The 52,493-nt window shown below is 69.1% G+C and carries 49 protein-coding genes; 36 read left to right on the forward strand and 13 right to left on the reverse strand.

The features are described from left to right. Window positions 1-260: 260 nt before the first annotated feature. The 8 genes from CFN17_RS14250 to CFN17_RS14285 all read left to right on the forward strand — a co-directional run bounded on the left by CFN17_RS14250 (window position 261) and on the right by CFN17_RS14285 (window position 6,676). A complete protein-coding gene (locus CFN17_RS14250) occupies window positions 261-704 on the forward strand; it encodes a LysM peptidoglycan-binding domain-containing protein (RefSeq protein WP_208748422.1) in 444 nt (147 codons plus the stop codon). A gap of 90 nt (window positions 705-794) precedes the next feature. After that, window positions 795-1,913 carry a histidinol-phosphate transaminase gene (locus tag CFN17_RS14255; protein ID WP_208751510.1) on the forward strand — a complete coding sequence of 373 codons (1,119 nt, stop codon included), beginning with the start codon at window positions 795-797 and terminating at the stop codon, window positions 1,911-1,913. Between the two features lie 113 nt (window positions 1,914-2,026). Further along, a complete protein-coding gene (gene hisB / locus CFN17_RS14260; protein WP_208748423.1) occupies window positions 2,027-2,653 on the forward strand; it encodes an imidazoleglycerol-phosphate dehydratase HisB in 627 nt (208 codons plus the stop codon). Continuing rightward, window positions 2,650-3,396 carry an imidazole glycerol phosphate synthase subunit HisH gene (gene hisH / locus CFN17_RS14265; protein WP_208748424.1) on the forward strand — a complete coding sequence of 249 codons (747 nt, stop codon included), beginning with the start codon at window positions 2,650-2,652 and terminating at the stop codon, window positions 3,394-3,396. The genes hisB and hisH overlap by 4 nt, the downstream gene beginning before the upstream one ends. Beyond that, window positions 3,397-3,555, forward strand: coding sequence for a hypothetical protein (locus CFN17_RS14270; RefSeq protein WP_208748425.1), 159 nt, complete (start codon window positions 3,397-3,399; stop codon window positions 3,553-3,555). A 46-nt stretch (window positions 3,556-3,601) separates the two neighbouring features. Further along, window positions 3,602-4,348 carry a bifunctional 1-(5-phosphoribosyl)-5-((5-phosphoribosylamino)methylideneamino)imidazole-4-carboxamide isomerase/phosphoribosylanthranilate isomerase PriA gene (priA, locus tag CFN17_RS14275; protein WP_208748426.1) on the forward strand — a complete coding sequence of 249 codons (747 nt, stop codon included), beginning with the start codon at window positions 3,602-3,604 and terminating at the stop codon, window positions 4,346-4,348. Window positions 4,349-4,361: 13 nt separating this feature from the next. Next, window positions 4,362-5,303, forward strand: coding sequence for an SseB family protein (locus CFN17_RS14280; RefSeq protein WP_208748427.1), 942 nt, complete (start codon window positions 4,362-4,364; stop codon window positions 5,301-5,303). A 62-nt stretch (window positions 5,304-5,365) separates the two neighbouring features. Beyond that, the gene (locus tag CFN17_RS14285; protein ID WP_208748428.1) at window positions 5,366-6,676 is read left to right on the forward strand and encodes an MFS transporter; all 1,311 of its coding nucleotides are present in this window, start codon (window positions 5,366-5,368) and stop codon (window positions 6,674-6,676) included. A gap of 105 nt (window positions 6,677-6,781) precedes the next feature. On the opposite strand, the gene CFN17_RS14290 is transcribed toward CFN17_RS14285, so the two are convergent. Then, window positions 6,782-7,168: a DUF1844 domain-containing protein gene (locus tag CFN17_RS14290; protein ID WP_208748429.1), complete on the reverse strand. Its 387-nt coding sequence runs from the start codon at window positions 7,166-7,168 to the stop codon at window positions 6,782-6,784. 450 nt (window positions 7,169-7,618) lie between these two features. Here CFN17_RS14290 and infC point away from each other — a divergent pair, with 450 nt between their 5' ends. The 4 genes from infC to CFN17_RS14310 all read left to right on the forward strand — a co-directional run bounded on the left by infC (window position 7,619) and on the right by CFN17_RS14310 (window position 10,466). After that, entirely contained in the window at window positions 7,619-8,611 is a 993-nt protein-coding gene (gene infC / locus CFN17_RS20095) for a translation initiation factor IF-3 (RefSeq protein ID WP_395925179.1), read from the forward strand. A gap of 115 nt (window positions 8,612-8,726) precedes the next feature. After that, entirely contained in the window at window positions 8,727-8,921 is a 195-nt protein-coding gene (gene rpmI / locus CFN17_RS14300) for a 50S ribosomal protein L35 (RefSeq protein ID WP_009358635.1), read from the forward strand. A 121-nt stretch (window positions 8,922-9,042) separates the two neighbouring features. Continuing rightward, the gene (rplT, locus tag CFN17_RS14305) at window positions 9,043-9,504 is read left to right on the forward strand and encodes a 50S ribosomal protein L20 (protein WP_208748431.1); all 462 of its coding nucleotides are present in this window, start codon (window positions 9,043-9,045) and stop codon (window positions 9,502-9,504) included. A gap of 65 nt (window positions 9,505-9,569) precedes the next feature. After that, complete coding sequence (locus CFN17_RS14310) at window positions 9,570-10,466, forward strand: RNA methyltransferase (RefSeq protein ID WP_208748432.1); 897 nt, start codon at window positions 9,570-9,572, stop codon at window positions 10,464-10,466. 251 nt (window positions 10,467-10,717) lie between these two features. Here CFN17_RS14310 and CFN17_RS14315 read toward each other — a convergent pair whose 3' ends face one another. Next, window positions 10,718-10,990, reverse strand: coding sequence for a GlsB/YeaQ/YmgE family stress response membrane protein (locus CFN17_RS14315; protein WP_208748433.1), 273 nt, complete (start codon window positions 10,988-10,990; stop codon window positions 10,718-10,720). Window positions 10,991-11,230: 240 nt separating this feature from the next. On the opposite strand from CFN17_RS14315, the gene CFN17_RS14320 reads away from it, so the two are divergent. Beyond that, entirely contained in the window at window positions 11,231-12,151 is a 921-nt protein-coding gene (locus CFN17_RS14320) for a cation diffusion facilitator family transporter (RefSeq protein ID WP_208748434.1), read from the forward strand. 33 nt (window positions 12,152-12,184) lie between these two features. On the opposite strand, the gene CFN17_RS14325 is transcribed toward CFN17_RS14320, so the two are convergent. Further along, entirely contained in the window at window positions 12,185-13,393 is a 1,209-nt protein-coding gene (locus CFN17_RS14325) for an MFS transporter (RefSeq protein ID WP_208748435.1), read from the reverse strand. Window positions 13,394-13,560: 167 nt separating this feature from the next. On the opposite strand from CFN17_RS14325, the gene CFN17_RS14330 reads away from it, so the two are divergent. The 4 genes from CFN17_RS14330 to CFN17_RS14345 all read left to right on the forward strand — a co-directional run bounded on the left by CFN17_RS14330 (window position 13,561) and on the right by CFN17_RS14345 (window position 17,035). Further along, the gene (locus tag CFN17_RS14330) at window positions 13,561-14,025 is read left to right on the forward strand and encodes a (deoxy)nucleoside triphosphate pyrophosphohydrolase (protein ID WP_208748436.1); all 465 of its coding nucleotides are present in this window, start codon (window positions 13,561-13,563) and stop codon (window positions 14,023-14,025) included. A gap of 90 nt (window positions 14,026-14,115) precedes the next feature. Beyond that, the gene (locus CFN17_RS14335; RefSeq protein WP_208748437.1) at window positions 14,116-15,258 is read left to right on the forward strand and encodes a Re/Si-specific NAD(P)(+) transhydrogenase subunit alpha; all 1,143 of its coding nucleotides are present in this window, start codon (window positions 14,116-14,118) and stop codon (window positions 15,256-15,258) included. Further along, window positions 15,255-15,665, forward strand: coding sequence for an NAD(P) transhydrogenase subunit alpha (locus tag CFN17_RS14340; protein WP_395925186.1), 411 nt, complete (start codon window positions 15,255-15,257; stop codon window positions 15,663-15,665). Before CFN17_RS14335 ends, CFN17_RS14340 begins: the two co-directional genes overlap by 4 nt. Further along, window positions 15,662-17,035, forward strand: coding sequence for an NAD(P)(+) transhydrogenase (Re/Si-specific) subunit beta (locus tag CFN17_RS14345; RefSeq protein ID WP_208748438.1), 1,374 nt, complete (start codon window positions 15,662-15,664; stop codon window positions 17,033-17,035). The genes CFN17_RS14340 and CFN17_RS14345 overlap by 4 nt, the downstream gene beginning before the upstream one ends. 12 nt (window positions 17,036-17,047) lie before the next feature. On the opposite strand, the gene CFN17_RS14350 is transcribed toward CFN17_RS14345, so the two are convergent. Next, entirely contained in the window at window positions 17,048-18,196 is a 1,149-nt protein-coding gene (locus tag CFN17_RS14350) for an Rv2578c family radical SAM protein (protein ID WP_208748439.1), read from the reverse strand. 435 nt (window positions 18,197-18,631) lie between these two features. Here CFN17_RS14350 and pcp point away from each other — a divergent pair, with 435 nt between their 5' ends. Next, a complete protein-coding gene (pcp, locus tag CFN17_RS14355; RefSeq protein WP_208748440.1) occupies window positions 18,632-19,273 on the forward strand; it encodes a pyroglutamyl-peptidase I in 642 nt (213 codons plus the stop codon). A gap of 3 nt (window positions 19,274-19,276) precedes the next feature. On the opposite strand, the gene CFN17_RS14360 is transcribed toward pcp, so the two are convergent. Both CFN17_RS14360 and CFN17_RS14365 read right to left on the reverse strand, forming a co-directional pair. After that, window positions 19,277-19,915 (reverse strand): SIMPL domain-containing protein, encoded by a 639-nt coding sequence (locus CFN17_RS14360; protein WP_208748441.1) that lies wholly within the window; start codon window positions 19,913-19,915, stop codon window positions 19,277-19,279. A 1-nt stretch (window position 19,916) separates the two neighbouring features. Beyond that, a complete protein-coding gene (locus CFN17_RS14365; RefSeq protein WP_208748442.1) occupies window positions 19,917-20,390 on the reverse strand; it encodes a DUF4157 domain-containing protein in 474 nt (157 codons plus the stop codon). Between the two features lie 268 nt (window positions 20,391-20,658). Between CFN17_RS14365 and pheS the strand changes: the two genes are divergently transcribed. Genes pheS through CFN17_RS14380 form a run of 3 tightly spaced genes read left to right on the forward strand, consistent with a single transcriptional unit; the run spans window position 20,659 to window position 24,987 of the window. Then, complete coding sequence (gene pheS / locus CFN17_RS14370; RefSeq protein WP_208748443.1) at window positions 20,659-21,720, forward strand: phenylalanine--tRNA ligase subunit alpha; 1,062 nt, start codon at window positions 20,659-20,661, stop codon at window positions 21,718-21,720. A 2-nt stretch (window positions 21,721-21,722) separates the two neighbouring features. Next, window positions 21,723-24,266: a phenylalanine--tRNA ligase subunit beta gene (pheT, locus tag CFN17_RS14375; RefSeq protein ID WP_208748444.1), complete on the forward strand. Its 2,544-nt coding sequence runs from the start codon at window positions 21,723-21,725 to the stop codon at window positions 24,264-24,266. A 43-nt stretch (window positions 24,267-24,309) separates the two neighbouring features. Continuing rightward, the gene (locus CFN17_RS14380) at window positions 24,310-24,987 is read left to right on the forward strand and encodes a 4'-phosphopantetheinyl transferase superfamily protein (RefSeq protein ID WP_208748445.1); all 678 of its coding nucleotides are present in this window, start codon (window positions 24,310-24,312) and stop codon (window positions 24,985-24,987) included. 43 nt (window positions 24,988-25,030) lie between these two features. Here CFN17_RS14380 and CFN17_RS14385 read toward each other — a convergent pair whose 3' ends face one another. The 4 genes from CFN17_RS14385 to CFN17_RS14400 all read right to left on the reverse strand — a co-directional run bounded on the left by CFN17_RS14385 (window position 25,031) and on the right by CFN17_RS14400 (window position 32,724). Beyond that, window positions 25,031-26,341, reverse strand: coding sequence for a M1 family metallopeptidase (locus CFN17_RS14385; protein ID WP_261792469.1), 1,311 nt, complete (start codon window positions 26,339-26,341; stop codon window positions 25,031-25,033). Between the two features lie 122 nt (window positions 26,342-26,463). Further along, a complete protein-coding gene (locus CFN17_RS14390; protein ID WP_261792470.1) occupies window positions 26,464-30,315 on the reverse strand; it encodes a Pls/PosA family non-ribosomal peptide synthetase in 3,852 nt (1,283 codons plus the stop codon). 180 nt (window positions 30,316-30,495) lie between these two features. After that, the gene (locus CFN17_RS14395) at window positions 30,496-31,461 is read right to left on the reverse strand and encodes a quinone oxidoreductase (protein WP_208748447.1); all 966 of its coding nucleotides are present in this window, start codon (window positions 31,459-31,461) and stop codon (window positions 30,496-30,498) included. A gap of 159 nt (window positions 31,462-31,620) precedes the next feature. After that, window positions 31,621-32,724 carry an acyl-CoA desaturase gene (locus tag CFN17_RS14400; RefSeq protein WP_208748448.1) on the reverse strand — a complete coding sequence of 368 codons (1,104 nt, stop codon included), beginning with the start codon at window positions 32,722-32,724 and terminating at the stop codon, window positions 31,621-31,623. Window positions 32,725-32,960: 236 nt separating this feature from the next. Here CFN17_RS14400 and argC point away from each other — a divergent pair, with 236 nt between their 5' ends. The 10 genes from argC to CFN17_RS14450 all read left to right on the forward strand — a co-directional run bounded on the left by argC (window position 32,961) and on the right by CFN17_RS14450 (window position 43,158). Beyond that, a complete protein-coding gene (argC, locus tag CFN17_RS14405) occupies window positions 32,961-33,992 on the forward strand; it encodes an N-acetyl-gamma-glutamyl-phosphate reductase (protein ID WP_208748449.1) in 1,032 nt (343 codons plus the stop codon). After that, complete coding sequence (argJ, locus tag CFN17_RS14410; protein ID WP_208748450.1) at window positions 33,989-35,155, forward strand: bifunctional glutamate N-acetyltransferase/amino-acid acetyltransferase ArgJ; 1,167 nt, start codon at window positions 33,989-33,991, stop codon at window positions 35,153-35,155. The genes argC and argJ overlap by 4 nt, the downstream gene beginning before the upstream one ends. A 49-nt stretch (window positions 35,156-35,204) precedes the next feature. Then, a complete protein-coding gene (gene argB / locus CFN17_RS14415) occupies window positions 35,205-36,158 on the forward strand; it encodes an acetylglutamate kinase (RefSeq protein WP_208748451.1) in 954 nt (317 codons plus the stop codon). Beyond that, on the forward strand, window positions 36,155-37,456 hold the full coding sequence (locus CFN17_RS14420; RefSeq protein ID WP_208748452.1) for an acetylornithine transaminase: 1,302 nt from the start codon (window positions 36,155-36,157) through the stop codon (window positions 37,454-37,456). Before argB ends, CFN17_RS14420 begins: the two co-directional genes overlap by 4 nt. Continuing rightward, the gene (argF, locus tag CFN17_RS14425) at window positions 37,453-38,448 is read left to right on the forward strand and encodes an ornithine carbamoyltransferase (RefSeq protein WP_208748453.1); all 996 of its coding nucleotides are present in this window, start codon (window positions 37,453-37,455) and stop codon (window positions 38,446-38,448) included. The genes CFN17_RS14420 and argF overlap by 4 nt, the downstream gene beginning before the upstream one ends. Beyond that, window positions 38,448-38,978 (forward strand): arginine repressor, encoded by a 531-nt coding sequence (locus tag CFN17_RS14430; protein WP_208748454.1) that lies wholly within the window; start codon window positions 38,448-38,450, stop codon window positions 38,976-38,978. The genes argF and CFN17_RS14430 overlap by 1 nt, the downstream gene beginning before the upstream one ends. A 60-nt stretch (window positions 38,979-39,038) precedes the next feature. Beyond that, entirely contained in the window at window positions 39,039-40,244 is a 1,206-nt protein-coding gene (locus CFN17_RS14435) for an argininosuccinate synthase (protein WP_208748455.1), read from the forward strand. Between the two features lie 5 nt (window positions 40,245-40,249). Beyond that, window positions 40,250-41,692, forward strand: coding sequence for an argininosuccinate lyase (gene argH / locus CFN17_RS14440; protein WP_208748456.1), 1,443 nt, complete (start codon window positions 40,250-40,252; stop codon window positions 41,690-41,692). Between the two features lie 136 nt (window positions 41,693-41,828). Beyond that, window positions 41,829-42,350, forward strand: coding sequence for a pyridoxal 5'-phosphate synthase (locus CFN17_RS14445; protein WP_208748457.1), 522 nt, complete (start codon window positions 41,829-41,831; stop codon window positions 42,348-42,350). A 70-nt stretch (window positions 42,351-42,420) separates the two neighbouring features. Beyond that, window positions 42,421-43,158, forward strand: a complete 738-nt coding sequence (locus tag CFN17_RS14450) for a maleylpyruvate isomerase family mycothiol-dependent enzyme (protein ID WP_208748458.1) — start codon at window positions 42,421-42,423, stop codon at window positions 43,156-43,158. Between the two features lie 59 nt (window positions 43,159-43,217). On the opposite strand, the gene CFN17_RS14455 is transcribed toward CFN17_RS14450, so the two are convergent. Further along, complete coding sequence (locus CFN17_RS14455) at window positions 43,218-43,733, reverse strand: methylated-DNA--[protein]-cysteine S-methyltransferase (protein ID WP_208748459.1); 516 nt, start codon at window positions 43,731-43,733, stop codon at window positions 43,218-43,220. Further along, complete coding sequence (locus CFN17_RS14460) at window positions 43,730-45,298, reverse strand: DNA-3-methyladenine glycosylase 2 family protein (RefSeq protein ID WP_208748460.1); 1,569 nt, start codon at window positions 45,296-45,298, stop codon at window positions 43,730-43,732. The genes CFN17_RS14455 and CFN17_RS14460 overlap by 4 nt, the downstream gene beginning before the upstream one ends. A 90-nt stretch (window positions 45,299-45,388) precedes the next feature. Between CFN17_RS14460 and CFN17_RS14465 the strand changes: the two genes are divergently transcribed. Both CFN17_RS14465 and CFN17_RS14470 read left to right on the forward strand, forming a co-directional pair. Further along, a complete protein-coding gene (locus CFN17_RS14465) occupies window positions 45,389-46,081 on the forward strand; it encodes a DNA-3-methyladenine glycosylase (RefSeq protein ID WP_208748461.1) in 693 nt (230 codons plus the stop codon). Window positions 46,082-46,087: 6 nt separating this feature from the next. Beyond that, window positions 46,088-46,744 carry a hypothetical protein gene (locus CFN17_RS14470; RefSeq protein ID WP_208748462.1) on the forward strand — a complete coding sequence of 219 codons (657 nt, stop codon included), beginning with the start codon at window positions 46,088-46,090 and terminating at the stop codon, window positions 46,742-46,744. Here CFN17_RS14470 and CFN17_RS14475 read toward each other — a convergent pair. After that, on the reverse strand, window positions 46,647-47,351 hold the full coding sequence (locus tag CFN17_RS14475) for a GNAT family N-acetyltransferase (RefSeq protein ID WP_208748463.1): 705 nt from the start codon (window positions 47,349-47,351) through the stop codon (window positions 46,647-46,649). The two genes, CFN17_RS14470 and CFN17_RS14475, sit on opposite strands and share 98 nt — an antisense overlap. Window positions 47,352-47,569: 218 nt before the next feature. Between CFN17_RS14475 and CFN17_RS14480 the strand changes: the two genes are divergently transcribed. From CFN17_RS14480 to tyrS, 3 genes are all read left to right on the forward strand, one after another. Beyond that, on the forward strand, window positions 47,570-48,085 hold the full coding sequence (locus CFN17_RS14480) for an adenine phosphoribosyltransferase (protein WP_261792471.1): 516 nt from the start codon (window positions 47,570-47,572) through the stop codon (window positions 48,083-48,085). Window positions 48,086-48,262: 177 nt separating this feature from the next. After that, entirely contained in the window at window positions 48,263-50,491 is a 2,229-nt protein-coding gene (locus CFN17_RS14485) for an AAA family ATPase (RefSeq protein ID WP_208748464.1), read from the forward strand. Window positions 50,492-50,557: 66 nt separating this feature from the next. Beyond that, window positions 50,558-51,871 carry a tyrosine--tRNA ligase gene (gene tyrS / locus CFN17_RS14490; RefSeq protein ID WP_208748465.1) on the forward strand — a complete coding sequence of 438 codons (1,314 nt, stop codon included), beginning with the start codon at window positions 50,558-50,560 and terminating at the stop codon, window positions 51,869-51,871. The last annotated feature ends 622 nt before the right edge of the window (window positions 51,872-52,493 follow it).

Genomic DNA, 52,493 nt, shown 5'->3' on the forward strand with positions numbered 1-52,493 from the left:
ACTAGGCCAGCTGCAGGGCTTTTTCAAACATTTGTTCTAGCGAGTCTCGACATCGTTCGTCACTAAGTGCTAAAACAGAACAAGCGGGATTCGAATATGTGTTCGATTTAAGGATTCGGGGGCCGGGCCCGTCGTTCGGCTCTATGTTCGAAGATCGTTATCCGAGGTTCTTTGTTCGAAGTTTTGTCGGAAAGTTTGGCCGGTTGGCGAGTAGGTGGAGTACGCCGGGCGGCACCGTATGGTCCAGGAGGGCACAGTTCATGTCAGCAGCAAACGCGATTCACGGCACTTTTGATCACCGCATTTCGAACCGCAACGCCCCCGCCCGGCCCAAGGTCGCTGCCGGGCGGGACGTCGTTGCCCCGCAGGGCGTCACTGGCCGGCGGCAGCAGGCACCGTTGCGGCTCACCCGGCGCGGACGGTTCGTGTTCTTCGGTCTGCCCCTGATCCTGCTGGCCGGGCTCGTCCTGTCGTTCAGCGGATTCATCAACGCGCCCGCGAAGGCGGCAGACGCCGCGGACCAGCTCTCGGCGACCCCAGCACTCTCCGTCACCGTCCAGCCGGGAGAATCCCTGTGGGCCATTGCCGGATCCGTCGCGCCGGAGCGCGATCCCCGTGACGTCGTGGCGGATATCGTGCAGCTGAACAACCTCGGCGATGCGCGTGTAATGCCCGGCCAGCAGCTCTTCGTCCCGACCAGGTAGCGGCCGCCCAGGGAGGCAGCCGCCTGCCGTCCCGGGCGTCACAGTTTCAGCGCCCGTCCCGCAACCACTTAAACTGGACAAGTGACTGACGTGACTGACCAGCTTGAGCGCCTCAACCGACTGCCCCTGCGGACCAACCTTCGCGGCCTGCGCCCGTATGGCGCGCCACAGCTGGACGTCCCCATCCTCCTCAACGTCAACGAGAACACCCATGGCGTCCCGGCCGATGTCCGTGCGGCAATTACCGAAGCCGTCAGCGCTGCCGCCACCGGGCTGAACCGCTACCCGGACCGGGAGTTCACCGAATTGCGTGAGGCCCTCGCCGAATACCTGGGCCATGGCCTGGATGCGGACAATATCTGGGCCGCGAACGGCTCGAACGAAGTCCTCCAGCAAATCCTCCAGGCGTTCGGGGGCCCCGGCCGGACCGCCCTCGGATTCCCTCCCACGTATTCGATGTACCCGCTGCTGGCCTCCGGCACGGACACTGCGTACATCACCGGCGCCCGCGCGGAAGACTACGGCCTCAGCGCGGAATCGGCGGCCCGCCAGGTTCGGGAACTGCAGCCGAACATCGTCTTCCTGTGCTCGCCGAACAACCCCACCGGCACCGGCCTGGGGCTTGACGTCGTCGAGGCCGTTTACGACGCCGGTGAGGCCAGCCAGACAATCGTGATCGTCGACGAGGCCTACCACGAGTTCGCCCACGACGGCACGCCCAGCGCGCTCACCCTGCTGCCGGGCCGCGAGCGGCTCATCGTCTCGCGCACCATGAGCAAAGCGTTTGCCCTCGCCGGGGCGCGCCTCGGATACATGGCCGCGGCGCCGGAAGTCGCCGACGCCCTGCGCCTGGTCCGCCTGCCGTACCACCTCTCGGCCATCACCCAGGCCACCGCCCTGGCTGCTCTGCAGCACCGAGTGGCGCTCATGGCGGACGTTGAGGACATCAAGCGCCAGCGGGACCGGATTGTCTCCGAACTCACCCGCATGGGCCTCAAGCCCGCGGCTTCCGATTCGAACTACGTGTTCTTCGGCGGTCTCAAGAACCCTCACAACGTCTGGCAGGGCCTCCTGGACGCCGGGGTCCTCATCCGTGACGTCGGCATCCCGGGGCACCTGCGGGTCACTGCGGGCACTGAGACGGAAACCACAGCGTTCCTTGAGGCCCTTGAGCGCATCCTGACCAGCAACTCAACACGGCAGGCCTAAACTTGACGGGGGAGCCCGGAGCGCCCCGCCAGGTTGCCGGCACCCTGCCGTCTTTGAATTGCCGCATTTCAATCGCCGACTTCCGCCGGCCGTCTTCCAAAGGACACATGTACATGAGCAACATCGGAGCCACAGCTGTCGAGACCCGGACCGCACGCATGGAACGGACCACCAGCGAGTCGTCCGTCCTGGTCGAGATCAACCTGGACGGAACCGGGGTCTCCGACATCAGCACCTCGGTGCCGTTCTATGACCACATGCTCACGGCCCTGAGCAAGCACTCCCTCATTGACATGACCGTCAAGGCCACCGGCGACACCCACATCGACGTCCACCACACCGTCGAGGACGTTGCCATCACCTTCGGCGAGGTCCTGAAGACCGCCCTGGGCAACAAGGCCGGAATCCGCCGCTTCGGCGAGGCGACCGTACCCCTGGATGAAGCCTTGGCCCAGGCCGTCGTCGACGTCTCGGGCCGGCCGTACCTGGTCCACGCAGGGGAGCCTGCCGGCCAGGAATACCACCTGATCGGCGGCCACTTCACGGGCTCCCTGACCCGCCACGTCTTCGAGGCGATCACGCTCCACGCCGGAATCTGCCTCCACATGAATGTCACCGCCGGACGGGACCCGCACCACATCGTCGAGGCCCAGTTCAAGGCCTTTGCCCGCGCCCTGCGCGCCGCCGTCGAGCCCGATCCCCGGGTCGAGGGCATCCCGTCCACTAAGGGCGCCCTGTGACCGGGCCGATCCTCCGCGACGGGGCCATCATTGACCCCTCGGCAGGCGCCCGGCCGGCATCTCCGGCGGGCAAGCCCACCGTCACGGTCCTGGACTACGGCTCCGGAAACGTCCGGTCCGCGGTCCGCGCGCTGGAGCGGGCCGGCGCGGAAGTCATCCTCAGCTCCAAGCCGGAGGATGTCCTGAACGCCGACGGCCTCGTGGTTCCCGGCGTCGGCGCCTTCGAAACCGTCATGCGCGAACTCAAGTCCGTGGACGCCATCCGCCTGATCGGCCGCCGGGTCGCCGGCGGACGCCCAGTGCTGGCCATCTGCGTCGGCCTCCAGGTGCTCTTCGAGGCCGGCGTCGAACACGGCACGGAAGCCGAAGGCATGGGGGAGTGGCCCGGCAAGGTGGAGCTGCTGCCCGCCGATGTCGTGCCGCACATGGGCTGGAACACCGTCTCCGTCCCGGAAGGGTCCACGCTGTTCGCCGGCGTCGAGGACGAGCGCTTCTACTTCGTGCACTCCTACGGCGTCCAGCACTGGGACTTCGACGTCATCCAGCCGCGCATGGCCGCGCCCCTGGTGACCTGGTCCGAGCACGGCGCCCCGTTCATCGCGGCCGTGGAAAACGGCCCGCTCTGCGCCACGCAGTTCCACCCGGAGAAGTCGGGCGACGCCGGCGCGCGGCTGCTGCGCAACTGGGTCGGGAGCCTGCGTCCGGCCGGTCCCAACGCCGCAGCCCCGGGACAGACCGCCTAGATGTGGTCCCTGGTGCTCATGGGCCTCGCCGGCCTGCTCGTTGGCGGGGCAATCTCCTTCCGGCAGCAGAAAAGTCCGCGCTGGGTGCAGATCGTGTTCTACATCCTGGCCGGCATGTCACTGCTGGCCGCCTATCTCCTGACCCTGCCGGCGTCCTGACAGCCCGCCGCTCCCCATCACCCATCCCCAAGCTGAGGACTCCACGATGACCACCGAAACCCCGTTGCCCGTACTCGAGCTCCTGCCCGCCGTCGACGTCGTCAACGGGCAGGCCGTCCGGCTCGTGCAGGGCGAAGCCGGCAGCGAGACCAGCTACGGCACCCCGCTGGAGGCGGCCCTGAACTGGCAGCAGCAGGGGGCCGAATGGGTGCACTTGGTGGACCTCGACGCCGCCTTCGGCCGGGGCTCCAACGCGGAACTGCTCCGCGAAGTCGTGGGGCGCCTGGACATCAAGGTCGAGCTCTCCGGCGGCCTGCGTGACGACGAGTCCCTCGAGAAGGCGCTCGACCTCGGCGTCGCCCGCGTGAACCTGGGCACCGCGGCCTTGGAGAACCCCGAATGGACGGCCCGGGTGATCGACCGCTTCGGCGACAAGATCGCCGTCGGACTGGACGTCCGCGGCACCACCCTGGCCGGCCGCGGCTGGACGAAGGAAGGCGGGGACCTCTGGGAGGTGCTCGGCCGCCTGGAGGATGCCGGCTGTGCCCGGTACGTCGTCACCGACGTCACCAAGGACGGCACGCTCCAGGGCCCCAACGTCGAACTGCTGCGCCAGATGGTCGAGAAGACGGGCAAGCCCGTGGTCGCCTCCGGCGGCATTTCCAGCCTCGTGGACCTGCAGGTCCTACGTTCCCTGGTGCCGCTCGGCGTTGAAGGGGCCATCGTCGGCAAGGCCCTTTACAACGGCAACTTCACCCTGCCCCAGGCCCTTGACGTCGCCGGCCGCCGCTAGGCGGTCCCCGGTCATGACGCCCACCCACGAGCCCGGCGACTCCGAGGCCAGCCCGGACCCAGCCCAGCCGGGCACAGCCCAGCCGGACACGGGCGCAGCTCCCGTCCGGCACCTGCCAGGACACATCGCGGCGGCCCTCGCCGGCGCCGGCGGCCCGACCGACTCCGCCGGTCAACCGTGGGCAGGACGCAGCCTGGCCGGGGATGACGCGAAGATCCACAATTTCGAGGACGACGACGGTGCCGCCGACGCCGGCTATCTGGCCGCCGTGGCCCGGCTCGCCGACGGCGCGGGCGACGAAGCCGCCGTCGTGGCCGCGCTGGCCACCGCCCGGGTCTTCGTGCCCATCCTCGCCCAGCTCGCCGAGGAGGGCGAAGGCGCCGGCGGCCTCCATGCAGACAAGCAGGCCGACATGGCCCTGGTCACGCTCAAGGCCCCGGACGGGCGCACGGCCATGCCCGTCTTCACCTCGGCGGCGGCGCTGGAGGCCTGGCACCCTGACGCCCGGCCCGTCGCCGTCTACGCGGCCCGGGCGGCCCTTTCCGCCGTCGCGGAGGGTGCCGAACTGCTGGTGCTGGACCCTGGCGCCGACGTGACGTTCGTCGTGCGCCGGCCGGCCGTCTGGGCCCTTGCCCGGCAGCAGGAGTGGACGCCTTCGTACGCTGATCCGGAACTCGCGCAGGCCGTCGGGGAAAGTGCGGTTGGCTTTCCGGCGGTCCGCCGTGTTGAAATTCATCCCGGGGGTGGAATTGCCTCGGCTACGGCCGATGGCAGGAGGCTCCCCGGCGGGGGAGCAGGCCCGGAACTCCGCGTGGTCCTGTACCTTGAAGACGGACTCGACGCCGCCGGCGTGCAGTCCATCGTTGCGGGCCTCAACGACGGCTGGGCAAGGAATGAACTTTTTGCCGAGCGTGTTGATTCGATCGAGGTCAAGCTGCAGCGCGCAGCACCATAGCTGACGGTCCGACGGGGGAACTTCCCGGTGCTGCCGTGGGCAGTACCAGAAGGAAGTTGTCCGTGAATTTCGCGCTTTACCGGGAGCTGCTCGCTGTCCGGCCCGTCCGCAGGCTGCTGCTGGTCGGGATGATCGCCCGCATCCCGCACTCGGCAGCGGGCGTGTTGCTGACCCTGCACATTGTCCTGTCGCTCGGGCAGGGCTACGCGGCCGCCGGGGCAGCGGCCGCCGTCATGACCATCGGCATCGCAGTGGGCGCGCCCTGGCGCGGACGCCGCGTGGACACCGTGGGGCTGCGCAAAGCTCTGATCCCCTCGGTCATTTCCGAGACCGTCATCTGGTCCGTCGTGCCGCACGTGTCCTACGAGGTCCTGCTGCCGCTGGTGTTCATCGGCGGCCTGCTGACACTGCCCATCTTCAGCGTGGTGCGCCAGTCCCTGGGTGTCCTGGCGACCGGAGACCGGCGCCGCACTGCATTCGCCCTGGACGCCATCGCCACCGAGCTCGTCTTCATGATCGGCCCCGCGGTCGGTGCCGTGGTTGCCACCAGCGGCCAGTCCGTCCTGGGCCTGACAGTCGTCGGGGTGGCCACATCCGTCGCCGGACTCTTCCTCATGTGGTTCAACCCGCCCACCCGGAGCGCGTCCCCGGATGCCGGACTCGACGCGGAGGAGCTGGAGTGCGCGGAGGCCGCCGTCGTCGCCGCAGCCCCGGCACACGTCCAGGAGGCCGCGGCCGAACTCGCGCCCCTGGCGGCCGCCGCCGAGGAGCGGCAGCGGCGCGCGGGCCTGAGGCACCGCATGGTCCACAACTTCAGCTGGTTCACCCCCGCCGTAGCCGCCGTCTTCGCCGTCGCAGCCGGTGCCGGCATGGTCCTCAGCGGCACCGACGTCGGGATCGTGGCGGCCCTGCAGACCGGCGGCCACGAGTCCGAGATCGGAATCGTCTTTCTCTTCTGGTGCGCGGCCTCAGTGGTCGGCGGGCTGCTCTACGGGGCCATGCACCGGCCCGTCTCGCCGATTCTGCTGCTGCTGGGCATGTCGGCCCTGACCATCCCGATGGCCTTCGCGACCGACACCTGGACCCTCAGCCTGCTCTCGCTGTTGCCCGGGCTGCTGTGCGCGCCCGTGCTGTCCGCAGCCTCGGAAAAGGTCGCTGAGCTTGTTGACGAGAGCCGGCGCGGCGAGGCCATGGGCTGGTACGGATCCTCGCTGACCGGCGGAGTGGCGCTGGGCGCCCCGCTGGCGGGCCTGTTCATCGACGTCATCGGCCCGTCGGCCGGCTTCCTGTCCGTGGGAATCGCGGGGGTCGCCCTCTGCCTCGTGGGACTGTCCCTGCAGCAGGTGCGGCGGCGCCGCCTGGCCAACGTCTGACGGCGCTTAACGACGACGGCGGCAGGCGGACCGCTGTGGTCCGCCCGCCGCCGCGTGGTGGCTGGCGATGGTGCTGAGTTTGACCGGGCCCTAGTTGACCGGGCCCTAGTTGACCGGGCCGGTGTACTTTTCGCCCGGGCCCTTGCCCGGCGGGTCCGGGATGATCGACTCCTCGCGGAAAGCCAGCTGGAGCGAGCGCAACCCGTCACGCAACGGCCCCGCGTGCTGCGAACCGATTTCCGGTGCCGCGGCCGTGACCAGGCCCGCCAGGGCGGTGATCAGCTTGCGGGCCTCGTCGAGGTCCTTGAGTTCCTGCGCGTTGTCCTCGGCGGCGAGGCCGAGCTTCACTGCGGCGGCACTCATCAGGTGCACGGCGGCCGTGGTGATGACCTCGATGGCGGGAACTTCGGAGATGTCGCGGATCTGCTGCGAGACGTCGGCCTGGGCGGCTGCGGGCTCGAAGACGTGGGAATTACTGTCTGAAGTGCTCATGCTGGTAAGCTTGTCACAGACCGACTGAATGTCGTTATTTTGCAGTGCTTCCGGTTGATGCCTTCCAGCGAAGGCCTCGGTTTGAGGTTGGTGCCCGGTCGCGCGTGTATGCGTTGAGACTCATATGTGCGTTGAACGGGTATCTGTCTGTAGAATCGGCTTTAGTTTGCAAGCGGAGTTCTCTCCCACCCGCGTCAGCCGCGAAACTCCCTTCGGGGAGCCCCTCCTTCGCAGGAGTCAAGGTTGCCGGGTACCTGGTCGGGCACGACTCCGGACTCCGGTCCGGCGGACGTGCATGCCACCCCGTTGGGGCGGCAGCTCCGATCTAGAGGCCTTCGATTGCTCCGGCAATTGGGGGCCTTCTCTTTTTGCCGGTGGAATACCCCTCACGAACACAGGAGCTTTAACATTAGCGAGCCAAGAATCAATGAGCGTATCCGCGTCCCCGAGGTGCGGCTGGTCGGCCCTGCAGGCGAACAGGTAGGAATTGTCCGTATTGAGGATGCCCTGCGTTTGGCTGCCGAAGCCGATCTGGATCTCGTTGAAGTTGCACCGCAGGCCAAGCCTCCGGTGTGCAAGCTGATGGACTTCGGCAAGTACAAGTACGAAGCCGCTGTCAAGGCGCGCGAGGCCCGGAAGAACCAGACCAACACGGTCCTGAAGGAAATCCGCTTCCGCCTGAAGATCGACACCCACGACTACGAGACAAAGCGCGGCCACGCGCTCCGCTTCCTCGGTGCCGGTGACAAGGTCAAGGCCATGATCCAGTTCCGTGGCCGCGAACAGCAGCGCCCCGAGATGGGCATCCGCCTGCTCCAGCGCTTCGCCGATGACGTCGCCGAAGTCGGCGTGGTGGAGTCCAGCCCGCGCATCGATGGCCGCAACATGGTCATGGTGGTGGGCCCGCTGAAGAACAAGGCCGAAGCCAAGGCAGAAGCCCGCCGTGCAACGCAGCGCGCTGAAGCCAAGGCGGAGAACGAGGCCAAGGCAGCCGCCCGCGTCGACGTCTCCGGCGGGAACGCACCGCTGACCCAGTCGCTCTCAGACCTCCTGCCGGAAGGCTTCGGCGCAGCGCCGGAGGCTCCCGCGGCCGAGGCTGCCGAGCCCGCAGCAGCACCGGCCCCGGCCGAAGAGGTCAAGGTCGAAGAAGCCAAGGTCGAACCGGCTCCGGTCGAAGAAGCCAAGGTCGAGGCGGCCCCGGCCGAAGAAGCCCAGGCCGAAGCGGCCCCGGCCGAAGAAGCCAAGGCCGAAGCGGCCCCGGCCGAAGAAGCCAAGGCCGAAGAGGCCCCGGTCCAGGAAGCACTGAAGGAGGCCGCTCCGGCCGCTGCGCCGAAGCCTGTTGCCGCCCCGAAGCCGGTCCCGAGGCCTTCGGCTCCGAAGCCCGCCGCACGGCCGGCCGCCCCCCGGGCTGCCGCCAAGCCCGGCAGCAAAAAGACGAACTAGTTCACGGTTGCCGGACAGCAATGTCCGGCAGCAGGCAACCAGCACGCCGCCCGCAGGGGCGGCTGCACGAAAGAGCTGCAGACTTTTCTGCGGATACGTAAGGAGATCGGTTCCCATGCCGAAGATGAAGACCCACAGCGGTGCTAAGAAGCGCTTCAAGCTGACCGGCAGCGGCAAGCTGCGCCGTCAGCAGGCCAACCGCCGTCACTACCTCGAGCACAAGTCCAGCCGTCTGACCCGTCGCCTCGCCGGCGACAAGATCGTCTTCAAGGGCGACGCCAAGGTCATCCGGAAGATGCTGGGCATCTAAGTTCCAAGTTCACTGACCGTCAGCCACCTGGCGGCGGTCAACTACCAAAAAGCCTTCTCAGGCCGGCCGGAGCATTCCGGCAGTAGATGCTTGGGATCAGAATTTTCGAAGGAGTACGCACGTGGCACGTGTGAAGAGGGCGGTCAACGCCCACAAGAAGCGCCGGGTTATCCTTGAACGCGCAAAGGGCTACCGCGGACAGCGTTCGCGCCTTTACCGCAAGGCCAAAGAGCAGCTGCTGCACTCGTTTGTGTACAGCTACGGCGACCGCAAGAAGAAGAAGGGCGACTTCCGCCGCCTTTGGATCCAGCGCATCAACGCTGCATCCCGCGCCAACGGCCTGACCTACAACCGCCTGATCCAGGGCCTGAAGGCCGCTGAGGTCGAGGTTGACCGCCGCATGCTGGCCGAGCTCGCCGTTTCCGACGCCACCGCCTTCGCCGCGCTGGTCAACGTTGCCAAGGACGCGCTCCCCGCTGACACGTCCGCTCCGGCTGCCCAGGCCGAGGCCCCGAAGGCTGCCAAGAAGGCTCCGGCCAAGAAGCCTGCCGCCAAGAAGGCTCCGGCCGAGGCCGCAAAGTAGCACCCGCAGCCGTCCAGGCATTGCGCCGTTCAAGAACAGGCTGCGAGAGCAACTAAGGTTCTTATATGAACGAAACCGGGCGCCCGCAAGACTTTCCACTCTCCAATCCCCGAGCCGATCGGGTGAGGGATGTGGCAAAGCTTGCCGGGCGCCCGGCCCGTTTAAAGCGCGGGCAGTTCCTCGCCGAAGGCCCCCAGGCCGTGCGCGAGGCGCTGGTGTTGCACCGGAAAAGGATTGCGGCGGGGGAGCCGGGGATCGTCCGCGAGGTGTTCGCCAGCGAGGCGTGCCTGGACCGGCACCCGGAACTGGAGAGGCTGGCCGAGGGGACCAATGCCCGGATGGCCACCGACGACGTGCTGGCCGCCATGGCGGACACCGTGAATCCCCAGGGGATCATCGCCGTATGCACCTTTGTCGACGTCGGCCTGGACCAGGTGCTGGACGCCGCACCGCGGCTGATCGCCGTCCTGTGCCAGGTCCGGGACCCCGGCAACGCCGGCACCGTCCTCCGCGCCGCCGATGCCGCCGGTGCCGACGCCGTGGTCCTCACCAACTCCAGCGTGGACATTTACAATCCCAAGGCGGTCCGTTCGACGGCAGGCTCGCTCTTCCACCTCCCGATCGTCCTCGGCGCCGATGTGGCGGAACTCGTGGCCCGCTGCAAGGAACGGGGGATCGGTGTGCTCGCCGCCGATGGCTACGGCCAGTTGAACCTGGACCGCCTCCAGGATGAGAACGCGGCCCGCCGGCTGGGGGCCTCCACCGACGGTTCGGTTTATGCGCTGGAAAATCCCACCGCGTGGCTCTTCGGCAATGAGGCCCAGGGCCTGTCCGAGGACGAAATCGCCCTGGCTGACCACCGCGTGGCGGTGCCGGTCTACGGGGAAGCCGAAAGCCTCAACCTCGGTACCGCCGCGACGGTCTGCCTCTACGCCAGCGCCCGGTCCCAGCAGCCCCGATAGGCTCCGGCGGCCCGCCCTACGCGGAAGGCGCGCCAGGCAGCCCGCACGGACAACAAGCACACAACGAGGGCACAAAAAAGGCGGGGCCCGCCTAAAGGTGGGCTCCGCCGTCGTGCTGTCTTCTGTCGTTCTATTTCTGTCCTACTTGCCGCCGCCCTTTGTCTTTGGCCCTAGTGTTCGTTGGGCTTCGTCCGTTGGGCTTCGCGCTGTCCGTAGGGCTTCACGCGAGGTGCGCGGTCAGCTGTGCAGAGTTATGTGGTGGTCTTCTTGTTGCGTCCCGTGATGGCGCCGTAGACGCCTGCAACGACGAGACCGCCGACAATGGCCAGAAGCCAGGAACCGAGGTTCCAGAACTGCATCGTGCCGCCGCCGAACAGAAGATCACCGATCCAGCCACCGACAACCGCTCCGACCACGCCGAGGACGAGACTGGTAACCCAGCCGCCGCCGACCCTGCCGGGCATGACTGCCTTGACGATTGCACCTACTATGAGTCCGAGAATGATCCAGCCAAGAAAGCCCATGTCTCCTCCTACATATTCGTCGGCATCCAAATTGTGGATCCCGAATATGGCTTCAAGCTAACATAGGCCGGATTACTTGTCAGCAGGGGAGTGCCCAATCGTTACGTGGCCGGATTGGTCCCTGCCGCGGTTCGTCGGCCGCCCGGAAACAGGTACGGTAATTCCTGCGGACGCCGGACTTTTCCGGTGCCCGGAATAAATTTCGTAAGACCCCGGAAAAACCCTTGAGGAGAAGCACACGTGGCTGCAAATGGCGGTACCAAGGCAATACTCGCGGCGCTGGCCGCCAACCTGACCATCGCCGTCCTGAAGTTCGTCGCCTACTTCCTGACGCTGTCCTCGTCGATGCTGGCCGAGGCCATCCACTCGATCGCCGACTCGGGGAACCAGTTGCTGCTCCTGCTCGGCGGCAAGCGCGCGCAGCGGCAGGCCAGCCAGGAGCACCCCTTCGGGTACGGGCGTGAGCGCTACATCTACGCCTTTATCGTCTCAATCGTGCTCTTCAGCGTCGGCGGCCTGTTCGCGCTCTACGAGGCATGGGGCAAGCTCCAACACCCGCACGGCATCGAAGGGGACTTCTGGTGGGTGCCCCTGGCTGTCCTGGTCGGCGCCATCATCGCCGAGTCGTTCTCCTTCCGGACGGCGATCGCCGAGTCCAACCCCCTCCGCGGGAAGCAGAGCTGGGTCAAATTCATCCGTAACGCCAAGCAGCCCGAACTCCCGGTGATTCTCCTCGAGGATTTCGGCGCCCTGGTGGGCCTCGTGTTCGCGCTCTTCGGGGTGGGCCTGACGCTCATCACCGGCAACGGCGTCTGGGACGCGCTCGGCACCGCCATGATCGGCCTGCTGCTCGTGGCGATCGCCGTGGTCCTGGCCATGGAAACGAAGTCCCTGCTCCTGGGCGAGTCGGCCACCCGCGATGACGTGGCCAAGATCCGCGCCGCGATCGAAGCCGGCGGCACGGGCATCATCCACTTGAAGACCATGCACCTTGGACCCGAGGAACTGCTGGTGGCAGCCAAGATCAGCATCGGCCGCTCGGATTCGGGCCAGGACATCGCCAAGGCAATTGACGACGCCGAGGTCCGCATCCGCGCGGCTGTCCCGATTGCCCGGGTCATCTACCTCGAACCGGATGTGCAGCGGGTCAGCGCCTCTTGACCGGCCGCCTCTTGACCGGCCGCCGCCGGCCGCCTAAGCGGCCAGCGGCCGCCTGCGCTCCACGACGCCGCTGATGGCAGCGACGCCGAGTCCGAGGACGGCGAGCACGGCCCCCACGAGCGCCGGCGCGACATAGCCCCAGCCCCACGCGATGACGAGGCCCCCGAGGAAAGCGCCCAGGGCGTTGGCGACGTTGAGCGCCGCGTGGTTGAGCGAAGACGCCAGGGAGGGCGCGTCAGGGGAGGCATCCAGGAGACGGGTCTGCAGCGCCGGAACCAGCATGGAGCCTGCGGCCCCGACCACGAAGACCATGACCAGCGCCGACCACACCCAGTGGACGGCGACGGCGTAGACCACCAGGGCCACGGCCGTGGCGGGAAGCACCCGGTAGATGGTCCCCATGACGGACCTGTCAGCGATGCGGCCGCCGATAATGTTGCCCACCACCATGCCGACTCCATAGAGGGCCACGACCAGCGGAAGCCAGGGCGCCGGCAGGCCCGCGACCGACGTCATGGTATGGGAGATGTACGTGTAGGTCGCGAAGAACCCGCCGAAGCCGACGATGCCGACCAGGATGGCGAGCCACACCTGAAGCCGCTTCAGCGCGCCAAGTTCGCGGCGGAAGCTGGCATCGGCGTGCGGCTTCTGGAACGGGACGAACTTCCAGAGCATCGCGAGCGTGATGACGCCGATCAGGCCGACCAACAGGAACAGGAGCCGCCACCCGTAGCTCTGGCCCAGCCAGGTGGCGAACGGTACGCCGATCACGTTGGACACCGTCAATCCGGCCATGACCATCGAAATCGCCCAGCCGCGCTTGGTCGGCGCCACCAGGGACGCGGCAATGACGGCGGCAACACCGAAGAACGCGCCGTGGGGCAGCCCGGCGGCGAACCGGGAGACCAGCATGGAGCCGTAGTCCGGGGCGAGGAACGAACTGAGGTTGGCGATGCTGAAGAACAGCATCAGCCCCAGCGCCAGATGCTTGCGCGGCAGCCTTGCCCCGACTGCGGCCAGCACGGGTGCACCGATGACGACGCCGAGGGCGTAGGCCGAAATCAGGTGGCCGGCCTCGGGAGTGCTGATGTTCAGGCCCTGCTCGATCTCCTTGAGCAGGCCCATCATGGTGAATTCCGTGGTACCGATGCCAAAGCCGCCCATGGCCAGCGCAATGATGGCGAGGGCAAGGTGACGGGTGCCGGTTTCGGACTGGGCCGGGGCGTGTGTAGTGGTTGTCATTCGTCTTTTCGTCGGTGATGTCCGGGCGTGCCGGGAAGAATCGGCAAGAAAAACCTGCTTTATAAAACGGGGAGGGCGCGCCGGATATTCCGGGAGCGGTCAGGCAGCACCTCCACCATTCTCCCTTACCCCGCCCCGGCCGCCGCGCCGGACTTAGACTGGGGTGCGTGACTGGACTCATCAGCGTCGTCGGCGGCGCAGTAGTGGACTCCCTGGCCGAACCAACGATGCTCCTGGCGGCGCGGCGCACGGCACCCCCGCAGTTCGCCGGAATGTGGGAATTCCCCGGCGGAAAGGTGGAACCCGGCGAAGCCGCCGAGGACGCCTTGCACCGTGAGCTCCAGGAGGAGTTGGGGGTGCTGGTGCGGCTCGGTCCCGAACTGCCGGGGGCATCCGCCGCGGGCTGGCCGCTCAACGCGAAGGCGGCGATGCGGGTCTGGTTCGCCGAACTTGCCGACGGCGAGCCGCGGCCCCTCGAGGACCACGACGAACTTCGCTGGCTCGACCTCCGCACCCCCGACGCCGTCCGCGGCCTGCCCTGGATCCCGGCGGACTTTCCGATTGTTGAGGCCCTCCTGGCGGCGGTCGGTGCCGCCGGACCGCGCGGGGCGGGCGCAGGCCTGGTGCGCTGACGGCGGACACCCCGGGCATTCCCGTCCTACGGCCTCTCGCCAAATCCCCGGGCATGTGCCTACTCTGAACGCAATCGAGAGGAGTGGCCCGTGCAGGTCGGTGTCGGACGAGAGCAACGCGCCGGAGAACGCCGGGTCGCGGCCACCCCCGAGACGGTGCGTCAGCTGACCTCCGTCGGCCTCGCCGTCCTGGTGGAGAGCGGCGCCGGAACCGAGGCCGGGTTCGCGGACCCGGCGTTCAAAGAGGCCGGCGCCACAGTGATTTCAGAACTCCCGTTCCCAGACCTGGACGTGCTGTTGCATGTCCGTCCACTCACCCCGGAAACGGTGGCCAGGCTTCGTCCCGGCGCCGTCACGGTAGGCCTGGCGTCGCCGGCCTCGGAACTGCCGACCGTCCGCGCCCTGGCGGCCGCCGGGGTCACCGCCTTCGCCCTTGAACTCCTTCCGCGGATTTCCCGGGCCCAATCCATGGATGCGCTCACGTCGCAGTCCCTGGTTACCGGCTACCGCGCCGTGCTCGAAGCCGCGGTCCGGTACCCGCGGTTCTTCCCGCTCTACATGACGGCGGCGGGCACCATCCCGCCGGCGAGGGTGCTGGTCCTCGGGGCCGGGGTTGCCGGGCTGCAGGCGATCGGCACCGCGAAACGCCTCGGTGCCCGGGTTTCCGCCAACGACATCCGTGCCGCCTCCGCCGACGAGGTCGCCTCGATGGGCGGGACGTTCATCAACCTGGACCTCGATGCGGCGGCCGAAGGCGCCGGGGGTTACGCCAGGGAACTGGGCGAGGACCGGGCCCAACGCCAGCGCAGTCTCCTGGCCCCGCATGTCGCCGCGGCCGACGTCCTGATCACGACTGCAGCCATCCCGGGACGGGCCGCCCCCTTGCTTGTGACCGCCGACATGGTGGCCGGCATGCGGGCCGGGTCGGTCGTCGTCGACCTCGCCGCGGACTCCGGCGGCAACGTCGAAGGCGTGGTCGCCGGGCAGGACATCCAGGTGCCGGTCGAGGGCGGCACGGTCACTCTCGTGGGCCTGCAGGACGCGGCATCCGCGATGCCCTCGGATGCGTCGCGGCTTTTCGCCCGGAATGTCAGCAACTTCCTGGCCCTCATGACCGACGCCGGCCAGGTCGCCCCGGACTTCGGCGACGACGTCGTCGCCGGAACCTGCCTGACGCACCGCGGCGCCGTGCGGCACGCCCCCACGGCGGCGGCACTGGCAGGGGACGCATGATGGGGCCGGTCACCCTGCTCACAGTGGTCGTGCTGGCGGTGTTCGTCGGCTTCGAGGTCGTCTCCAAGGTGACCAGCAAGCTGCACACACCGCTCATGTCCGGCGCCAATGCCATCCACGGCATCATCCTCGTCGGTGCGATCATTGTGGCCGGACAGGCCGGCGATCCCTGGGTGCTTGGCATCGCGCTCCTGGCCGTCGTCCTGGCGACCGTCAACCTGGTGGGCGGCTTCGTGGTCACGGACCGGATGCTGGAGATGTTCTCCCTGCACAAGCCGCACAAGCCCGCGCGGACGTCCGCGCCCAACGCGCCGGAGACGGGTCCCGCCCCGGCCGGCGGCGCGGCGGGCGGGGGGCCGCCGGGCGGGGGATCGTCGGGCGACGGCGTCACGGGGGAGGCCCGGTGAGCCTCCTGACCCCGGAATGGACTGCCCTGCTCTACCTGGTGGCCGCCGTCTGCTTCATCCTGGCGCTGAAGGGCCTGAGCTCGCCGAAGACCGCCCGGCGCGGCAACACCATCGGTGCCGCCGGCGCGCTCGTGGCGGTTGTCACGGTGTTTTTCTCGGCCCGGCTGGAGAATATCCCGCTGATCGTGGCCGCGATCGCCGTCGGCTGCGCCGTAGCGGTTCCCGTCGCCCGGCGGGTGCAGATGACCCAGATGCCGCAACTGGTGGCCCTGTTCAACGGCGTCGGTGGCGGCGCCGCGGCCCTGGTCGCCGCCCTCGAACTGAGCCACAGCGCGGATCCCTGGGTCCGGCTCGCCGTCGTCTTCACGATGCTGGTGGGCGCTGTGTCCTTCGCGGGCTCGGCGGTGACCGTGGGAAAGCTGCAGGATGTCATCAGCACCCGTCCGATGCTGTTTCCCGGGATGCCTTGGGTCATGGGTGCCGCGCTGCTGGGGGCGGTCGTCTCCGGGGCGATGGTGGTCATGACCGGGTCTGCCGGCTGGTCGCTGGCGCTGCTGGGCCTGGGGCTCGCGGCGGGTTTGCTCCTGGTGCTGCCGGTCGGCGGGGCTGACGTGCCGATCGTGATCTCGCTGCTGAATGCCTTCACCGGGCTCGCGGTGGCCGCGTCCGGCGTGGTCCTGGGCAACGTGCTGCTCCTCGTCGCCGGAACGCTCGTCGGGGCGAGCGGCACGATCCTGACCAAGGTCATGGCCTCGGCCATGGGCCGCGGCGTTACCGGCATCATGTTCGGCGCCTTCAAGGGCGGCTCGACGGCGGGTTCCACCGCCGTGAGCGACCGGCCCGTCCGCTCGTCCTCGCCGGAGGACGTCGCCGTTCAACTCGGCTACGCCCAGCGCGTGGTGATCGTTCCCGGCTACGGGCTCGCCGTGGCGCAGGGACAGCACACCGTGGCCGAGCTCGCCACAGCCCTGGCCGACCGCGGCATCGACGTGGTGTTCGCCATCCACCCCGTGGCCGGACGCATGCCGGGCCACATGAACGTGCTCCTGGCCGAGGCCGATGTGCCGTATGAGTCCCTGCGGGAGCTGGCGGAAATCAATCCCGAGTTCGCGAGCACGGACATCGTGCTGGTGGTCGGCGCGAACGACGTCGTCAACCCGGCCGCCAAGTCCTCGCCCGGCTCGCCCATCTACGGGATGCCGATTTTGGACGTGGTGCAGGCCCAGCAGGTGGTGTTCCTCAAACGGTCCATGCGGCCGGGGTTCGCCGGCATCGAGAACGATCTCCTGCACGACCCCAAGACCACGCTCCTGTTCGGGGACGCAAAGGATTCCCTGTCCCGGGTGCTCGGCGCCGTCAAGGCACTCTGAGGCCCGCTCGTTTCAAAAGAGTGTGGGCTGGGCCGCGTTGCCGGCATGCCGGGCCGGTGCATGTCCGGCCGTGTTCGGGATGCTTCCGGCGGGGTACTGGGCTTCCTCCTCCCGGGCATCGGCGCTAAGGTCCCGGTGGCTGAAGCCCTGTGAGCCGGAGAAGCCGTGCCGATCCTTGAAGTAGCGGATGCGCCCGGCCAGCCAGGTCCGGTATTCCTTGGATGCGTAGGATCCGCCGCCGTAGAGGCGGCGGTATTTGCCGGCAAGGTGCGGGTGTTCGCGGGCGATCCATTGCATGAACCATTCGCGGGTCCCCGGCTTGAGGTAGAGCGCGCCGGCCGTGACCCCGGTGGCGCCCGCGGCTGCGAGGGCGCCGAAGAGGGAATCGAGGGCGTCGTCGCCGTCGGTGAGCCAGGGCAGGATGGGCATGGCCATGACGCCGCAGGGAAGGCCAGCCTCCCGCAGCCGCGAGATGAGCTTCAGCCGGGCCCGCGGCCCGGGCGTTCCCGGTTCCACGGCCTCGGACAGTTGCTCGTTCGTCATGGCCAGCGAGATGCCCACACCGACGGGCACCTGGGCCGCGGCATGCTTCAGGAGCGGAATGTCGCGGGCCAGGAGCGTGCCCTTGGTGAGGATGGACAGGGGCGTGCCGGAATCGGCGAGGGCGCCGATGATGNCGGGCATGAGCCGGTAGCGGCCCTCGGCGCGCTGATAGGGGTCCGTGTTGGTGCCGAGGGCCACGTGCTCGTGCCGCCAGCCCGGTTTGGCCAGTTCCTTGCGCAGGACCTCTGCCGCGTTGACTTTGACCACCACCTGGCTGTCAAAGTCCAGGCCGGCATCGAAGTCCAGGTAGGTGTGGCTCTTGCGGGCAAAGCAGTACACACAGGCGTGGCTGCAGCCGCGGTACGGGTTGATGGTCCAGTCGAACGGCATCCTGGAACCGGCCACCACTTTGTTGAGCACCGATTTGGCAGTGACCTCATGGAAAGTGATGCCGGCAAACTCAGGGGTGGACACCGACCGCACCAGGCCGGCCAGCGGGAGCAGCGCGTCAGGGCGCGGTGGCGCCGGGGACTTTGCAGCCGCTGAATCAGGACGCGGAGACTCCGCGGCCGGGGTGCCGGGAGAGTCGCGCTCCAGTGCTTGTGCGTCCCATCTCATCCCTATATTCGAATGTATGTTCGATTAGATGTCAAGGATCCCCTGACCGTTGCCCTGACCGTTGCCCTGACGATTGACCGGAAGCCGCCGCCGGCGCGGTGTACGCTTCGCGAACTGGCCTTGCAGCGACGCGACGCAGGGCACATCTATGGGGGTAGGAAACAGTGAAGCATCGAAGCCTGGGAGCCGCGGCCGCGGGAATGGCACGGTTTTCGTTCCGAACCCTGCTGAGGGCACCGTGTCCGTCATCGCGCCCCAGGGATCGACGGTGGACCGCACTGTCACCGTTGGGGCCGGCGCGGTGGAAGTGGCGGACACGAAGGACGGCGCCGCGTACGTGACAAACCAGGGCGAGGGCACGGTCTCGGTGATCCCTCCCGGGGGGGGACGCCGTAGGAAGGCAGTCCAGCGGGAGCGTCTTGTTAGGCTGGGGCGATGATCCTCCTGACCGGGTTTGAACCGTTTGGCGGCGCCACGATCAACCCGTCCTGGGCCGCAGCCCGGTCGGCGGCGCGGCTTCTCGCTGGCGACGGGCACGACGTCCAGGCCGTGGAACTGCCCTGCGTCTTCGGGGCCTCAGCCCGCGCGCTCGAGGACGCTGTGGAGCGCTTCCGGCCCGAGCTGGTGCTGTGCGCCGGGCAGGCCGGCGGGAGGGCGCGGATCTCGCTCGAACGCGTCGCCATCAACTGTGACGACGCCCGGATCCCCGACAACGCCGGCAACCAACCCGTCGATGAACCCGTGGTGGCCGGCGGCCCGGCGGCCTATTTCACGTCCCTGCCCGTCAAGGCGGCGCTCGCGGCATTGGCCGCGGAACAGATCCCCGCCGAGGTGTCCCAGAGTGCGGGGACGTATGTGTGCAACCACGTCTTCTACGCGCTCATGCACGCCCTGCGGAGGTACCCGGACACCAGGGGCGGCTTCGTGCACGTCCCCTACGAAGACTCACAGCTGCCGGCCGGCAGCAGCGCGCCGTCCCTGCCGGCGCCACAGCTGGCGGCGGCGCTCGCCGTCGTCGTCCGTACTGCGCTCAGGACGACGGCGGACCTGAGGCTGGCCGCCGGCGCGACGCACTGACCCTCAGCCGAGCAGTTCCCACACGACGCCGAGAGTGGCGGTGACGCTCGACTCGCCGGCCTCGACCGTGAGTGATTCCGCCGCCACCGCCCGCTGCATCTTCGCCACGGGGACGGGCGCCTGGAATCCGGACTGCTGGGTGAGCGTGAGAACCTTGCCCAGGCTCGCCCCGGACAGGGCGGCGTAGTGCTCCGCCGTGGTCCGGGCATCCTGCCAGGCGGCCTCCCGGGCCTGGGCCTCCACGGCGGCGGGATCGGTGAAGCCGAGGCTCAGCCCGTTCAGCCGGACGTCGTCGCCGCCGGCGGCAACGGCCGCGGCCAGGATCTCCGAGGACGAGGACAGGCTGCGGATCCTGACGGTGAGGGTGCTCGAGGCCGCGTAGCCGGTCACAACCTGGCCCTTTCCGTCCTGCCAGTTGACCTCGGCCCGGACGTTGAGGCCGGAGGCGGACATGTCCGCGCTGTCCACCCCGTGCTGCCGCAGCGCCGCGGTGATTGCGGCGGACCGGATCCCGGCGTCGCCGTAGGCCCCGGCCACGGTCTCCCGGCGGCACTCCACTCCGATCGACAGGGTCAGGAGGTCCGGCACGGCCTCCGCGCTGCCGGTTCCGGTGACCGAGATGCTTCTGGGGCTGTCTGTCATTTCAGGCCTCGTAACGTTCGGGGGCGGCGGTGCCGCCCGTTTTTCGGTGTGTCCGGGGAACGGCCCCACGACCGCCGGCGCGGGGATACCCGCCTGCTTCCAGCCCCGCCTGCCGCTCGAAGAAATTCGCGCTGCCAGGGTTGCCGGTACGCCACAGCGACCAGCCCGCGGCAATGAGGTACAGGGGCAGGAACGGCAGCCCCAGGCACCAGGCGTATTGGGTGCTGTGGCGCTCTTCGTGCCCCAGCAGCACCGGATTGGCGCGGGCCGCCTCCTGGCCGGCCCGGAACAGGACCACGTTCCCGACCGTAAAGGCCGCGGCAAAGGGCAGCCGCCAGCCGTAGCGGGCCGCGATCAGCAGTCCCCGCGGACCGGGCCTGATGTCCGTCCCGGCACAGCCGGCTATCAGCAGGCCCAGGAGGGTGGACCCGTTGAGCATGTTGGCGACCTGCCGCAGCCGTTGTCCGGACGTCATGAGGCCATGGTAGCCGGGGGTGCTCTCGGGGCAGGCGGCCGGGCTGCCGCTCCGGCAGGGGAGCCCAGTCGCAGGCGCCGTCACGTTCCGGCGGGCGTTGACTCGCCGTCGGCAGCCGTCTACTAGACTGGAGGCGGTGCCCGCCGGAGCGTTTTCGCCGGCAGTGCACCACGACCTGTGACCATAAGCCTTGCCGACAACCCGTGACCGTGCCGCGTGCTCGTCCCGGTGCCGCCGGCATGATCCGACTCGTAGCTAAGAACAGTAGATGACTGAAACTTTGCCGGGCGCCGCCGTCCCGAATCCTCTGGATGAAGCCGCCATCACCGCCGCCGTAGACCAGGCGGTTGCCGCCATCGCCGCCGCCGCGACCCTCGACGAACTCAAAGCCGTGCGCCTGGCGCACACCGGCGAGAAGTCCGCGTTGAGCCTCGCCAACCGTGAGATCGGTGCGCTGCCCAAGGACCAGAAGGCCGCCGCCGGCAAACTCATGGGAGCCTCCCGGGGACGCGTCAACAAGGCGCTCGCGGACCGCACGGCGGAACTGGAAGCCGAGAACGACGCGCGGATCCTCGTCGAAGAGACCGTGGATGTCACCGCGGCGCCCCGCCGGCGCCGGGCCGGTGCCCGGCACCCGCTCTCGACGCTGCAGGACCGCGTCGCGGACATCTTCGTCGGCATGGGCTGGGAAATCGCCGAAGGACCCGAGGTCGAGTCCGAATGGTTCAACTTCGACGCCCTGAACTTCAAGCCGGACCACCCCGCCCGCGACATGCAGGACACGTTCTTCGTCGAGCCTCCCGAGGCGCACCTGCTCATGCGCACGCACACCTCGCCGGTGCAGGTCCGCTCCATGCTGGAACGCGAACTGCCCATCTATGTGTTGTGCCCGGGCAAGGTGTTCCGCACGGACGAGCTCGACGCGACGCACACCCCGGTCTTCCACCAGTTCGAGGGCCTGGCCATCGACAAGAACCTGAGCATGGCGGACCTCCGCGGCACCCTGGAACACTTCGCACGGCAGATGTTCGGCGAGGAAGCCCAGATCCGACTCCGCCCGAACTACTTCCCGTTCACCGAGCCGTCCGCCGAGCTGGACATCTGGCACCCCGGTGCCAAGGGCGGCCCCAGCTGGATCGAATGGGGCGGCTGCGGCATGGTCAACGCCAATGTCCTGCGCGCCGCCGGGATCGATCCGGACATCTATTCAGGTTTTGCCTTCGGCATGGGCATCGAGCGCACCCTCATGTTCCGCAATGAGGTCGGCGACATGCGCGACATGATTGAAGGCGACGTACGTTTCAGCGAGCACTTCGGGATGGAGATCTAACAGTGCGTATCCCCCTTTCCTGGCTGCGCGAATTCGCGCAGGTCCCGGCCGGCGCGAGCGCCGAGGACGTCATGGCCGAACTCGTCAAAGTCGGTTTTGAAGAAGAAGCAGTCCACCGCCCTACGGACACCCTCCAGGGCCCGATCGTCGTGGGCCAGGTGCTCAGCATCGTCAAGGAGCCCCAGTCCAACGGCAAGACCATCAACTGGTGCCAGGTCCGGGTGGTCCCCGAGGGCCGGGAGCAGACCCTGACCGGCGACGGCATCGACCCCTCCGGCGTGCAGGGCATCATCTGCGGCGCGCACAACTTCGTCGAAGGCGACAAGGTGGTGGTCACCCTCCCCGGTGCCGTGCTGCCCGGCGACTTCCACATTTCCGCGCGCAAGACCTACGGCCACCTCTCCGCCGGCATGATCGCCTCCGTGCGTGAGCTCGGCATCGGGGAGGACCACGACGGCATCCTGGTGCTGTCCCGGATCGGCCTGGACCCCGAGCCGGGCACCGACGCCATGGAACTGCTGGGCCTCTACGACCAGGCCGCCGAGATCAACGTGACCCCGGACCGCGGCTATGCCTTCTCTATTCGCGGCGCGGCCCGCGAATACGCACACGCCACCGGCACCGCGTTCACCGACCCCGCATCGAAGGTGCAGGCCCCGGACGTGCTCTCCGGCGGCTACGGCGTCAAGCTCAACGACGACGCCCCCATCTACGGCAAGCCCGGCTGCGACCGCTTCGTGGCCCGCACCGTCCGCGGCGTGGACGCCACCCGGCCCACCCCGCCGTGGATGACCGCCAGGCTCCGGCTCGCAGGCATCCGCTCGATCTCCCTGCCGGTGGACATCTCCAACTACGTCATGCTTGAGCTCGGGCAGCCGAACCACTGCTATGACCTCGACAAGCTGGCCGGCGACATCGTGGTGCGGCGCGCCACCGCGGGGGAGAAGATCACCACCCTGGATGACAAGGAGCGCACGCTCGACGCCGAGGACCTGCTGATCACGGACGACTCCGGACCCATCGGGATTGCCGGCGTCATGGGCGGCGCCCACACCGAGGTCTCGGACTCCACCACGAACATCCTGGTCGAGGCCGCGCACTTCGACGAAGTCTCGATCGCCCGCTCGCGCCGCCGCCACAAACTGCCGTCCGAGGCGTCGAAGCGCTTCGAACGCGGCGTGGACTGGCAGGTGGCCGGAGTCGCAGCCCAGCGGGTCGTGGACCTGCTGGTCGAGCTCGCCGGCGGGACGGCCGACGAGGCCGGGACCGACGTCGGGACGGCGCCGGACGCCGTCACCATCGAACTGCCGGCAGGATACGCCGCAGCCCGGATCGGGATCGACTTCACCGAGGACCACATCGTCACCGCCCTCGAGGACCTGGGCGCCGTCGTCGAGGAAAACGGCACCGGCCACACGGTGACCGCCCCGAGCTGGCGCAACGACCTCGAAACCCGGGACGACCTCACCGAGGAAATCGCCCGCCTGGTCGGCTACGACAAAATCCCGGCAACCCTGCCGGTGGCACCGCCGGGCCGCGGCCTGACCCGCATCCAGCAGCAGCGCCGCCGCCTGATCCAGGCCCTCGCCGATGCCGGACTCACCGAAGTGCTCGCCTACCCGTTCGTGTCCAAGGCCGCCAACGACACCTTCGGTGTCCCGGCCGAGGGCGCCGAACGGACGGCGCTCAAGCTGGCCAACCCGATCAGCGAGGAGCACGGCTTCCTGCGGACTTCGATCCTGCCGGGCCTGATCGAGGTGGCCAAGCGCAACCACTCCCGCGGGTTCCGCGACCTCGCCCTTTTCGAGGCCGGAAGCGTGTTCCTGCCCGGCGAACAGCTGGGAACGGCCTCGATCCCGCCGCTCGGCGTCAAGCCGGGCGATGAGGTGCTGGAGGCCCTGTACGACGGCGTTCCGGACCAGCCGCTGCACGTCGCCGCGGTGTTCACGGGTCACGACTCGCCGGCCGCCCCGGGCCACACTCCGCGGGCCTGGGACTGGGCGGACGCCCTTGACGTTGCCCGGCTCGCCGGCGACGTACTCGGCGTCGAGCTTCTCGTCACGCAGGGCCGCCACCAGGCGTTCCACCCGGGCCGGGCCGCGCAAATCGAACTGCGCACCGGCGAAGTGGTGGGCTACGCCGGTGAACTCCACCCGAAGCTGCTGGCGGCCTACGACATGCCGGCCCGCTCCGTGGCGCTGGAGCTGAACGCCGATGCGCTCTTCGACGCCGCTGCCGACGTGATCGTCGCCCGGCACATCTCCACGTACCCGGTGGCCACCCAGGACGTCGCCCTCGTGGTGCCGCAGGATGTCCCGGCCGAAGAGGTGCTCACGGCGCTGCGCGACGGCGCCGGCGAATTGCTCGAGGATGTCGCCCTGTTCGACGTCTACGCCGGCAAGGGCATCGAGGACGGCAAGAAGTCGCTGGCGTTCAGCCTGCGGTTCCGCGCCGCCGACCGCACCCTGACGGCGGACGAGGCATCGGCGGCACGTGAGGGTGCCGTGGCCGTTGCCTACGAACGCTTCGGGGCGGTGCAGCGCTGACTGCTGCGCTGAACACCGCGCCAAGGAACTGAAAGGGCGGGCCATGGCATCACACCTCGTTGTGCGGGCCTGCCCGCCCTTTCGCGTCCCGGGCGACGAGCGGGCGCTGCTGGACGGCCCGGAACTGGAGCGGGCGCAGGCCATGGCGGCGCGGACCCGGGAGGATTTCCTCGCCGGGCGGGTGGCGCAGCGGCGGTTCGCTGCCGGGCTGTTGGGCGTGGAGGCGTCGGACCTCACCGCCTGCTACAGCTGTCCCCGTTGCGGCACGGGCGCGGAGATCTCCCACGGCCGGCCCGGCTACCTGCTCCGGGGCGCGCCCGCCCCGCTGCTGCTCAGCCTGTCCCGCGCGGCGGGATGGACCCTGCTGGCCGGAGTCGTGGACCCGGACCCGGGCCTGCGCCTGGGCATCGACGCCGAGGACCCGGCGCGGACGGACTTCGAGGGATTCGATGCCGTGGTGCTGACCCCGGCGGAACAGGCGGACCTCGCCGGCCTGCACGGTGCCGCACTGCTGCGCGGCCGCGCCCGGCTGTGGGCGCGCAAGGAGGCCTGGCTCAAGATGACCGGCACGGGCCTGCGGACGGCTCCGAACACCGTCGACGTCCGGCAGGACGGCCAGGACGGTCCCGCCGGCCGCCCCGGACTTCGGGACCTCCCGGGGTCTGAAACCGGACTGCCGGCGGAGCTGGTCGCCGCCGTCGCCCTGGCGGTCAATTCCTGAGAGACGAGCTTCAACAGACGAGCCTGACAGTCCGTCCCCAGGCTTAGCCGGCCACTCCCGGCACAGGATGCGGGAACGGCGGGAGCCGCTCCTCGAACAGCCACGGGTGCAGCAGCGCCTCGGCGTCGATACCCGTGGTGTGGCCGGCCGCGATGATGAAATCGGCCGTGGTCACGGTGCCGTGGCGGAATCGGTCCGTCCAGTCGTGGAGCAGGGCGAAGAACGCAAGGTCGCCGCAGCGTACCCGCAGTGCGTGCAGGGCCAGGGCACCGCGCTTGTAGACGCGGTCGTCGAACATCAGCGCCGGCCCGGGGTCGCCCACCACCAGGTTCTGTGCGATGCCGGAAAGTTTGCGCCAGGCGGCGCGGGCCCGGCCGTCCACCGTCATCACCCCGGCCTCCTCGGACCAGAGCCACTCCGCGTAGCAGGCGAAGCCCTCGTGCAGCCAGATGTCCCGCCACGTGGCCGTGGTGAGCGAGTTCCCGAACCACTGGTGGGCGAGTTCGTGGGCGACCATGCGCTGTGATTCCCAGTCCTGTCGCAGGTGATTGGGACCCAGGATGGACAGCGTCTGTGCCTCCAGGGGGATTTCCAGCACGTCCCCGGTGACCACCACGGTGTACTCCGGGAACGGATACGGCCCAAAGCAGTTCGTGAAGGTCCGCATCATGCCGGGCTGGCGGGCCAGCCCGGCCAGGGCGTTCGCCGCGAGCGACGCCGGGACCGCCACATACTGCGGCACGTGCCCCGACGGCCGCTCGGCATTGAGCGTCAGGAGTTCGTAGCGCCCGATCTGGACTGTTGCCAGGTACGTGGCCATCGGTTCGGCCTGCTCGTACACCCACGTTTCGCGGCTGGCCCTGCGGGTGCGGGAGAGCAGCACCCCGTTGCAGACCGCCCGGTAGTTCGCATCCGTGGTCACCGTGATGCGGTAGCTTGCTTTGTCCCGCGGATGGTCGTTGCACGGAAACCAGGAGGCGGCGCCGTTGGGCTGCCCGGCCACCAGCACGCCGTCGGAAAGCTCCTCCCAGCCCACTTCGCCCCACAGGCCGCGGCGCGGCGCCGGGTAACCCTCGTAGCGGATGTCCAGCGTGAAGGCCTCTTCGGCCAGCAGCGGCACGTCGGGGTAGATCACCAGCTGCTCGGCCCGCTGGGTGAACCTGCGCACCCTGCGGCCGTCGAGCTGGATCTTGGTGGCCCGCAGCCCGGTCAGGTCCAGCACAATCGCCGACGTCGGAAGCTGCGTCATGGCGTGCAGGACGGCGTGGCCGGCCAGGCGGTTGCTGCTCACCCGGTAGTCCAGATCGAGTTCGTACCGGGAGACCCGGTACGCGTTGGTGCCGTGGCCGGGCATGTACGGATCCGGCGCGCCGCTGTCTGGTGTGCCACTGCTGGGTGCGCTGCTGCTGGTTGCGCTGGTGCTCAATGGAGAAAAACCTTCGGGTCGTGGTGCTGGTGGACGTGCGCGGACCGGGCCTAGCGGGGGCCGGCGGGCGGGGCCGGCCCGTCCCACGGGCTGACCGGGTTGCCCATCCAGTACGTCCCGGCAGGGACGGTTTCGCCCCGCATCACGAGGGAAGCCGGCCCCACCGTGCCGCCGCTGCCGATCCTCGCCTGCGGCAGGATCACGCCGTGCGGGCCCATGGTGGCTCCGTCATCGAGCGTAACAGTGTCGATGCTCATCACCCGGTCGTGGAACAGATGGGTCTGGACGACGCACCCGCGGTTGACGGTCGAGTTCCGGCCCAGCGTGACAAGGTCGGCCTCGGGCAGCCAGTAGCTCTCACACCAGGTGCCGGCGCCGATCTTCGCGCCGAGCGCCCGCAGCCACCACACCAGCGCGGGGGTGCCCGTGGCCGCGCGGGCGAACCATGGTGCGCTGACCATCTCGATGAAGGTGTCCACCACTTCGTTCCGCCAGATGAAGGAACTCCAGAGCGGGTGCTCGCCGGCGTGGATCCGCCCCACCAGGAGCCACTTGGCCACGACCGCACTGGCGGCGGCCGTCGCCCCGGCCAGCAGGACCACCACTCCGCCCAGGACAGCCGCCACCGCGTAGCTGAAGGTTGCCGCCAGCGTGTCAAAGGCGACCATCACGCCGACGGCGATCGCCACCGTCAGCATGACCGGGACAAACCGGCACAGCTCCCACAGGGTCCGCGCGACCTTCAGCCGCACGGGCGGCTGGTAGGTCCGGGTGTCGTCGGAGGCGATCGCGGTGCGCCGCAAGCGGACCGGCGGGCTGCCCAGCCACGAGGTGCCGGACTTTGCCTTGGCCGGCGTCGCCGAGAGGACCGCGACGAGGGAGTTCTTGGGCACGTTGCGGCCGGCAGCCGTCATGCCCGAGTTGCCCAGGAAGGACCGCTTGCCGATCTTTGCCGGCGCAATCCGCATCCAGCCGCCGTCCAGTTCGTAGGAGGCCACCATGGTGTCGTCAGCCAGGAACGCGCCTTCGCCCACGGTGGTCATCCGGGGGATCAGGAGCACGGTCGACGCCTCGACGTTGCGGCCCACTTTCGCGCCAAGGAGCCGGAGCCAGACGGGGGTGAAGAGGCTCGCATAGACCGGGAACAGCAGGTCCCGGGCCAGGTCCAGCACCCGCTCGGTTGCCCATACCTGCCAGCCGATCCGGCTGCGCACCCGGTAGTAGCCTTCGGCGAGGCCGATGCTAAGCAGGCGCGTCGTGGCCAGGACCAACAGCAGATTGGTCAGGAACCACACCAGGGCCGCCAGGGGCACCGACAGCACCAGGCCGGGCAGGGCCGCGGACAAGGAGGAGCTGCCCCGGATGAACGCGAAGATCACCAGGGCCGCTGCGGCGGCCGAAACATAGGGAATGAGAGCCAGCACCGCCGACGCCGCGGCGAACCCGGCAAACCACAGCCGGCCGGTCAGCCGATGCCCGGCGGCGGGAGGCTCCGGCCACGAGCGTCGGGCCTTGCCCCGGCGTTCCGCCGGCGACCCGGCCACCAGCTGCCCGGCCTTGACCTTGCCCATCACCGCGGACCCCGGCTCCACCTGCGCTCCGGCGCCCACCGTGGCTCCCGGCATCAGGGTACTGCGCGCCCCGACGCTGGCACCGGGGCCGATCCGGATGGCGCCGATGTGGACGCGGTCGCCGTCGATCCACCAGCCGGAGAGGTCCACTTCCGGTTCGATGTTGGACCCGGCGCCCAGGGTCAGCAGCCCCGTGACAGGCGGCAGCGAATGCAGCTGGACGTTCTCGCCGATCTTCGCGCCCAGCGCCTTGGCGTAGTAGGGCACCCAGGGCGCGCTGGCCAGGCTGATCGCGCCGGCGAGGTCCTGGATCTGCTCCGCGAGCCAGAGCCGGATGTGCACCTTGCCGGAGCGAGGATACGTTCCGGGTCCGACGTTGCGCAGCAGGATGCGGGCCGCGGCAATGGAGATCATCATCCGCCCGGCGGGACTGACAAAGACGAGCCAGGACGCACCGATCCACCACCACGAGATGGTCGGCGCGGCACTGAATCCGGCGAAGGCGGCCAGAAGGTTGTTGGCAGCCATCAGGTACGTCAGCCAGCGCATGCCGACCAGGATGTGCAGGGGGATACCCATGAGGGTCTGGAACGCCTGTGACCTGCGCGCCGTCGGCCGGACGGTGCGCTCCTGCGCGGGGACCGGGCCGCCTTCGGGCAGGGACTGGCGCGCCGCATCCACCAGGGCACCCACCCGGGGGGTCGCGTAGATATCGGCCACCGTGATGGTGGGGTAGCGGACCCGGAGGGCGGAGACGAGCTGCGCGGCGGCCAGCGAGCCGCCCCCGTAGGCGAAGAAGTCGGCGTCGAGGCTGGTGACCGGGCTGCCCAGCACAGCGCTCCACTGCTCCACGATCCACTGCGCGTCCTCCGGCAGGTTCAGCGGGGCGCCCTCGGCCTCGGCGGCTCCGGCGCCGCTGAGCGGCCAGGGCAGGGCGTGCCGGTCCACTTTGCCGCTGGTCTTGGTTGGCAGCGAGTCCACGAGCGTCAGGAGCGGGATGAGGGGAGCCGGAAGGCTTTCGCCCAGCAGTTCGCGGGCGGCCGCGAGGTCGATGTCATTGCCCGAGGCGGAGGCCAGGTAGCCGACAAGGATCTGGTTGCCGGCCGCCGTCGTCTGCACGGCGGCCGCGGCCCCGGCGACGTCCGGCAGCGACTGCAGGGCGGCGTCGATTTCCCCGAGTTCAATCCTGCGGCCGCCCAGCTTGACCTGCTCATCGGCGCGGCCCTGGAAGATCAGGCCCTCGGCCTCGTACTTCACGAGGTCGCCGGAGCGATAGGCACGCGCCCAGCCCAGCGACGGCATGGGGGCGTACTTCTCGGCATCCTTGGCCGGATCGAGGTACCGGGCCAGCCCCACACCGCCGATGATCAGTTCGCCCACGTCACCTTCGGCCACGGGCACGGAATCGGCGTCGACGACGGCGAGGTCCCAGCCGTCCAGCGGCAGTCCGATCCTGACGGGGCCGGGGCCGCCCAGCCGGGCGGCGCACGCGACGACGGTGGCCTCGGTGGGGCCGTACGTGTTCCACACTTCCCGGCCCTCGACGGCGAGCCGCTCGGCCAGGTCCGGGGGACAGGCCTCGCCGCCGAAGATCAGCAGGCGGACGCTTTCCAGCGACTCGACGGGCCACAGCGCGGCAAGCGTGGGGACGGTGGAAACCACGGTGATGCCGTGGCTGATCAGCCACGGCCCGAGGTCCATCCCGGTCCGGACCAGCGCCCGGGGCGCCGGCACGAGGCACGCGCCGTGGCGCCAGGCGAGCCACATCTCCTCGCAGGAGGCATCGAACGCCACGGACAATCCGGCCAGCACCCGGTCCTGCGGTCCCACCGGTTCGTCCTGGAGGAACAGGCGGGCTTCGGCGTCCACGAACGCGGCGGCCGAACGGTGCTGCACGGCAACGCCCTTGGGCGTCCCGGTGGATCCGGACGTGAAGATCACCCAGGCGTCGTCGTCGGGACCTGCCGGCCTGGCCGCCGGGAACGGCCGGGGATGCCTGCTGTCCGTGACGATCTTCCCGCCGGCGCGCAGGATGCCGGAGACCCGGGCCTCGCCGAAGACCAGTTTGGCGCGCTCGTCCGGATCGTCGGCATCCACCGGAACATAGGCCGCACCGACCAGCAGCACCGCCAGGATCGAGATGTAGAGCTCATTGGTGCCGGACGGGATGCGGATCCCGATCTTGTCGCCGGCGCCCAGCCCCGCCGCGTGCAGCTTCCGTCCCGTTGCCCGGACCTCGTGCATGAGCTGGGCGTAACTGAGGGACCGGTGGCCGTCGTCGAGCGCGGACGCATCGGGGAACCGGGCGGCGGTCTCATGGAGGATCTTCATGAGCGTCCGCTCCGGCGGGGCGGCCAGCGAGCCCGGGAGCTGGGGCGCGTGGACGGGGATCCCGGCGGCTTCCGCGGGCTGCGCCGCAGCGGCGTCGGGGGTCTTACTCGGGGTCAGCTGTTGCTCGGTCACTGGCGCATTGTCCCTGCAGGAGATGAACGGAAGGTAGTGCCGTGCGGCCTAGGGGACCAGGATGACTTTGCCGGTGGTGCGGCGCTGTTCGAGGTCCTCATGGGCGTCGGCTGCCTCGCCCAGGGAGTAGCGGGCGCCGATCCGGACGTTGAGGCTGCCTGCTGCTGCAGCGGCAAAGACCTCGTCGGAGCGCCAACGCCGTTCCCGGGCGTCGCGAAGGTAGTGGCCCATGGTGGGCCGTGTGAGGAAAAGCGAGCCGCCGGCGTTGAGGCGTTGCGGGTCGAACGGCGGCACCGGACCCGAAGCCGCGCCGAAGAGCACCAGCATGCCCCGGACGCGCAGCGACTCCAGGGAGGCATCGAAGGTGTCCTTGCCGACGCCGTCGTACACCACGTCCGCGCCGGTGCCGTCCGTCAGTTCCCGGACCCGCCCGGCGAAGCCGACGTAGCGCAGCACGTGGTCGGCGCCGGCTCCGCGGGCCAGTTGTTCCTTCGCGTCCGTGGAGACCGTCGTGATGACGCGGGCGCCCCGGGCCTTGAGCAGCTGGATCATGAGCAGGCCGACGCCGCCAGCGCCAGCGTGCAGCAGCACGGTGTGGCCGGGCTCCACCTTGAACGTGGAATTGATCAGGTAGTGCGCCGTCACGCCCTGCAGCGGCAGCGCGGCGGCGGTGAAATCGTCCAGGCCGTCCGGCACCGGGAGGGCTTTGTCCTCGTCGATGAGGGCGTAGCCTGCGTAGCAGTTGATGCCTTCCGCCGTCGCCACGCGGTCGCCGGGCGCGAACCCGGTGACGCCGTCGCCGACTTCCTCCACGGTGCCTGCGGCCTCGGAGCCCGGCGTGAAGGGGTAGCTGACCTTGTAGACTCCGCCGCGCTTGTAGGTGTCAATGAAGTTCACACCCGCGGCGGCGACCTTGATCAGCAACTGGCCGGGCCCGGGGACGGGACGCTCCGTTTCGGTGAGCTCCAGGACCTCAGGTCCACCGGCGCGGCGGGCGACGATCGCGTGCATCATGTGTCTCCTATTCCGGGCCGGGATTGTGTCCTGGTCCCACGAACCATCCTAGGGACACCAGTGACAACCATGAAGGGGCGGTTCGTAACCCGTCGTCACGTGCTGCGTCTCCCGCCCGGCGTGACGGCAGGCGTGTGAGCGGCAGGCGCGTGCCGGCGTCTAGTACCGGCGGGTGACGGTCGCCATCGGGCATTCGAAGTGGCGGCCCGCGGCGAGTCCGACGTCGTTGAGGTAGCGGACAATGATGGCGTAGGACTGCATCAGGGTGGTTTCCGTGTAGGGAACCTGGTGCGTGGCGCAGTACTCGCGGACGATCCTGGCGGCCTTGTCCAGCTGGGGACGGGCCATGTCCGGGAAGAGATGGTGTTCCGCCTGGCGGTTCAGGCCGCCGAGCAGGATGTCCATGAAGAGGCCGCCGGAGATATTCCGTGACGTCAGGACCTGCCGGCTGAAGAAATCCACCCGGCTGTCCGCCGGCAGGACGGGCATGCCTTTGTGGTTGGGCGCGAAGGACGCCCCCATGTAGAAGCCGAAGACGGCCAGCTGGACGCCGATGAAGGCGAACGCCATGCCCAGGGGCAGGAAGCTGAAGGCGAGGACCGGCAGCAGGCTGAGCCGGACCGCGAGGATGGGGATTTCAACCCAGCGGTGCGTGACCTTGGCCCGGCGGACGATGAATTTCACCGAATCGATCTGCAGCCCCAAACCCACCAGGAACAGGAGCGGGAAGAAGAACCAGCCCTGTTTGCGGGTCAGGAAGGCGAAGCGCCCCTTCCGGTCGGCCACGGCTTGAGTGTGGAAGGCGATCGGGCCCGGCGCAATGTCCGGATCCTTGGAAATGACGTTCGGGTGGTTGTGGTGCGCGCCGTGCTTCTGCTCCCACCAGGAGTAGCTGATGCCGGCCACGGACGTGGCGAGCAGCCGGGCTGCCCAGTCGTTGGCGCGGCGGGACGCGAAAATCTGGCGGTGGCCGGCCTCGTGGGCCAGGAAACTCAGCTGCGTGCACAGGATGCCCAGGGCGGCAGCGATCAGGAGCTGGAACCAGCTGTCACCGATGAGCGCGAAGCCGAACCAGGTGGCGGCCATCAGCAGCACGAGGCTGGCGAACAGGGTGATGTAGAAGCCGACGCGCCGTTCAAGGAGGCCGGCCGTCTTCACGCTCTTCAGGAGTTCCGAATAGCTCAGGACGACGGCGTTCGGTTGCCGCACGCGGGCTGGCGGACGCCCCGGCGTTTGAGCGGGAAGGGTGGAAGTGGCAGTCATGGGGCGCTGGCCTCGTCACGGTTACGGGCAACGCTGCAACTGACATTCGCAGCTGCACGGTCTGGATCACCCTCCACCCAGCATACGCCCCCGGTTTTTCCGGAGGGCCGGCCCGCACCTGAATCCTCTGCCGGCGCAATTCCGGATGCCGCCCGGCGGCCCACCTGGTTCGGACACGCACACATGGATGCATAAATATCGGCATCTATGCATACTCTTGCTGTATAGTCGTGCTTATGACTATTTCTGTTGCCGTTTCCGGGGCGAGCGGCTATGCCGGTGGCGAGGTCCTGCGGCTCCTCGCCGGTCACCCTGACGTCACCATCGGTGCCATCACGGCCCACAGCAACGCCGGTTCCAGACTAGGCGAATTGCAGCCGCATCTCCATGGCCTGGCGGACCGGATCCTGGAAGACACCACCGTGGAGAACCTGGCCGGGCACGACGTCGTGTTCCTGGCCCTGCCGCACGGCGCGTCCGCGGAGATCGCGGCCCAGTTGCCGGCCGGGACGGTCGTGATCGACGCCGGAGCGGACCACCGGCTCGAAGACCCGGCGGCTTGGGAGAAGTTCTACGGTTCGGCGCACGCCGGGACCTGGCCGTACGGCCTGCCCGAACTGCCCGGCCAGCGCGAGGCCCTCCGCGGCGCCACCCGGATCGCCGTGCCCGGCTGCTACCCGACGTCGGCCCTGCTGGCCCTGACGCCCGGCTTCAGCAGCCACCTCCTGGAGGCCGACGACGTCGTGATCGTTTCCGCATCCGGCACGTCCGGCGCCGGCAAGGCCGCCAAGGTCAACCTGATCGGCGCCGAAGTCATGGGCTCCATGAGCCCCTACGGCGTGGGCGGCGGGCACCGGCACACCCCGGAAATCGAACAGGGCCTGTCCAAGGCGCTGAATGCGCCCGTCACCGTCTCGTTCACCCCGACCCTGGCCCCGATGAGCCGCGGCATCCTCACGACGGCGACGGCCAAAGTGCGCGCTGGCGTCACCGCCGCGGAACTCCGCCGCGCCTGGGCCGACGCCTACGACGACGAACCGTTCGTCCACCTGCTCCCCGAGGGCCAGTGGCCCTCGACCAAGTCCGTGCAGGGCTCGAACCACACCGCCATTCAGCTCGCCTTCGATGAGCACGCCGGCCGCGTCATTGTCTGCTGCGCGATCGACAACCTGACCAAGGGAACCGCCGGCGGCGCCGTGCAATCCATGAACATTGCCCTCGGCCTGGCGGAAACCGCGGGCCTCAACCTCCAGGGAGTCGCACCTTGAGCATCACCGCACCGCAGGGATTCCGCGCCGCCGGCGTCACGGCAGGCCTGAAGGCCTCCGGGAAACCGGACCTCGCCCTCGTCGTGAACGACGGGCCCGCCAAGGCGGCCGCGGCCGTGTTCACCTCCAACCGCGTCGCCGCGGCGCCGGTGCACTGGTCCCGCGAGGTGGTCAAGGACGGCCGCGTGGACGCCGTCATCCTCAATTCCGGCGGGGCCAACGCCTGCACCGGCCCGCAGGGCTTCCAGAACACGCACACCACCGCGGAAAAGACCGCCGAAGCGCTGGGCGTCTCCGCCACCGACGTCGTCGTCTGCTCCACCGGACTGATCGGCGAGCAGCTGCCCATGGACAAGATCCTCGCCGGGATCGGGGCCGCCACCGCCGGCCTGGCCGCCGACGGCGGCCCCGCGGCGGCCACCGCCATCATGACCACGGACTCGGTGTCCAAGCAGGCCGTCTTCACCGGCACCGACGCCGACGGCAAGGAATTCACCATCGGCGGCATGGCCAAGGGCGCCGGCATGCTGGCCCCGGGCCTGGCCACCATGCTGGTGGTCATCACCACGGACGCCGACGTCCAGGCGGACATGCTCGACGTCGTCCTGCGAGACGCCACCCGGGTTACCTTTGACCGGGCCGACTCCGACGGCTGCATGTCCACCAACGACACCGTGGTGCTCCTGGCATCCGGCGCCTCCGGCGCCGTGCCGTCCGCCGCCGCCTTCGGTGCCGGACTGACCGAGGTCTGCGCGGACCTGGCCCGCCAGCTGATCGGCGACGCCGAGGGCGCCAGCCACGACATCGCGATCCGGACGTTCAACGCCGCGAGCGAGCGCGACGCCGAAGTCGTCAGCCGCGCCGTCGCCCGCTCCAACCTGTTCAAGACCGCGATTTTCGGCAAGGACCCCAACTGGGGCCGCGTGCTGTCCGCCGTCGGCACCACCGACGCCGCGTTCGAGCCGGACCGGCTGAACGTGTCCATGAACGGCGTCCAGATCTGCCGCAACGGCAGCATCGGCGACGACCGGAACCTCGTGGACCTGGAACCGCGCGCGGTCCTCGTCGAGATCGACCTGCAGGCCGGCGACGCCGAGGCCACGATCCTCACGAACGACCTCACCCACGACTACGTCCACGAAAACAGCGCCTACTCCAGCTAACCCCCGAAGGGATGCATAGAGGGATGCACAGTAAGGAACGACGAGCAGCATGAACACCCAGACACGCGAGACCACCTCGATGGCCGATGCCCGGGACAAAGCCGCCACGCTGGTCGAGGCGCTGCCCTGGATCCAGCGCTTTGCCGGCACCACCATGGTGATCAAGTACGGCGGCAACGCCATGGTCAACGACGAACTCCGCCGCGCGTTCGCCGAGGACGTCGTCTTCCTGCACCACGTGGGCATCCACCCAGTGGTGGTGCACGGCGGCGGCCCGCAGATCAACGCCATGCTCGGCCGGCTCGGGATCGAATCCGAGTTCAAGGGCGGGCTGCGCGTCACCACCCCAGAGGCCATGGACGTGGTGCGGATGGTCCTCACCGGACAGGTGGGCCGCGAACTCGTGGGCCTGATCAACTCCCACGGCCCCTACGCCGTCGGCATGTCCGGGGAAGACGGCGGCCTGCTCCGGGCCGTCCGCACCGGCACCGTCGTGGACGGCGAGGAGGTGGACCTGGGCCTCGTGGGCGAGGTGGTCGGGGTGAACCCGGAGGGCATCCTGGACATCGTGGCCGCGGGTCGGATTCCCGTGATTTCCACCGTCGCCCCCGAAATCCACGGCGACGGCGCCGCGGACAGCACCCAGCGCGGGCAGACCACCGGCCAGGTCCTGAACGTCAACGCCGACACCGCCGCGGCCTCCCTGGCCGAGGCCCTGGGTGCGTCCAAACTCGTCATCCTCACCGACGTCGAGGGCCTTTACGCCAACTGGCCGGACCGGTCCTCGCTCATCTCCTCCCTGACGGTTTCGGAGCTCCGCGAGCTGCTGCCCGGGCTGGAATCGGGCATGATCCCGAAGATGGAAGCCTGCCTGAAAGCCGTCGAGGGCGGCGTTGAACGAGCGCACATCGTGGACGGCCGGCTGCCGCACTCGATGCTGCTGGAAACCTTCACAACCGCGGGAATCGGGACCCAGGTGGTCCCGGACGAGGAAAGCAAATGAACCAGACCGAAACAGCATCATCCACGGACCTCGAACACTCGGCGGTCGGTGAGCTCGTCGCTTCGCACGCCACCGGCGCGCAGTGGCTGGCCCGTTATTCCTCCTCGCTGCTGGGCGTCTTCGGCACCCCGCAGCGGGTCCTGGTCCGCGGTGCCGGCTGCCTCGTGTGGGACGCCGACGGCAAGGAATACCTGGACCTGCTCGGCGGGATCGCCGTCAACGCCCTGGGCCACGCCCACCCGTTCGTCACCTCGGTGATCTCCAGCCAGCTGGCCACCCTGGGCCACGTGTCCAACTTCTTCACAAGCCCCACCCAGATCGCCCTGGCCGAAAAACTGCTGGAACTGTCCAAGGCGCCGGCCGGTTCCAAGGTGTTCTTCGCCAATTCCGGCACCGAAGCCGTCGAGGCCGCCTTCAAACTGGCCCGCCGGAATTCGGGCGCCGGCACGGACACCGCCGGCACGGACAACTCAGCGCAGCCGCGCACCAAGATCATCGCCCTCGAAGGAGCGTTCCACGGCCGCACCATGGGTGCCTTGGCGCTGACCGCCAAAGAGGCCTACCGGGCGCCGTTCGCGCCGCTGCCCGGCGGCGTCGTGCACATCCCGTTCGGTGACATCGAGGCCCTCCGCGCCGCCGTCGACGACACCACCGCGGCCGTGTTCCTCGAACCGATCCAGGGCGAGGCCGGGGTCCGGCCGCTGCCCGCCGGCTACCTCAGAGCAGCCCGCGAGGCCACGAGCGCCGCGGGTGCCCTGCTGATTCTCGACGAGGTCCAGACCGGGATCGGCCGCACCGGCAAGTGGCTGGCCAGCGAGGACGCCGGGATCGTGCCCGACGCCGTGACCCTGGCCAAGGGCCTGGGCGGCGGCTTCCCGATCGGTGCCCTCATCACCTTCGGCCCCGACACGTCTGCGCTGCTGACCGCCGGCCAGCACGGGACCACTTTCGGCGGCAACCCGGTGGCCACCGCCGCCGCCCTCGCCACCCTGCACGTGGTCGAAAACCAGGACGTCCTGGCCCGCGTCCGGGCCGTGGGGGAGCACCTGCGCGCCGGCCTCGCCGGGATCGACGGCGTGACCGACGTCCGCGGCGAAGGGCTGCTGATCGGCTTCGACCTCGACGCCGACGTCGCACCCGGAGTCGTGCAGGCCGGCCTCGACGCCGGGTTCATCGTCAACAGCCCGGGCCCGCGGACCATCCGGCTGGCCCCGCCGCTGATCCTGACCGCGGAGCAGGCCGACCGCTTCCTGGCCGCGCTGCCCGCCCTCCTCCAGACCGCAAAGGACGCCCAGTGACTGCCACCCGCCACTTCCTCAAGGACACGGACCTCAGCCCTGCCGAACAGGCCGAGGTCCTCGACCTCGCCGCCCGGATGAAGGCCGCGCCCTACAGCGTGCAGCCCTTCGCCGCCGAGGCCAGCGGCCGCAAGACCGTCGCGGTCATCTTCGACAAGACCTCCACCCGCACCAGGGTCTCCTTCGCCACCGGCATCGCGGACATGGGCGGCAACGCGCTCATCATCAACCCGGGCGAGGCGCAGATCGGGCACAAGGAATCGGTCGAGGACACCGCCAAAGTGCTCGAACGCATGGTGTCGACCATCGTCTGGCGCACCGGCGCGCACGCCGGCCTCGTCGCGATGGCCGCGAACTCCCGCGTCCCGGTCATCAACGCCCTGTGCGATGACTACCACCCGTGCCAGCTCCTCGCCGACCTCCTCACAGTCAAGGAACACAAGGGTGCACTGAAGGGACTGACCATGGCGTACCTGGGCGACGCCGCCAACAACATGGCCAATTCCTACCTGCTGGCCGGCGTCACGGCGGGCATGAACGTCCGCATCGCCGGCCCGGAAGGCTACCTGCCGTCCCCGGAGATCATCGCCGCGGCCGAGGACCGTGCCGCGGAAACCGGCGGCTCGGTGCTGGTGACGATCGATGCCGCCGAGGCCCTCCTCGGCGCGGACGTCGTCGCCACCGACACGTGGGTGTCTATGGGGCAGGAAGCCGAGAAGGAAGCGCGGCTGAAGCTGTTCCGCAACTATTCCGTGGACGCCGAAGCCATGAAGCTGGCCGCACCGGACGCCGTCGTGCTGCACTGCCTGCCCGCGTACCGGGGCTACGAGATCGCTGCGGACGTCATCGACGGCCCGCAGTCCGTGGTCTGGGACGAGGCCGAAAACCGGCTCCACGCCCAGAAGGCGCTCATGGCCTGGCTCATGCACCGCTCGGGCCTGGCTGTTGTTGATGGGCTGGCGCTGGCTGTTGATGGGCTGGCGCCGGCCTGATGTCCGTCCAGCCAGCCTCCCCGGGGGCCAGCCCGGCCACCAAAACGGCCCGGCAGGCGCGGATCACGGCCATCCTGACAGGCGAATCGGTCCGTTCGCAGGCCGAGCTCGCGGCCCTGCTCGCGGACGACGGGGTCCAGGTCACCCAGGCCACGCTCTCCCGTGACCTCGTGGAGCTCGGCGCGGTCCGGGTCCGCGGCAAGGACGGCGTGCTGGTCTATGCCGTCCCGGGAGAGGGCGGCGAGCGCGCGGCCAGGAGCGGGGTCACGCAGGAGATCCTCGACGCGCGACTGACCCGGCTGTGCGGGGAACTGCTCGTCACCGCCGAGGCCTCGGCCAACCTCGTGGTGCTGCGCACTCCGCCCGGTGCCGCGAACTTCCTGGCCCTCGCGATCGACCACTCCGTGATGCCCTCGATCCTGGGCACTATCGCGGGGGACGACACCGTCCTCCTCGTCACCCGGGACCCGCAGGGCGGCGCGGACATCGCCGCCCGCTTCCTGCAGTTCGCCGAGGAAGCCGGCCAATGATTTTTCACGAATGACTTTGCACCAGAGACCCAAGAACCCAACAACTAAGGAGCATTTGAAGTGACTGAGCGTATTGTTCTGGCCTACTCCGGTGGCCTGGATACTTCTGTCGCCATCGGCTGGATCGGTGAAGCCACCGGCGCCGAGGTCATCGCCGTCGCGGTCGACGTCGGACAGGGCGGCGAATCGCTGGAAACCATCCGCCAGCGCGCCCTCGGCTGCGGCGCCGTCGAGGCCTACGTCGCCGACGCGTCCGACGAGTTCGCCAACGAGTACTGCGTCCCCACGCTGAAGGCCAACGCCCTCTACCAGGGCCACTACCCGCTGGTCTCCGCCATCTCCCGCCCGGTGATCGTCAAGCACCTGGTCAAGGCCGCCCGCGAATTCGGCGCCACCACCGTGGCCCACGGCTGCACCGGCAAGGGCAACGACCAGGTCCGCTTCGAGGTCGGCATCCAGACCCTCGGCCCGGACCTGAAGTGCATCGCCCCGGTCCGCGACCTCGCCCTGACCCGTGACAAGGCCATCGCCTTCGCCGAGGAAAAGGGACTGCCGATCGAGACCACCAAGAAGAACCCGTACTCGATCGACCAGAACGTCTGGGGCCGCGCCGTCGAGACCGGCTACCTCGAGGACATCTGGAACGCCCCCACCAAGGACATCTACGACTACACCGCCACCCCGGAGTTCCCGCCGGCACCGGATGAAGTCACCATCTCCTTCGAAGCCGGCGTCCCGGTCGCGATCGACGGCGTCAAGGTCACCCCGCTGCAGGCCATCAAGGAACTCAACCGCCGCGCCGGTGCCCAGGGCGTCGGGCGGATCGACGTCGTCGAAGACCGCCTGGTGGGCATCAAGTCCCGCGAAATCTACGAGGCTCCGGGTGCGATGGCCCTCATCACCGCGCACAAGCACCTCGAGGACGTCACGATCGAGCGCGAGCAGGCCCGCTTCAAGGCCACCGTCGGCCAGCGCTGGGCCGAGCTGGTCTACGACGGCCAGTGGTTCTCCCCGCTCAAGCGCTCCCTGGACGCCTTCATCGAGGACACCCAGAAGTACGTCTCCGGCGACATCCGCATGGTTCTGCATGGCGGCCAGGCGATCGTCAACGGACGCCGCTCCGAGACCTCGCTGTACGACTTCGACCTCGCCACCTACGACACCGGCGACACCTTCGACCAGTCGATGGCGCGCGGCTTCATCGAGCTGTGGGGCATGTCCGCCAAAGTTGCCTCCGGCCGCGACATCCGCGTCGCCGGGAAGTAGCCCGCGTGGCTGAGCAGCAACCCGCAACGACCAAGGCGGAGGCAACCAACACGGGTGCGCTGTGGGGCGGCCGGTTTGCCGGCGGCCCCGCCGACGCCCTCGCCGCGCTGAGCAAGTCCACCCACTTCGACTGGCGGCTGGCCCGCTACGACATCGCCGGGTCCAAGGCGCACGCCCGCGTGCTGCACAAGGCCGGCCTGTTGGACGACGCCGAACTCGAGGGCATGCTCGCCGCCCTGACGCAGCTGGACGAGGACGTTGCTTCCGGCGCGTACCTGCCGGCCGAGTCCGACGAGGACGTGCACGGCTCGCTTGAACGCGGCCTGATCGAACGTGCCGGCCCGCAGCTGGGCGGCAAGCTCCGCGCCGGCCGGTCCCGCAACGACCAGGTGGCCACGCTGGGCCGGATGTTCCTGCGCGACCACGCCCGGATCATTGCCCGCGGCGTCCTTGCGACGATCGATGCGCTCGTGGAGCAGGCCAAAGCCCACCGCGGCGTGGCCATGCCCGGCCGGACCCACCTGCAGCACGCCCAGCCGGTGCTGCTCGGCCACCACCTGCTGGCCCACGCCTGGGCGCTGCTGCGTGATGTGCAGCGGCTGGCGGACTGGGACAAGCGCGCCGGCGTCTCGCCCTACGGCTCCGGCGCCCTGGCGGGCTCCTCGCTCGGACTGGACCCGGAGGCCGTGGCCGCGGAGCTGGGCTTCTTCTCGGCCACGCACAACTCGATCGACGGCACCGCTTCCCGCGACGTCTTCGCCGAGTTCGCGTGGGTCACGGCGATGATCGGCGTGGACCTCTCCCGCGTCTCCGAGGAAGTGATCCTGTGGGCCACGAAGGAGTTCTCCTTCGTGACGCTGCACGACTCCTACTCCACCGGCTCCTCGATCATGCCGCAGAAGAAGAACCCGGACGTCGCCGAGCTCGCGCGCGGCAAGGCCGGCCGGCTGATCGGTGACCTCACCGGGCTCCTGGCCACGTTGAAGGGCTTGCCGCTCGCGTACAACCGCGACCTGCAGGAGGACAAGGAACCGGTCTTCGACGCCGCCGACACGCTGGAAGTCCTGCTTCCGGCTGTCTCCGGGATGATCGCGACCCTGAAGTTCAACACCGAACGGATGGAATCGCTGGCACCCCAGGGCTTCGCCCTGGCCACGGACATCGCCGAATGGCTGGTCCGCCAGGGCGTGCCGTTCCGGGAGGCACACGAGCTCTCCGGCGCCGCCGTGAAGCAGGCCGAAAGCCGCGACGTCGAGCTCTGGGACCTCACGGACGCCGAATACGCCGCCATCTCGGAGCACCTGACGCCGGAGGTCCGCACGGTCCTGTCCACCGAAGGATCGCTCAACAGCCGCAACTCCCAGGGCGGCACGGCGCCGGCCGCCGTCGAACGGCAGCTGCTGGCCCTGGAAGCCGAGCTCGACGGCGTCCGCGCGTACGCCGGGTAGCCACAGACGCTCCCTCACTTCCGGCAGCTTTCCGCCGACGCTCCCGCACTGCCCGCAGGAGCGTCGGCGGATTTCCTGCCAAAGGTGAGGGAGCGTTGTCCGTTTGCCGCCGGGACCGCCCGGGTAGTGTCATCGCATGAGCGAATCCTTCCGCGAGTTCCTGCGTGCGCTGCCCGATTTCCCCGATGTCCTCCCGGCGTTTGACCCGGCCGCAGCGCCTGCGGATCCGGCCGAACTCTTCCGGCAGTGGCTCGCCGAAGCGCTGGAGGCCGGGGTGCCGCAGCCCAACGCCTGCAGCCTGGCCACCGCCGATGCCCAGGGCCGGCCGTCGTCAAGGATGCTGATCCTGAAGGACATCGACGCCGACGGCTGGCACTTCGCCACGTCCCGGGCATCCCGCAAAGGGCAGGAACTCGCGGTGAACCCGCAGGCGGCGCTGAACTTCTTCTGGCAGCCGCAGGGCCGGCAGGTACGGGTGGCAGGGGACGTCGTGCAGCTGTCCGCGGCGGCCTCGGCAGCCGACTGGCAGGCCCGGCCCGGAGGGGACGGCACGGAGAACCCCGTCTGGCAGCTTTACGCCGTGCGCCCGCGGGAGATTGAATTCTGGCAGGCGCGGCACGACCGCCGGCACATCCGGCACCGCTACACGAGCGGCTGATCGAGCCCTGCCGATCGGATCCTGTTCAGTTAATCGGTGTTAATCGGGTGGCTCCGTTAGGATAGGCGCCATGACCGACATCACACCGGACAAGCTCCTGGAAGAACTCCACCGCGCGGCCGACGCCGTGGCCGGAATCGCCGCCACCTTCACGGACCCGGACATCAAGGCGCCGTCGGAACTGCCCGGGTGGACCCGCGGGCACGTGCTGGCGCACATCGGCGGGATCGCCAACGCCATGGCACGCCAGCTGGAATACGCGGCCCGGGGCCAGGCCATTGAGCTCTACGACGGCGGCTACGATGGCCGCACCCGCGCCATCGAGGCAGCCGCCGGGCACAGCGCCGCGGAACACCGGGCCGACGTCGACGCCGCTCTGGAGCGCGCCCTGCGCGCCTTTGACTCGCTGGAGTCCGCCGGCTGGCGCGAGCCCATCACGTACCGCGGGGGAGTGGTGTTCGACGGCGGCCTGGCGCTGTGGCGCGAACTCGTCATTCACGCCGCCGACCTCGGCACCGGCCGCGGCCCGGAAACCTGGAGCCGGCCCTTCTGCGAGCACCTCTTCGATTTCCTCTCGGCCAGGGTGCCGGACGGCCAGCGTTTCGTCCTGCAGCCGCTTGGCCTGCCCGGCCGGGCGATCGGCAACGGGGGGCAATCCACGGTCATCAGCGGCATGCTCACGGACATCGCGGCGTGGCTGGCAGGGCGCACCCCGAGCCTCGGGAGCCTTCGCGCCACGGCGGCAGCCGACGGCGTCGACCTCCCCGCGCTGCTGCCCTGGCCGGCCGGGGTGCCCGTCACCAACTGAGGCTGCCGGGCGGGCCCGCCGGGCTGTTTCGCGGCATGGCCTTGGCCGCGGACCGGCCCTCAGGGCCGTGCCGCGAGGGCGAACTCCCGTTCCCGGTCCAGCAGGCGCTCCTTGACCGCCAGCCCCCAGCGGAAGCCGCCCAGGGAGCCGTCGGAGCGGACCACGCGGTGGCAGGGCACGAAGAGGGCCGCCGCGTTGAACGCGCACGCACTGGCCGCCGCCCGGACCGCCTTGGCGTTCCCGGACAGCTCCGCATATTCCGTGTACGTCACGGGGTGGCCGGGCGCCACCGTCCGGAGCACGTCCCAGGCATGGCTGCGGAACGGGCCGGACTTCTGCAGGACCGGCACCTCCATGGCCGGGCCAGGGGTTCCGGCGTAGAACGCCTCCACCGCCTCGGAGATGGCGCCGAGCCCGGTGACGGTCTCGAATCCGGCCGGCAGCAGGTCCGCGTGGATCTGGCCGGTCAGCGCGCCGGGACCGGCGGTCCAGCCGGAGGACAGCACGGCGCCGTCGCGGGCAATGATCGTGAAGGGGCCGTCCGGGGTGGACATGGTCAACAGCTGGGCTTTCATGGGTTCGCTTTCTTGGGAGTCTGTATTGCCGTCTGTGCCGACATCGAAGATGGGCTGCGCGCCGCAGCCTGGGCGGCCGCTGCCGCCCGCCACAGGTGCATCGTGGCGTAGGAGCGCCAGGGACTGACCTCACGGAATTCGGGGGAGGCGCCGGTACCGCCGTCGGCAGCGCCGCGGCTTGAAGCGCCACCGGCACCGCCCGGGGCGAGGGACCGGATGCCGTTGCGGACCGCGGCGTCGTTGGCGAGGAAAACGTCAGGAGCACCAATGACGCGCATGGCGACGTACCCCACCGTCCACGGCCCGATGCCGGCCAGCGGCAGGAGTTTGGACTCCAGCCCGGGCAGGTCGTCGCCGTAGCCGAAGTCCAGATCGCCCGAGGCCATCGCCGCCGCTGCCGAACGGACGGAGTCGATCCGGCGCTGCGGGCCGCGGAGCAACCCGAAGCCGGTCTCCGCGATCTGCGCCGCGGTGGGGAAGAGCCGGTGCAGGCCGTCGCCGGGCACCAGGCTCTCGCTGCCGGCCGCCGCGAGTTGGCCCAGGGCAGTCCGGGCGGCCGCCACGGTGATCTGCTGGCCGACCATGGCCCGGATCAGCAGCTCCTGCGGGTCCACGGCGCCGGGCATGCGCATACCCGGCGTGCGCGCCACCGTGGCGGCCAGCCGGGGATCGGCGCCGAGGGTCCCGTCGATGGCGACAGGATCGGCGTCGAGGTCCAGGAGCCGGCGGACCCTGCTGAGCAGGGAGGCAAGATCCCGCAGGTCCACGGCGCCGATCGTCAGGACCAGCGGGCGGCCGGCCGCGCCGGCGTCGTAGTCGACCCTGAACCGGGCGTCGCCGTGGGCCAGCCGCAGGGTCCGGGCGTAGGACCCGGACGTTCCCTCCTCAATGCCGGGGACGGCACGCACGGCGAGGAACTCGAAAATGCCGGGGTCGAACGGTTCCCGGTACGGGAGATTGAGGGTGAGCGAGGTGGATGCCACCGCCGCGGTGGCATGCGCCCGGGGGTGCCGTGCGGTCGCCCGGAGCGCGGAAGGCGTCATGGCAAAGACTTCGCCGATGGTTTCGTTGAACTGGCGCACGCTGTTGAAGCCGGCGGCGAAGGCGATGTCCGAGGCCAACATGTCCGTGGAGACCAACAGGGTGCGGGCCGTCTGGGCGCGGCTCGCTCGGGCCAAAGACAGGGGACCGGCCCCGAGCTCGTGGCTCAGGATCCGGTTGAGTTGGCGCGAGGAGTAGCCGAGCCGCGCGGCCAGGCCTTCCACGCCGTCGCGGTTGATCACGCCGTCGTTGATGAGCCGCATGGCCCGGCCGGCGACGTCCGAGCGGACATTCCATGCCGGGGTGCCCGGGACAGCCTCCGGCAGGCAGCGCTTGCAAGCGCGGTAGCCGGCATCGTGCGCCGCGGCCGACGTTTCGTAGAACGTGATGTTGTCCGCCTTGGGGGTCCGTGCCGGGCACGACGGCCGGCAGTAGATGCCGGTGGTGCGGACAGCGGTGTAGAACTGCCCGTCGAACCGGGTGTCCCGGGCGTCGATTGCCCGGTAGCGCTGCCAGAAGTCCATGCCCCCATCCTGCCAGCTTCCCCCGGCCCCTGCTAGCGGAATTCGGACACGGCCGTGGGCGGTCGCGCGCGGATTTGTTAAAGTCTCAGCATGACGTCCAGCCCACTGCCCGCGGGGCCCGGCACGCGACCGGACGGCGGATCCGACGCCGGCCCGGCACTCCGGGAACTGCTCTCGGCGGACCCCCGGCACGTGGCGCCGCTGTTACTCGGCGCCGTCCTGACGCACGACGGGCGCGGCGGAACGGTATCAGTGCGGCTGACCGAAGTGGAGGCGTACTTGGGTCCGCACGATTCGCTGCACCCCGATCCCGGCTCCCACACCTTCCGTGGCGAAACGCCGCGCAACGCGCCCATGTTCGGCCCGGCCGGCCACCTGTACGTGTATTTCACCTACGGCATGCACCACTGCGCGAACATTGTGTGCGGGCCCGACGGCGTCGCCTCCGCGCTGCTGTTGCGCGCCGGCGAAGTGGTGGCTGGCGTCGAGCTGGCCAGGACCAGGCGCCCGACGTCGAAATCCGACACCGACCTCGCCAGCGGACCCGCCCGGCTTGCCACCGCACTGGGACTGACGACGGCGGACAGCGGCAGGGACGCGCTGGGCCCGCCGTTCCGGCTCGAGCTGCCGGACAGCCCGCGCAGCGCCGCCGCGCAGATCAGTTCGGGCCCGCGCGTCGGTGTGTCCGGCGCCGGCGGCAGCCACGACTACCCGTGGCGTTACTGGCTCAGCGGCGACCCGACGGTGTCACGGTACAAGGCCGCGAAGGTGCGCAGGAAGTGACGCCGCATGGGTGAGGGTAAGCGCGGGAAGCCGGCCGGTGAACTGGAGCGGCTGCGGGTCTTCGAGACGCTGGCCACCGAATACTTCCGCATGGTTGAGCTGTTTGCCCCCGACGGCGGCCCTGCCCCTGCGGACCCTGCCGGGGCCGAGCGACGGCACTGGGTGGAACTCTTCCGCGCGGCGCTGCTGCGCAAATTCATCGTGCGCGATGAGCACGTCTCGCTCAAACTCGTGGTCAGGGCGCTGCGCCTGTGCAATATCCCGGCCGATCCCACCGTCGCGGAGGGGACCGACGCCGTCGTGCGCCTCTTCACGCCCGAAATGCTCCAGGGCCGCCGGCCCGAGCCGCCCGGCACCGCATCCGCCGGTGCGTTTGCCGGCGGCGCGCTGACCAACGACGCCGAGGCGCAGGACGTCTTCGACGACGTGCTCTACGGGCGGCTGCTGCACGGCGACGCCGACCGGTTCCGCCGTTCCGGCTGGGCGGACGACTACACCCGGATGAGTGCGGCGGCGGCCGCCCGGTTTGAGGCCGAGCACGCGCTCGCCAAAGCACTGGAGGTGGTCAGCTACGGGCTCGCCCATGGACTCCTGCGGCCGCCAGCGGCGGGCGGGCATGCCATGCCGCCGGCGCCTGGCCCCCAGGAGCGTGCGCGGCACTAAGGCGGTCCGCGGCGACGGGGGAGTCGCCGACGTCGAACGGGGCCAGCCGGCGCCGGAGCCCGGCGCGCACTCCGGGCCACTCCTCGGCAAGGATCGAGAAGACGGCGGTGTCCGCACGGCCCCCGTCCGGTGCCGTGCGGTGGCCCCGCAGCGTTCCTTCGTGCCGCGCGCCCAGCCGCTCGATCGCGGCGGCGCTGCGCGTGTTGCGGGCATCGCACCGGAACCCCACGCGCCGGACGCCCAGCCCGCCAAAAGCGTAGGCGAGCAGCATGTGCTTGCTCGCCGGGTTGACGTGGCTGCCCCAGAACTGCCGCCCGTAAAACGTCCCGCCCACTTCCAGCCGCTGCTGGGCGGGGACGTGCTCGCGCAGGGACGTCGTTCCCAGGAGGGCACCCGTGCGCCGGTCCGTCACTGCGAACGGCAGTGTGGCGGGATCGTCCAGCCTGGATGCAAAGAGGGATGCCAGTTCGGCCGGGGTTGCAGGCATCGCCGCAGCCATGCCTGCCCACATCCCGGGGTCGACGAAATCGAAGAGCCCGGCGCTGTGCTCCGGGGAAAGCGGAACCAGGCGGATTCCGTGGCCGTCCAGGACAATATCGTGTCGCATTGGAGCATCTAATCACCGTGCCGGGGCGGCCGTCCCGCCCATCAGGTGCCGCGCCGGTGAACGTTGGATGACCGGCAGATGGCCGGCAGCCCGGGCCGGGAGTATTTACTACCGGCCGGTAAAGTAGACGGGTGAATGAAAGCGACCCGGACCAAAACATCCCAGCCCACAACCCCGCAGAACTCAACGTCCCGGCCTCTGACGGCCCGGCCCACTCGGTGGACCGGCTGATCAACAGCCTGTGCGCCACGATCGAGGACTACCCCAAGCCCGGCATCAGCTTCAAGGACCTGACCCCGGTCTTCGCCCACGGCCCGGCACTCAAAGCGATCGTTGACGCCCTGGTGGAGCCGTTCCGGGGCCGGTTCGACGCCGTGGCCGGGGTGGAAGCCCGCGGCTTCCTGCTCGCCGCGGCCGCCGCCTACGCCACGGACACCGGCGTGATCACGGTCCGCAAGGCTGGCAAGCTCCCCCGTGAAGTGGTCGCCGAGGACTATGCCCTTGAGTACGGCACCGCCACCCTCGAACTGCACACCACGGACCTTGCCCCGGGCAGCCGCGTGCTGATCCTCGACGACGTTCTGGCCACCGGCGGCACGCTCGGCGCCGCGGCACGGCTGTTCGAACGCTGCGGCATCCACGTCGCCGGCGTCGGCGTCGTTATGGAGCTCGACGGGCTCGGCGGCCGCGAGGCCCTGGCCGGACACCCCGTCCGGTCGCTGCTGCGCCTGTAGCCGAACGCCGTAACGGGCACGCCGCGAAGGGAACGCAGAAACTGGACCCCGCGGACCGTGTGGGTAGAATTCCCTGACGAAGACTGCCTTGACAGTTTTCGGCCAACGCATCTTCGATGCGCCGGCCGAATTGGCTGTAGAATGGTGGGTCTGTCTTTTTCGATAGGGGAACGTTCGATGCACGACGCTGATTTGGCCCATGAACGCGACTATGTGGCCGGCCTGTACGCCCGGCTGGATGAGTTGCGGGCGGAAAAGCGCGCCCAGCTGGCCCAGGTCCGGCGTGCCGGTGCGGTGGGCACCATGCAGAACGTCTCCGAGCGCGACGCGTTCGCGGCCCTGTACGAGGACCGCCTGGCCCAGCTCGACGCCGTCGATGACCGGCTGGTCTTCGGCCGCCTGGACCTGGATTCCGGCGAGGCCCAGTACATCGGCCGCATCGGCCTGACCACCGAGGACCTGCAGCGGCTCATGGTGGACTGGCGCGCGCCCGAGGCCGGCCACTTCTACCAGGCCACGGCCTTTGACCGGCAGGGCGTGCGCCGCCGCCGCCACCTGATCCTGCAGGGCCGCGAGGTCAAGGCCATCGAGGACGACGTGCTCGACGCCGACATGCTCGCCGACTCCGACTCCCTCCAGGGCGAGGGCGCCCTCCTGGCCGCCCTGAACTCCAAGCGGACCGGCCGGATGTCCGACATCGTCGGCACCATCCAGTCCGAACAGGACCGGATCATCCGCTCCTCCATCTCCGGGGCCCTCGTGGTCCAGGGCGGCCCCGGCACGGGCAAGACCGCCGTCGCCCTGCACCGTGCCGCGTACCTGCTGTACACGCACCGGGAGCGGCTCAAGAGCGCCGGCGTCCTGCTGGTGGGCCCGACGTCGTCGTTCATGAACTACATCGAACGCGTGCTGCCCTCGCTCGGCGAGACCGGCGTCGTCATGGCGAGCCTGGGCCGGCTCATGCCGGGCATTCACGCCGTCGCTGAGGACGACGCCGCCGTCGCTGCCATCAAGGGCCGGCTGGACATGGCAGAGGTCGTGGCCAACGCCGTGGCCAACCGGCAGCGCATCCCCGCCGCCAACCGGATCCTGGAAGTGGACGGCCGCAAACTCGTACTGACGCCGCGGCAGGTCCGCCGCGCCAAGGAACGGGCGCGCGCCACCGGCAAACCGCACAACGAGGCCCGTGTCTCCTTCGTCAAGATCCTGCTCCGCGAGCTGACCGAGCAGATGACGGAGCTGGTGGAGGCCGGCAACATCGGCAACAACGCCGACCGTTCCTACCTGGCCGAAGACGTCCGGTCCGCCCGGGATGTCCGGATCGCGCTGAACCTGTGCTGGATGCCGATGACCCCGGAGAAACTCGTGGGGGAGCTGCTGAGCAAGCCGGCCATCCTGGAGGCCTGCACGCCGAACCTCAGCCCGGAGGAGCGCGCCCTGCTGCTCCGCCCGGCCGGCTCGCCCTGGACCGAGGCCGACGTCCCGCTGCTCGACGAGGCAGCCGAGCTGCTCGGCGAGCTGGACGCCGCCGCCGGCCGGAGCCTGGCGCAGCAGGAACAGGACCACGCCCGCGACCTCGCCAACGCCAAGCAGACGCTAATCAACATGGAAACCGCCGGTGTCGACGTCCTTGTCTCGGCTGAAGACCTGGTGGAGCAGAACCAGGAGCGGGAGGCCCGGCTGACCGCTGCCGAGCGCGCGACGACGGACCGCACCTGGGCCTTCGGGCACATCGTGGTGGACGAGGCGCAGGAGCTCTCGCCCATGCAGTGGCGGCTGCTGGTCCGCCGCTGCCCGCTGAAGTCCTTCACGATCGTGGGCGACATCGCACAGACCAGTTCGGTCGCCGGGGCCAAGTCCTGGCACAGCGCACTGGCCCCCATGTTCGGGGATCGGTGGCAGCTCGAGGAGCTGACCGTCAACTACCGCACGCCGTCCCAGATCGCCGAAGCCGCGGCCCGGATGGCCAACGCGGCCGGACTGGTGGTCTCGGCGCCAAAGGCCGTCCGGGAGGGCCGCTGGTCCCCGGTCATCGACCAGGTCGCCAAGGAAGGCATCATCGACAAACTCATCGAGGTCCTGCCGGAAGAACTCGACGCCGTCGAAGGCGGCCTGCTGGCGGTCATCGCCGACGGCGGGCTCCTCCCGGCGGCCAACACGGCCTTGCGTGCCGTGTACGGCCACCGCATCGGCACTGGGGCCGGGAGCTACGAACAGGACATCGTGGTGATCAGCCCCCGCGAGGCCAAGGGACTGGAGTTCGACGGCGTCGTGGTCCTGGAACCGACGGACATGCTCAACCACGAGCACGGCCGGGTAGGCGACCTGTACGTGGCCATGACGCGGCCCACGCAGCGCCTGCGCATGATCGCTTCCGCCGGTATCCCGGCCGGCATCGAGGGGTAGTCGCCGGCGCTGTCGCCGCGGCGTCACCTGCGCTGCTGATCTGCCGATCCTGCTAACTTAGATTCCGTGTCCCAGCAAAATAATCTCGATGCCCAGCAGAACGACCCCAGCTTCGCCAACATCTGGCAGGAGCTGAAATGGCGCGGACTTGTCCACGTCTCCACGGATGAGGTGGAGCTCGAGAAGCTCCTCGCCGGCGACCCCGTGACGTATTACTGCGGTTTCGATCCGACAGCACCGAGCTTGCACCTGGGCAACCTGGTCCAGCTGCTGCTCATGCGCCGGATCCAGCTGGCCGGGCACAAACCGCTCGGACTCGTCGGCGGTTCCACTGGCCTGATCGGTGACCCGCGTCCGACGGCGGAACGCACCCTCAACACCAAGGACACTGTGTCCGAATGGGTCGGCTACCTGCAGGCCCAGGTCCGCCGCTTCCTGAGCTTTGAGGGTGACAATGCCGCCCGGATGGTCAATAACCTCGACTGGACGGCGCCGCTGAGCGCCATCGACTTCCTTCGTGAGATCGGCAAGCACTTCCGAGTTGGCACCATGCTCCGCAAGGACGCCGTCGCGTCCCGTCTCGGCTCCGACGAGGGCATCAGCTACACCGAGTTCAGCTACCAGATCCTGCAGGGCATGGATTACCTCCAGCTCTACCGTGACTACGGCTGCGTGCTGCAGACCGGCGGCTCGGACCAGTGGGGCAACCTCACCAGCGGAACCGAACTCATCCGGAAGGTTGAAGGTAAGCACGTCCACGCCCTGGGCACGCCTCTCATCACCAACTCCGACGGCACCAAGTTCGGCAAGAGCGAGGGCAATGCCATTTGGCTGGATCCGGCCATGTGCAGCCCGTACACCTTCTACCAGTTCTGGCTCAACACGGCCGATGCCGATGTGGCGGACCGCCTCAAGGTCTTCACGTTCTTGAGCCGGGCAGAGATCGAGGCGCTCGAAACCGCCGTTGCCGAACGTCCGTTCGCACGGGAGGGCCAGCGGAAACTCGCGTACGAGGTCACCTCCCTGGTGCACGGCGTGGATGCGACGGAAAAGGTCATTGCTGCGTCGGCCGCCGTGTTCGGCAACGGTGACCTTTCCGTGCTGGACGAGGCGACGTTGAAGGCAGCGACTTCCGAGCTCCCTTCTGCCACAGTCGACGCTGGCGCGCTGGGCATCGTCGAACTGCTGGTGGCCTCCGGTCTGTCGGAAAGCAAGTCCGCTGCCCGCCGTACCGTCGGTGAAGGCGGAGCGTACGTGAACAATGCCAAGGTGACGGACCCCGACGCCGTGGTGGCCCCCGGCGAACTACTGCACGGGCGGTACCTGCTCCTGCGCCGCGGCAAGAAGAACCTTGCAACAGTCGAAGTCGCCGTGTCCTGATCCCGGTTCGCCGCTGCATGCCAACTACACGCCCCTGTCCCGCCGATTTGCACGGCGGCGCAGGGGCGTGTATTGTTTTCTGAGTCGCCGCCGCTGAGCGGTGACAAACCCCCACAAATGAGAAGCAATTCTTCATGCGCCAGGTGCGGATCGGAAGAATTGCTTCAATTCTGCTGGGCGGATTCGCTCCACAGAGTGAATTCCGGATGAAAATCCTGAATTTGCAAAGTGGTAATGAATGAAATAAGCTATAAACATCGCAGCGAAGAAAAGCGAAACAAAAGAATTCATTGAAATGAATTTTATTTCGACAAGTATTCGAATGTGTCTGTTGTTTGAGAACTCAATAGTGTGCCAAGTTTGTTGATACCAATTTATTATGGATTGGTTGTTTTGCCGGGCCCGTCACCCCGTGTCGGGTCTGGTTTTTCAGCTGGTTTCAAATTTTGTGCAGCCTGGTTCCGCGTTTTCCCGTGGTTCCTGGTTGTGTCTGTTATTTTTCAACGGAGAGTTTGATCCTGGCTCAGGATGAACGCTGGCGGCGTGCTTAACACATGCAAGTCGAACGATGAAGCCAGCTTGCTGGTGGATTAGTGGCGAACGGGTGAGTAACACGTGAGTA

The organism is Arthrobacter sp. PM3, from assembly GCF_003352915.1.
GTDB lineage: Bacteria > Actinomycetota > Actinomycetes > Actinomycetales > Micrococcaceae > Arthrobacter.

What these genes read in the sequence shown, in the direction of transcription:
- CFN17_RS14250 (WP_208748422.1), top strand. Translation starts at nt 261, where the DNA reads ATGTCAGCAGCAAACGCGATTCACGGCACTTTTGATCACCGCATTTCG.
- hisB (WP_208748423.1), top strand. Translation starts at nt 2,027, where the DNA reads ATGAGCAACATCGGAGCCACAGCTGTCGAGACCCGGACCGCACGCATG.
- CFN17_RS14270 (WP_208748425.1), top strand. Translation starts at nt 3,397, where the DNA reads ATGTGGTCCCTGGTGCTCATGGGCCTCGCCGGCCTGCTCGTTGGCGGG.
- priA (WP_208748426.1), top strand. Translation starts at nt 3,602, where the DNA reads ATGACCACCGAAACCCCGTTGCCCGTACTCGAGCTCCTGCCCGCCGTC.
- CFN17_RS14280 (WP_208748427.1), top strand. Translation starts at nt 4,362, where the DNA reads ATGACGCCCACCCACGAGCCCGGCGACTCCGAGGCCAGCCCGGACCCA.
- CFN17_RS14290 (WP_208748429.1), bottom strand. Translation starts at nt 7,168, where the DNA reads ATGAGCACTTCAGACAGTAATTCCCACGTCTTCGAGCCCGCAGCCGCC.
- rpmI (WP_009358635.1), top strand. Translation starts at nt 8,727, where the DNA reads ATGCCGAAGATGAAGACCCACAGCGGTGCTAAGAAGCGCTTCAAGCTG.
- CFN17_RS14310 (WP_208748432.1), top strand. Translation starts at nt 9,570, where the DNA reads ATGAACGAAACCGGGCGCCCGCAAGACTTTCCACTCTCCAATCCCCGA.
- CFN17_RS14315 (WP_208748433.1), bottom strand. Translation starts at nt 10,990, where the DNA reads ATGGGCTTTCTTGGCTGGATCATTCTCGGACTCATAGTAGGTGCAATC.
- CFN17_RS14325 (WP_208748435.1), bottom strand. Translation starts at nt 13,393, where the DNA reads ATGACAACCACTACACACGCCCCGGCCCAGTCCGAAACCGGCACCCGT.
- CFN17_RS14340 (WP_395925186.1), top strand. Translation starts at nt 15,255, where the DNA reads ATGATGGGGCCGGTCACCCTGCTCACAGTGGTCGTGCTGGCGGTGTTC.
- pcp (WP_208748440.1), top strand. Translation starts at nt 18,632, where the DNA reads ATGATCCTCCTGACCGGGTTTGAACCGTTTGGCGGCGCCACGATCAAC.
- CFN17_RS14360 (WP_208748441.1), bottom strand. Translation starts at nt 19,915, where the DNA reads ATGACAGACAGCCCCAGAAGCATCTCGGTCACCGGAACCGGCAGCGCG.
- CFN17_RS14365 (WP_208748442.1), bottom strand. Translation starts at nt 20,390, where the DNA reads ATGACGTCCGGACAACGGCTGCGGCAGGTCGCCAACATGCTCAACGGG.
- pheS (WP_208748443.1), top strand. Translation starts at nt 20,659, where the DNA reads ATGACTGAAACTTTGCCGGGCGCCGCCGTCCCGAATCCTCTGGATGAA.
- CFN17_RS14380 (WP_208748445.1), top strand. Translation starts at nt 24,310, where the DNA reads ATGGCATCACACCTCGTTGTGCGGGCCTGCCCGCCCTTTCGCGTCCCG.
- CFN17_RS14385 (WP_261792469.1), bottom strand. Translation starts at nt 26,341, where the DNA reads ATGCCCGGCCACGGCACCAACGCGTACCGGGTCTCCCGGTACGAACTC.
- CFN17_RS14390 (WP_261792470.1), bottom strand. Translation starts at nt 30,315, where the DNA reads ATGAAGATCCTCCATGAGACCGCCGCCCGGTTCCCCGATGCGTCCGCG.
- CFN17_RS14395 (WP_208748447.1), bottom strand. Translation starts at nt 31,461, where the DNA reads ATGATGCACGCGATCGTCGCCCGCCGCGCCGGTGGACCTGAGGTCCTG.
- CFN17_RS14400 (WP_208748448.1), bottom strand. Translation starts at nt 32,724, where the DNA reads ATGACTGCCACTTCCACCCTTCCCGCTCAAACGCCGGGGCGTCCGCCA.
- argC (WP_208748449.1), top strand. Translation starts at nt 32,961, where the DNA reads ATGACTATTTCTGTTGCCGTTTCCGGGGCGAGCGGCTATGCCGGTGGC.
- argB (WP_208748451.1), top strand. Translation starts at nt 35,205, where the DNA reads ATGAACACCCAGACACGCGAGACCACCTCGATGGCCGATGCCCGGGAC.
- CFN17_RS14420 (WP_208748452.1), top strand. Translation starts at nt 36,155, where the DNA reads ATGAACCAGACCGAAACAGCATCATCCACGGACCTCGAACACTCGGCG.
- CFN17_RS14430 (WP_208748454.1), top strand. Translation starts at nt 38,448, where the DNA reads ATGTCCGTCCAGCCAGCCTCCCCGGGGGCCAGCCCGGCCACCAAAACG.
- CFN17_RS14445 (WP_208748457.1), top strand. Translation starts at nt 41,829, where the DNA reads ATGAGCGAATCCTTCCGCGAGTTCCTGCGTGCGCTGCCCGATTTCCCC.
- CFN17_RS14450 (WP_208748458.1), top strand. Translation starts at nt 42,421, where the DNA reads ATGACCGACATCACACCGGACAAGCTCCTGGAAGAACTCCACCGCGCG.
- CFN17_RS14455 (WP_208748459.1), bottom strand. Translation starts at nt 43,733, where the DNA reads ATGAAAGCCCAGCTGTTGACCATGTCCACCCCGGACGGCCCCTTCACG.
- CFN17_RS14460 (WP_208748460.1), bottom strand. Translation starts at nt 45,298, where the DNA reads ATGGACTTCTGGCAGCGCTACCGGGCAATCGACGCCCGGGACACCCGG.
- CFN17_RS14465 (WP_208748461.1), top strand. Translation starts at nt 45,389, where the DNA reads ATGACGTCCAGCCCACTGCCCGCGGGGCCCGGCACGCGACCGGACGGC.
- CFN17_RS14470 (WP_208748462.1), top strand. Translation starts at nt 46,088, where the DNA reads ATGGGTGAGGGTAAGCGCGGGAAGCCGGCCGGTGAACTGGAGCGGCTG.
- CFN17_RS14475 (WP_208748463.1), bottom strand. Translation starts at nt 47,351, where the DNA reads ATGCGACACGATATTGTCCTGGACGGCCACGGAATCCGCCTGGTTCCG.
- CFN17_RS14485 (WP_208748464.1), top strand. Translation starts at nt 48,263, where the DNA reads ATGCACGACGCTGATTTGGCCCATGAACGCGACTATGTGGCCGGCCTG.